Origin of the sequence: Nonomuraea sp. NPDC050394 (assembly GCF_044459065.1) — a bacterium.
Taxonomy (GTDB): domain Bacteria; phylum Actinomycetota; class Actinomycetes; order Streptosporangiales; family Streptosporangiaceae; genus Nonomuraea.
In genome coordinates, this window is sequence record NZ_JBITIO010000001.1 from 1,233,964 (window position 1) to 1,290,144 (window position 56,181).

Here is a 56,181-nt window from a genome sequence, read left to right on the forward strand (position 1 = left end):
TCGCCACGTTCGCCATCGACGGCGAGGTCCGCTTCGCCTCCGCCGCCGAGCGCGCGGCGTTCGCCGAGGAACTGGCCACCTCGGTCGCCGTCCTCATCAGCAAATATCACACCGAAGAAGGACGCGATCACCGGCTGCTGATCGCCGTCCACCCCGTCGTCAAGGAGCAAGAGCATGGGTAAGGACTTCTCCATCCAGAAGGACACCGAACTGCGGGCGACCCCCGAGCAGGTCTGGGACGCCATTGCCACCGGACCCGGTCTGAGCTCGTGGCTGTTCCCCTTCGCCGTCGAGCCCGGAGTGGGCGGCGTCATGCGACTCGACGTGCCCGGCGTCACCGAAGAATCCACGATCACCGGCTGGGACCCGCCCAACCGCCTGGCCGTGAAGAGCGCCGAGGGCGAGGACGGCACCTTCCAGGCCTACGAGTACCTGATCGAAGGCCGCGACGGCGACACCACGGTCCTGCGCTTCATCCACTCCGGCCACCTCGGCGAAGGCTGGGGCGAAGAGTACGTCTCCAGCCTCAACACCGGCTGGGACCAGTACTTCTACACCCTCTCCCAGTACCTCCTCCACTTCCCCGGCCGCACCGCCGTCTACGCGCTGGCCGAGGGCCCCAAGGGCCAGAAGGACCTCTGGCCCAGGTTCAGCGCCGCGCTCAACCTCCCCGCCGCCCCCGCGGAAGGCGATCGGGTACGGCTGACGCCCGACGGAGCCGAAGGCGTCGTGGACTACGTGGTCATCCTGGGGGACAAGGGCTTCATGTTCGGCGTACGGACCGCTGACGCCTTCTACCGCTTCCACGGCATGGGCGACGGCATGGGCGGCGGCGTGGACATGGCCGTCCACCTGTTCGGCACCGACGACACCAAGGAGACCGAGCGAACCTGGAAGACCTTCCTCGCCGACACCTACAGCTGACCCCTCTGTACTCCTGTTCGTCACAGACATGGCGAACAGGAGTACGCCATGTCCGCGAGCAAGCCCACCTCCCGCCGGAGCCCCCACCCTCTCCCGCACGACCCGGAGAACATGAGACGGCCCAACAGCCCCGGCCAGGGAGGAGCCCGCTGACGAGATGACGGCAGGCTGACAGCGGCCCAGCAGACCACACACCCGGCCGGATACCCGCCCGTCGCCCCCGGCCAGGCGGCGGACACGGCCAGGCGGCGGACACGGGTGGGCGGCGGACACGGGTGGGCGAAGGCGACGGTTGGGGCGAAGGCGACGGTCGGGCGGTGGCGACGGTCGGGCGAAGGCGGACGCGGCCAGGTGCGCGGACACGGGCGGGTGGAGGGACGGCCGGGCGGCGGCGACGGGCGGGTGGAGGGACGGGCGGACGGCGGCGACGGGCGGGTGGAGGGACGGGCGGCGGCTATGGCGCGGTGACGGAGCCTGGATACTGGCCCGATGCGCGCAGAAGACCTCCGCCGCGTCTCCGAGGCCCTGGGCAGCCCGGTGACATCGGTGTCAACGCTGGCAGGCGGCTTCTCACACGAGACCTGCCTCCTGGAGCTCCCCGACGGCCAGGTGGTGGTACGGCTGGGCGGCCCCGACCCGGCCATCGAAGCGGCGGTGATGGCGGTGGCCCGCGACCAGGTCCCCGTCCCCGAGGTCCTCCACGTGCTGCCAGGGGCCATGATCCTGGAATACGTCCCCGGCATCCCCCTGAGCGAAGCCTTCACCGAACCAGCCATGAAGGAACTGGGCCACCAGGTAGGCGAAGTGGTCGCCCAGATCGCCACAGTCACCTTCGACCGCCCCGGCTTCTTCTCCGACGCGAACCTGTCCATCCCCCCAGAGTCCGCATGGTCGGAACAACTCCCAGCGATGGCCGCCACCTGCATGGCCGCGGCAGGGCACCGCCTGGACCCCGCCACGAGAGAAGCCTGGCTCTCCCTCTGCACAGCCCACGCCCCGGCCCTGAGCGAGATCGACGCCCAGTCCCACCTGGTCCACGCCGACATCAACCCCAAGAACATCCTGGTCACCCGGCCAGGCGGTACCTGGCAGGTAGCCGCCATCCTGGACTGGGAGTTCAGCTACTCAGGCTCCCCGTACGGCGACGCCGCCAACATGACCCGCTTCGCAGCCGACTACCCCGAGGACTTCGTCAATGCCTTCCGCGAAGCCTTCGGCAGCCACCACCCGGACGGCTGGGAGTACCTGGGCTGGGTCCTGGACATGTTCGCCCTGAGCGACCTGGTGACCCGCCCACCCGGCCACCAGATAGCCGACCAGGCCGCCACCCGAATTCGCACCCTTACCACCCAAGCCCCACCCCACCCCTGACCGAACCCTCGGCACACAACCCACCCCAGCTCCACCCCCCACCCCTAACCGAACCCTCGGCACGCTACCCACCCCAGCTCCACCCCCCCGCGCCGCGAACAGCCCAATGCCCGTGCCCCCATCGCCCCACGCAGACGATCGCGCTGCTGCACTGGTTCCGCCTGCGCATCCGCTGGGAGATCCGCGACGACATCCCGAGGCCTTCATGACGCTCGCCCTCAGACCCACTCGCCGAGCCGCTCTTTCTTGGGCCGAGGCCGTCTCGGTCCCAACCCAGGCTTCGGCCAACAGTTACTCAGCCGGGTGGGTATGGACTCCGGCTGACCGGCTCACGACCCGGGGAGCGCGAGGGGCCGGAGGTCTCTCGCTGGGGGCGCGGGGGCTCGCCCCCGCTGTCACTGCCCGAGCCCCTTGGTGCGTAGCGCCCCCGCGCGAGGACCATGCCCTTAGGAGTTGAGGGTTTCGAGGACCTGGGGGCCGAACTTGGCGAGCTTGTTCTCGCCCACCCCACTGACCGTCCCCAGCTCCGGCAACGTCGCAGGGTTGCGGGTGGCGATCTCGCGAAGGGTCGCGTCGTGGAAGATGACGTAGGCCGGGACCCCCGTCTCCTTCGCCGTGGCGGCACGCCACGCCCGCAGCCGTTCGAACCGGGGAGCCGCCTCCGGCGTGAGGTCCACCACCTCGCGGGACTTCGAGGAGCCGCCGCCCGAGCGGGACGGGGTGCGCGGCTTGAGGTCGCGGCGGAGGCTGACCTTCTGCTGGCCGCGCAGCACCCCCGCGCTCTCGTCGGTCAGCACCAGGGCTCCGTAGGCGGGTTCGACGGCCAGGATGCCCTGGGCGAGGAGCTGGCGGACGACTCCGTGCCATTCCGGTCCGGTGAGCTCGGTGCCGATGCCGAAGACGGTCAGCGAGTCGTGGCCGAACTGCTCGACCTTGGCCGTTTTCTTGCCCAGCAGGATGTCCACCGCCTGCCCCACGCCGAACTTCTGCCCGCGCTCCCTGGCCAGCCGCAGCACTGTGGACAGGACCTTCTGGGCGGGCACGGTGGCGTCCCAGGTTTCCGGCGGGGTCTGGCAGGTGTCGCAGTTGCCGCAGGGGGCGGTGCCCTTTTCGCCGAAGTAGTCGAGGAGCATGACGCGGCGGCAGGTCACGGTCTCGCACAGGGCGAGCATGGCGTCCAGGTGGAGCGCCTGGCGGCGGCGGTGGGCCTCGTCGCCCTCCAGCGCCAGGCGGCGGTGCTGGACGACGTCCTGCAGGCCGTAGGCCATCCACGCGGTGGCCGGCTGGCCGTCGCGGCCCGCCCGGCCGGTCTCCTGGTAGTAGCCCTCCAGTGACTTCGGGAGGTCCAGGTGGGCGACGAAGCGGACGTCGGGTTTGTCGATGCCCATGCCGAACGCGATCGTGGCCACCACGGTCAGGCCCTCCTCGCGCAGGAAGCGCGACTGGTGCAGGGCGCGGGTGCGGGTGTCGAGGCCCGCGTGGTAGGGGATGGCGGCGATGCCGTGGTCGGAGAGGTGCTCGGCGATCTTCTCCGCCGAGGAGCGCGACAGGCAGTAGACGATGCCGGCCTCGTCGGGGTGCTCGGTGCGGATGAAGTCGAGGAGCTGCCGCTTCGGCTCGCTCTTGGCGGTGATGCGGTACTGGATGTTGGGCCGGTCGAAGCTGGCCACGAAATGCCGGGCCTGTTCCAGGCCGAGGCGGGCCGAGATTTCGGCGTGGGTCTCCGGGGTGGCGGTGGCGGTCAGGGCGATGCGGGGGATGTCGGGCCAGCGCTCGTGGAGGCCGGAGAGCATGAGGTAGTCGGGGCGGAAGTCGTGGCCCCACTGGGAGACGCAGTGGGCCTCGTCGATCGCGAACAGGGCGACCTCGCCCTTCTCCAGCAGGCGCAGCGTCGAGTCGACGCGCAGGCGCTCAGGGGCCAGGTAGAGCAGGTCGAGCTCGCCCGCCACGAAGGCGGCCTCCACCCGCTGGCGCTCGTCGAAGTCCTGGGTGGAGTTGAGGAAGCCCGCACGGACGCCCAGCGCGGTCAGCGCGTCGACCTGGTCCTGCATCAGCGCGATCAGCGGGGAGATCACCACACCCACGCCCGGGCGGACCAGGGCGGGGATCTGGTAGCACAGCGACTTGCCGCCGCCGGTCGGCATCAGGACGAGCGCGTCGCCGCCCGCGACCACGTGCTCGATGATCTCCTGCTGGCCTGGCCGGAAGGAGTCGTAGCCGAAGACGCGGTGCAGGACCTCCAGGGGCGTATCCATGCGGCTACCTTACGTGGCGAGGGGGGACGGGGCAGGACGTTCGCCCACGGCGATCGTCGGCGATCAGGCCCCGACGGTCCCGGTGAGACAAGGCGATCGTAGGCGATCAGGCCGACAGTCCCCGTGAGACAGCAGGCGGCGACCGCGATCATGGCCACGGGGAAGCCCATCAGCGCCGCGATCGGGGGCGCCACCGCCTTGGCCACGGTGATCGGTAAGGCCAGGGCGCCGCTGATGGAGGCGTAGGCGGCGGTGCCGTACCTCTCGGCCAGGAGCGCGGGCCGGGCGATGGTCGCGACGCCGAAGCCCAGCCCGAACAGGACCACCGCGCCGATCGCCCCGGCCACACTGCGGCCGGCGATCGGCAGCAGCAACGCCGCGCAGCCCTGCAGCGCGAAGACGACGGCGGCCACGGGCGCGACCCGGAAGCGGCCCTGCAGGCCGGTCGTGACCACGCGGCCGGTCACCGAGAGCACCCCGAGCAGGCCCGCGACGGCGGCGGCGAAGACGGGGGAGTGGCCGAGCGCGATCAGGTACGTGACCAGCAGGATGCCCATGACCGACACCGCGCCGGTCTGCGCCAGGAAGGCGAGCGCCAGCAGCCAGAACGGCCGTTCGCGCAGGGCCGCGCCGACCGCCGCGCGCGAGGACGGCGGGCGTTCCGCCGCGCGCTTCCTCACGGTCAGCCAATGCAGGGGTACGGCCAGCAGCCCGTACCCCACCGCGAGGACGACCAGGGCGGCGCGCCAGCCGTAACGCTCGACGAGCAGGCCTGTGACCGGCAGGAAGATGCTGGACGCGAACCCCGCGACGATCGTGACGGCCAGCAGCGCCCGTGGCCGCCGCGCCGCGTCGAACCAGGCGACGATCACCGCGAACGCCGCCTCGTACAGCACCATGGCCGACGCGACCCCGAGCACCGCGCAGACGAGATAGAGCTGCAGGAGGTTCTGCACCTGTGACCAGGCGAGCAGCGCGCCCGCGCCCAGGGCCGAGCCGAGCGTCATCAGCCCGCGCCCGCCATGCCGGTCGAGCCAGCCGCCGATCAGCGGCGCCACCAGCCCGGACAGCAGGATGGACAGGGTGAGCGCCCCGGTGAGCTGCGGCACGCCCGCCCCAAGCTCCCGCGACATCGGCATGATAAAAACCGAAAAAGCGTAATAAAGAACGCCGAAGCCAGCGGTTTGCGTGATCGCCAGAGCGGCGACCATCCGCATCCCCTGCGGAGGAGACCCACGCCGATCCTCCACGATCACACCCCAGACCCTTCCCCCGAATAATCACGCTATGTGGTGATATGCATCACCTATGGGCTATGTCGTAACAGGAGGCAGCAAGGGAATCGGGCGCGCCATCGCCGAACGCCTGCCCGGCCCCGTCGTCGTCATCGACAGGGAACCCCCGGAACGGCACGACGACCGCGTGATCCCGGTGCTCGGCGACGCCGCCGACGAGCAGGTGGCGCGCGAGGCGGCCCGCCGGGCGGCCCCGCTGGCCGGCTGGGTCAACAACGCGGCCGTCTTCGGCGACGCCTCCCTCCACGACGCGCCCGTCGAGCGCGTGCGCCGCCTGATCGCCGCCAACCTCGACCTCGCCGTCGTCGGCTGCGCCGTCGCCGTCCAGACCTTCCTCCGATCCGGTACGGCCGGCGCCATCGTCAACCTCACCTCCCACCAGGCCACCAGGGCGGTGCCCGGCGCCCTCCCCTACGCCACCGCCAAAGCCGCCATCGAGGGCCTGACCAGATCCCTGGCCGTCGAGTACGGCAGGCACGGCATCCGGGTCAACGCCGTGGCCCCCGGCTCGGTGGCCACGGGCCGCTACGACCAGATGGCCACCCCGGAGATCGAGCGCGAGATGGCCCGCCTCCACCCGGTGGGCAGGGTGGCCAGGGCGGATGAGATCGCCGCCGTCGTGGCGTTCCTGCTGTCGGAGGAGGCGTCGTTCGTCAACGGCGCGACGGTCCCGGTGGACGGCGGCAGGACCGTGCTCGGATTCGACCCCGAAGCCAGGGAATGAAAACCATTGCCACATGGTTGAGGCGGCCATGAAGAAGAACCTGCACCCCGAGTACCGTCCGGTCGTCTTCCGCGACAACAGTGCGGACTACGCCTTCCTCACCCGATCGACCAGGACCAGCGCCCAGACGATCGAGTGGACGGACGGCCGCGTCTACCCGGTGGTGGACGTGGACGTCTCCTCCGCCAGCCACCCCTACTACACCGGCCGCGGCCGGGTCCTGGACACCGCCGGCAGGGTCGAGCGCTTCAGGCAGCGCTATGGCGACAAGTGAGGATGGCCGTTCAGCCCGCGCCCGCCTGGGCCGTACCCGCGTTGAAGCGCGGCAGGTCGGCGCGGGCCGGTAGCGTCTGCCACTCGCTGGCACCGGTCGTGGCCGCCGCGCTCAGCATGCTGCCGCGCGCCAGACGCTCGGGCGGGGTGAGCCCGTCCAGGGCGGCCGAGATGTAACCGGCCGCGAACGCCTCCTCCGACCCGGCCACGTCCACGATCGGCACCTGCGTGCGCGGCACGTCGTAGCGCATCCGGTCGGCGCGCACGCTGAAGCCCTTCGCGCCCCGGCTGACCACCACCTCGCGCTCGGGCGTGAGCGCGGGCTTGACCAGGTCGAGCTCGTCCTGGTCGACGAACAGCAGATGGGAGGCGCGGGCCAGCTCGCTCAGGACTTCCTCCGCCTCGCGTACCGACGGCCACAGCGAGGGCCGGTAGGTGACGGCGAAGGAGATCAGGGCGTCGGCGTTGCGCGCGGCGGTGACCGCGATGCGCACCGCCTCCAGGCAGTCGCGGCCGAGCGCCGCGGTGGTCCCGGTGATGTGGAGCAGCCGCGCGGCCCCGATCCGGTCGATCGGGACGTTGCCCGGCGACAGACGGGTGCCGGCGGAACCGCCGTGGTAGTAGGACGTCAGGCCGGGGTATCCGACCCGCGACTCCTTCAGCAGCAGCCCTGTGGTGGCGCTGTCGTCCACCCGGGTGTCGGCGATGTCCACGCCCTCCCCGCGCAGCACGGAAAGGGCCCGCGCGCCCAGTTCGTCGGCGCCCACCTTGCCGAGGAAGGCCACCTGGTGCCCGAGCCGAGACAGGCCTATGGCCAGGGAGAACTCCGGCCCGCACACGTCGAGTCTGGCCTCGTTGTCGTGGCGGACCCGGCCGCTGGAGACGACACCCATGACGGCGCCCAGGGTGTAGACATCGGTCATGGAGCCTGACTGTAGCCGCACATAACGGATTTCTGCGCTTTACCCCTGGTCGGGACCGTGATCAAATATTTCTCGTAACTTTAGACAACCTTTTCCACTCCCGGTGCCTCAAAGTAGTAGAGGAGCTGGCTATCCCGAGCCGGCTCCAGAGAACGGGGAGAGGATTAGCACCCTCATGAAGAAGATCGCAGTAGGCGTCATCTCCGCCATGGTCGGCGGAGCGATGCTGCTGAGCGGTGGCGCGGCCTCCGCCCAGCAGAAGACGTCCGACGTAGACATCCAGAGCATCTCGCCGAACCCGGTCGTCGTCCCCAAGGGCGGCGAGCGGGACGCGTTCATCAGGGTCGACGCCACCTCCGACGTCGACAAGGTCGTGGTGAAGGTCCAGCCCGAGGGTGAGAGCTTCCGCACCCTCAGCGAGAAGACCGTCACCCGCGAGAGCTGGCGCTTCGCCGTCAGCTTCAACAGCAACGACCCTGAGGGCAAGTGGAGCGCCATCGCCGAGGGGTTCAACAAGGACGGTAAGAAGGTCGCCGAGGACAAGGCCTTCTTCTCCGTCGACATCGAAGAGGGCAAGGCCGACACCCGGATCACCCGGTTCAACGCCGACCCCTACAAGGTCCGCAAGGGCAAGTACGTCCACTTCAACGGTCGTCTGCAGGTCAACGACGGCGGCTGGGAGGGCGCCCGCGGCGAGAAGGTCCACATCTACTACCGCGCCAACGGCTACAGCACCTGGAAGTGGGTCGCCTCCGACCGCACCTCCTGGGGCGGCAAGTTCTACGCCAAGGCGCGCGCATGGAAGTCCGGCACCTACAAGGCCGTCTTCAAGGGCGATGACGACCTGAAGGGCTCGGAGAGCCGTCGCGACTACGTGCGCGTCGTCCGCTGGTAGCGAGCACGTCTTAGCACCATCTGAGAGCCCGGTCCCGCGAGGGGCCGGGCTCTCGCATGTTCACGGCGGCCTCAGCGCGGTAGCTAAAGGGTATGGAGCTGCTGAAAGACTTCGACCCGTTCGACATCTTCGACGCCGAGGCGGCGCGGCTGGACGCGTTCTTCTCCGGCCTCGACGCTGCCGGGTGGGATCGGCCCTCGCGCTGCGCCGGATGGTCGGTGCGCGACGTGCTCGGCCACCTCGCCGGGGAGGAGCTGTACAACCACGCCGCACTCGACGGCACCGTGCAGCAGCTCATGACCCGCCTGGCGGGCGAGGGCGTCACCGGCTTCAACGACTTCAACGAGTGGTGTGTACGGCAGCGCCGCGCCGTACCTCTGGCAGGGGTCCTGGCCGAATGGCGGGAGAAGAACGGCGAGACCCGCGCCCGTATGCGCGCCCTCGGCCGGGACGCGACGCTCGACACTCTCGCCGGCCCCTATCCCGTCGGCGACCAGGCCTTCCACTACGACTCCGAGTACGCCACCCACGCCGACGACGTCGGCGCGCCCGTCGCGGAGGAGGAGGCCGAGGGCAGGACGCTCTGGCGGGTCGCGGTGGGCCGCTTCGCCCTGGGGGAGCACGACGCGAAGATCCAGGTCGAGCAGCCGGCCGACCACATCTGGGTGAACGCCGGCGGCCACGAGGCCACCCTGTCCTACCCCGAGTTCGTCAACGCGACCGTGGGCCGCCCGGACGGACGGACCGACCCGCGGATCGCCGAGGCACTGAGGTGCCTGGCCTGAGAGGAGACCGATCATGTGGTTGCGCAACCGCGAGGGCACGGAGCCGCTGAGCGCGCGCAGCCCGGTGCGCGCCCGCCGGATCCTGTCGGTGGTCGCGCTGGTCGTGGGCGCGGCACTGGCGATCTTCTGCCTGTTGCGCGCGATGAGCACCGGCGAGGAGGTCTGGCGCTGGGAGGCGGCGATCGCCGGGTTCGTGGCCCTGGTGGCCGCGGCCGACCTCCTGGTGCTGCGCCACCGCCGCTAGGATGACGTCTACGTAAGTGAGCGCAAGCCAGTGTAATTTCTTGCGTTGATAGTCGTATGATTTGCGCATGACGCGACGACTGGCAGAGGTGGCCAAGAAGGTCGGAGTGAGCGAGGCGACGGTCAGTCGTGTGCTCAACGGCAAGCCCGGGGTGTCGGAGGCAACGCGGGAGGCGGTCCTGACCGCCCTCGACGTCCTCGGCTACGAGCGGCCGAGCCAGCTGCGGGGCGACCGGGCCAGGCTCGTCGGCCTGGTCCTGCCCGAGCTGCAGAACCCGATCTTCCCCGCCTTCGCCGAGGTCGTCGGCGGGGCGCTGGCGCAGCAGGGGTTCACGCCGGTGCTGTGCACCAGGACGGTCGGCGGGGTGACCGAGGCCGAGTACGTCGATCTGCTGCTGCAACAGCAGGTCAGCGGCGTGGTCTTCGCCGGCGGCCTGTACGCGCAGGCCGACGCCGCGCACGGGCACTACGAGCTGATCCTGGAGCGCAAGCTGCCCACCGTGCTGGTCAACGCCGCCGTCGAGCACCTGGGGTTCCCGCAGGTCTCCTGCGACGACACGGTGGCCGCCGAGATGTCGCTCGCCCACCTGCGGGCGCTGGGCCACGAGCGCATCGGCATGGTGCTCGGCCCCGCCGACCACATGCCCTCGCGGCGCAAGCTGGCCGTGTTCCTGTCGAGCGGAGGCGACCCCGAGCTGGTCGAGCAGACGATGTTCTCGCTGGAGGGCGGGCACGCGGCCGCCGCCAGGCTGGTGAGGCGCGAGGTGACCGGCATCGTGTGCGCCAGCGACCTGCTCGCGCTGGGGGCGGTGCGCGCGGCCAGGAGGGCCGGGCTGTCGGTGCCCGGGCACGTCTCGGTCATCGGCTACGACGACTCCGCGCTCATGAACTGCACCGATCCGCCCCTCACCACGGTCCGCCAGCCGATCGACGCGATGGGCAGGGCGGCGGTCGACCTGCTGGTCGCGCAGATCGGCAAGGCGGCCGTGCCCGCCGACGAATTGCTGTTCGAGCCCGAGCTCGTGGTGAGGTCGTCGACCGCCCGCGCCTAATCGTTATCTTGCGTATATCTGTCGAGTTGTTGCAGCCTTCTGTTCGCGAACCTATCGTGTGGGCCACACCACAGGGATCGCACCAGAAGGGTCAGATCCATGCAGAGCAATCGCAGAGCCCTGGCACTGCTCCTCATCACGGGGCTTGCGGGACCAACGGCATGTGGCACGTCCACACCCGCCACGAAGACCGAGGGCGGCAAGGTGACGATCAAGGTGGCGTGCCAGCCGGCCAAGAGCGACCCGCGCAACCGCAAGGTCTGGGACGACGACGTCGCCGCCTTCCAGAAGGCGCATCCGGACGTGACGGTCGTGAGCACGGACCAGCAGCCGTGCTTCGACCCCAAGACGTTCGGCCCCAAGCTGGCCGGCGGCCAGGTGGAAACCGTCTTCCGGGTGCCGGTGACCAACACCCAGGACGTGATCGCCAAGGGCCAGGCGCTCGACATCTCCAGCCTCACCGGTGAGATCAAGAACTTCGCCGACTTCTCGCCCGCCACCATGACCCCCTACAGCGCGGGCGGGAAGGTCTACGGCATCCCGACCAGCACCTACAGCGTCGGCCTCGTCTACAACCGCAAGCTGTTCACCCAGGCGGGACTCGACCCGAACAGCCCGCCCAAGACCTGGGCCGAGGTCCGCGAGGCGGCCAAGAAGATCGCCGGGATCGGCGCCGGTTACGTCGGGTACGGCGAGTACAGCGGCGGCAACACCGGCGGCTGGCACTTCAACCAGGCCATCTACGGCCGAGGCGGCGACATGGTGACGCCCGACGGCAAGCAGGCGGCCTTCAACAGCCCGGAGGGCAAGGCCGTCCTGCAGTTCCTCAAGGACCTGCGCTGGAGCGACAACAGCATGGGCACCAAGCTGCTGGTCGGCTGGGAGTCGCTGATGCAGGCCATGGGCAGCGGCAAGACCGGCATGATGCTCGGCGCCCCCGACGTCGTGCCCGACCTGGTCAACAAGTTCGGCGGGCAGATCGCCGACTACGGCATCGCCCCGTTCCCCGAGGCCAAGGCCTCGCTGAGCGGCGGCGAAGGCTTCATGATCAACCCGAAGGCCACGCCGGAGGAGGCGAAGGCCGGCCTGCGCTGGATCGACTTCTACTGGACCACGCCGGGCCAGGGAGCCTTCGACTACGCGCGGGCGAAGACGATCGGCAACCCGGTCGGTCTGCCCAACAACTCGCTGTTCGGCGACTCGCCGTCCGGCAAGAAGATCGCCGAGCTGCAGAAGCAGCACGCCACGCTGCCGGTGGAGAACTTCTCGCCCTTCGTCGAAGGGTCGGCCGCGGTGCCGCCGAAGCTGGAGCCGCCGAAGGCGCAGGAGCTCTACGCCATCCTGGACGTGGCCATGTCCGCGGTGCTCAGCCGTAAGGACGCCGACGTGGACAAGCTGCTCGCCGACGCGGAGAGCAAGGCCAACGCCGTCCTGGCCAAGAGCTGATGCTGATCGCGGATGCCGGGGCGCGGCGGCGGGCACGCGTGCCGTCGCGGCTCGGCCGTTCGATCCGGCGCAACCTGACCGCCTACGGGTTCCTGTGCGCGGCGCTGGCGTGCTTCGCGGTGTTCGCGTGGTACCCGATGGTGCGCACGTTCATCCTGAGCTTCCAGCAGACCAACCTGATCGACGCGCCGACCTGGGTCGGGCTGGACAACTTCCGCACGGTGGCCGACGACCCGGCCTTCGGCGAGGCGTGGCTCAACACGCTGGAGTTCACCGTCCTGGCGCTGCTGTGCGGGTACGTGGTGCCGTTCGTGATCGCGATCGTGCTCAACGAACTGCGGCACGCGCGGGCGTACCTGCGCTTCGTGGTCTATCTGCCGGTCATGCTGCCGCCGATCGTGTCGGTGCTGATGTTCCGGTGGTTCTTCGACCCGGGGCCCGGACTGTTCAACCAGATCCTGGACGTGGCCGGCATCCCACCGCTGGCCTGGCTCGACTCCACCGGCACCGCGCTGATCTCGCTGGTGATCGTCTCGACCTGGATGAACCTGGGCAGCGGCACGCTCATCTACCTGGCCGCGCTGCAGAACATCCCCGGCGAGCTGTACGAGGCGGCCGAGCTCGACGGCGCCGGGGTCTGGCGGCGCATCCGCCACGTCACGATCCCGCAGACCAAGCTGATCCTGCTGCTCATGCTGATGCTGCAGGTCGTCGCCACGATGCAGGTGTTCATCGAGCCGTTCATGCTCACGCTCGGCGGACCGGAGAACGCCACGCTCACCGTCGCCTACCTCATGTACCAGTACGCCTTCGTCTACGGCGGCAACTACGGCGCGGGCGGCGCGCTGGGCCTCATGCTCATGCTCGTGCTGCTGGCCTTCGCCGCCGTGCAGCTGCGGCTGAACCGCCAGGACCGCCCATGACCCGCACGATCATCTCTCCGTTGCAGCTCGGCTCCCGCTGGGGCAGGCGCGTCTACTGGCTCGTGCTGGTGACCGTCCTGGTCACCTTCACCCTCGCCTTCGTCTTCCCGCTCTACTGGATGATCACCGGGGCGATGAAGACGGGCGAGGAGATCGCCCAGATGCCGCCCACGTTCTTCCCGGCCGACCCGAGCCTGGACGCCTTCCTGGAGGCCTGGGAGCTGTTCGACATCGGCACGCTCCTGCGCAACACCGGCGTCTACGCGCTCGGCGCCTGGGCCTTCACCATGGTCATCGACGTCACCGCCGCGTTCGCGCTGTCGAAGCTGCGGCCGATGTTCGGCGGCTTTATCCTCGGCGCGATGCTGGCCACGCTGATGATCCCGCCGATGGTGGTGCTCATCCCGCTGTACGTCACCGTCGTCGACCTGGGCCTGCTCAACACGCCGTGGGCCATCTGGTTCCCCGCGGCGGTCAACGGGTTCAACATCTTCCTGCTCAAGCGGTTCTTCGACTCGATCCCGCGCGAACTGCTGGAGGCCGCCGAGATCGACGGGGCCGGAGCGGCGCGCGTGCTCTGGTCGGTGGTGCTGCCCGTCTCGCGGCCCATCCTCGGCGTCGTCTCCATCTTCACCGTGGTCAACGTCTTCAGGGATTTCGTCTACCCGTTCCTCGTCCTGTCCGACAGCGACAAGATGACGGTCTCCGTCGGCCTGTCCCAGACGGCCGGCCAGGTGACCCAGAACGCGATCATGGGCGGTCTGGTGATCGCCAGCATCCCGACCGTCATCGTGTTCTTCCTTTTCCAGCGGCACATCATGGCGGGCCTCACCGCCGGAAGCATCAAGGGGTAACCACATGTCGCAAGCGTGGTGGCGGGGGGCCGCGATCTACCAGGTCTACCTGCGTAGTTTCGCCGACGGCAACGGGGACGGCGTGGGCGACCTCGCCGGGTTGCGGGGGCGGCTGCCGTACCTGAAGGACCTCGGTGTGGACGCGATCTGGCTCAACCCCTGGTACCCGTCGCCCATGGCCGACGGCGGCTACGACGTGGCCGACTACCGCGGGATCGAGCCGGTCTTCGGCACGCTGGAGGAGGCGGAGAAGTTCATCGCCGACGCGCACGAGCTGGGCATCAAGGTCATCATCGACGTGGTGCCCAACCACAGCTCCACCGAGAGCGCCTGGTTCAAGGAGGCGCTGGCCGCGCCGGAGACGCGCGAGCGGTTCTGGTTCCGCGACGAGCCGAACGACTGGCAGTCGATCTTCGGCGGCCCGGCGTGGACACAGGTGGCCGACGGGCAGTGGTATCTGCACCTGTTCGCCCCGGAACAGCCGGACTTCAACTGGGACTCACCCGAGGTGCACGCCGACTTCGAGAACGTGCTGCGCTTCTGGTTCGAGCGCGGCGTGGACGGCTTCCGCGTCGACTCGGCCGCCCTGCTGTTCAAGGACGCCGAGCGCTGGCAGGACCTCGACCCCGTCCACGACGTCTACCGGCGCTGGCGGGAGATCGCCGACGAGTACGGCGACCGCATCCTCATCGGCGAGGTCTGGCTGCCCGACCAGGAGCGCTTCGCCCGTTACCTGCGTCCGGACGAGCTGCACACGGCCTTCAACTTCGACTTCCTGTCCTGCCCGTGGGAGCCGGCGGAACTGCGCCGCGTCATCGAGCTGACCCTCGCCACGCACACCCCCATCGGCGCGCCGCCGACGTGGGTGCTGTCCAACCACGACGTCACCCGCCCCGTCACCAGGTACGGCAGAGCCGACACCACCTTCGCCCACGGCGGCGCCCTGCACGGCACCCCCTCGGACCCGGAGCTGGGGATGCGCCGGGCACGGGCGGCGGCGCTGCTGGCCATGGCCCTGCCCGGCTGCGTCTACGTCTACCAGGGCGAGGAACTGGGCCTCCCAGAGGTCGAGAACCTGCCGGACGCCGCCCGCCAGGACCCCATGTACGCCCGCTCCGGCGGCGCCAACCGGGGCCGGGACGGCTGCCGCGTCCCGCTGCCGTGGTCGGGGGAGTCGGCCCCGTTCGGCTTCGGCGGCCACCCGACCTGGCTGCCCCAGCCGGCGGACTGGGCGCCCCTGACCGCGCAGGCCCAGACCGGCGACCCGGGCTCGATGCTCTCCCTCTACCGGGCGGCCCTGCGCCTGCGCCACGAACTGCTCGGCGACGGCACCCTGACCTGGCTGCCCACGGGCCCGCACGTCCTGGCCTTCACCCGCGACTCCGGCCTGACCTGCGTGACCAACCTCGGCCCCGACCCGGTACCCCTCCCACCCGGCGAGATCCTGCTGGCCAGCGGCCCATTGACCGGCGACCGCATCCCCCGGGACACCACCGCCTGGTTGATCTAGCATCGGGACGCGTGACCAGACTGACCCCTTCGCGCCCCGACCGGCTGGACCCGGACGCCCGCGCGGTCTACGACAAGATCACCTCTGGACCGCGCGGAGCCTCCGTGACCGGTGCGGACGGCGCCCTCATCGGCCCGTTCAACGCCATGCTGCTCAGCCCGCAGGTCGGCGACGCTCTGCAGGAGCTCGGCGCCGCCATCCGCTACGGCTCCCGCCTCACCGGCCGCTGCCGCGAGCTGGCCACGCTGGTCGTCGCCAACCACTGCGACAGCGCCTTCGAACGCCGGGCGCACGAGAACCTGGCCCGCGACCTCGGCTTCACCGAAGGGCAACTGGCATCGCTGCGCGCCGGTGAGGAGCCGTCACTCGACGACGAGGAGGAACTGGCCGTCCACCGGATCGCCCGCGCCCTGGTCACCCGGGGCGACCTGGACGAGGAGGAGTACACGCTGCTGGCCGGGCCGGTGGTGTTCGAGCTGACCACGCTGGTCGGCTACTACCGCACGCTCGCGCTGCAACTGCGCGTCTTCCGCGTCTGAGCGCTAGGCCGACTCGCGGATGATCAGCTCGGTCGGCAGGATGACCGGGTCGGCCGGGCCGTTCTCGAACAGCGCCAGCAGCAGCCGGACCATCGCCGCCGCCTGGTCGAAGACCGGATGCTTCACCGTGGTCAGCGGCGGCTCGGTGTACTTGGCCGCCTCGATGTCGTCGAACCCCACCACCGCCACGTCATCGGGCACCCGCCGGCCCGCCTGCCGCAACGACTGCAGCGCGCCGACCGCCATCAGGTCGCTGGCCACGAACACCGCGTCCAGCGCCGGATCGTCGTGCAGGAGCTGCCGCATCGCCGTCGCGCCCGACTCGCGGGTGAAGTCGCCCACCGCCACGATCGAACGGCGGTCGGAGTCGCGCAGCACGTTGCGGTAGCCGGTCAGGCGGTCCTGCCCGGCGATCATGTCCAGGGGGCCGGCGATGGTCGCGATGCGGCGCCTGCCCGTCTCCAGCAGGTAGCGCACCGCCGACTCCGCGCCGCCCACGTTGTCGTTGTCGACGAACGGAATGTCCACCGGTACGGCCGGCCTGCCGTACGAGACGACCGGCACGCGCAGCCGCGAGACGGCGGCGGGCAGGGGGTCGGCGCCGTGCATGGAGATGAGCATGACCCCGTCGACGTGCCCGCCCGCGATGTAGCGCTCCACCCGCGCGTGGCTCTTGGCCGAGGAGGCCAGCATCAGCACGACCTGCTTGTCAGCCGACTCCAGCTCGACGCTGGCCGTCCTGATCACCGTGGAGAACAGCGGATCCTCGGAGAAGACCCGCGTCGGCGGCTCCGAGACGACCAGCGCGATCGAGTCGGTACGCTGGGTGACGAGGCTGCGGGCCGCGCTGTTGGGCACGTACCCGAGCTCGTCGATCGCCCGCAGCACCGCATCGCGGATCCCCGGCGCCACGGTCGTCTGACCGTTGACGACCCGCGAGGCGGTCGCCCGCGAAACCCCGGCCCGCGCCGCGACCGCCTCCAACGTCGGACGTTTCATCACGCTAGGAATCTACAGTCCGTTCCTGGCTATGACGTCGCGGTACCACAGGGCGCTGTCCTTGGGGGTACGTGCCTGGGTGTCGTAGTCGACGTGGACGATGCCGAAGCGGCGGCGGTAGCCCTCGGCCCACTCGAAGTTGTCCAGCAACGACCACACCAGGTATCCGCGCAGGTCGGCGCCCTGTCGCACGGCGTCGTGGGCGGCTCGGAGGTGGCTGTCGAGGTAGGCGAGGCGGTCGGCGTCGTGGACCCGGCCCGACTCCACGACGTCCTCGTAGGCGGCGCCGTTCTCCGTGACCATGAGGCCCACCTGGGGGTAGTCGCGCGACAGCCGTACCAGAAGCCTGGACAGGCCGGTCGGGACGACGGGCCAGCCCATCGCGGTCCTGGGAGCGTCCACGGAGGTGAAGGCCACGTCGTCCGAGCCGGGCCAGGCCGGGTCGGCGGGAGTGCCCGGGGCGGACTCCACGATGCAGGGGTTGTAGTAGTTGACGCCGATGAGGTCCACCGGGGCGTTGATGAGGGTCAGGTCGCCGTCGAGGATGTGCGCGGTGCCGCCGTTGCGCTCGGCGGCCGCGAGCACCTCAGCGGGGTAGACGCCGCGCAGCGCGGGGTCGAGGAACTGGCGGTTGAGCAGCGCGTCGATCCTGCGTACGGCTGCCGCGTCCGCCTTGGACGGCTCCGCCGGCGGATCGTTCACCTGAGCTGCGGTCAGGACGGGGGCGGCGTTGACCACCAGCATGAGGCTGCGGGCCCCGGCGGCGCGCAGTTGCCTGGCGGCCAGGCCGTGGCCGAGCAGCAGATGGTGGGCGGCGCGCATGGCGGCCGCGGGGTCGGTGCGGCCGGGGGCGTGCACGCCGTTGCCGTAGCCGAGGAACGCCGAGACCCAGGGCTCGTTGAGCGTGGCCCAATGCTCGACGCGGTCGCCCAGCCTCGCGTGTACGGCTGCCGCGTACTCGGCGAAGCGGTAGGCGGTGTCCCGGGTGGCCCAGCCGCCCTGGTCTTCGAGGGGTTGGGGGAGATCCCAGTGATAAAGAGTCACGTAAGGCGAAATTTCGGCCTTAAGTAGCTCATCTAGGAGTCTGTCGTAAAAGTCGAGGCCTGCCGGGTTGATCGCGCCCGAGCCGGTCGGCTGGACGCGGGGCCAGGCGATGGAGAAGCGGTAGGCGGCCAGGTTGAGCTCGCGCATCAGCTTCACGTCGTCGGCGTAGCGATGGTAGTGGTCGCACGCGACGTCGCCGGTGTCGCCGCCGACGACCTTGCCGGCCGTTCTCGAGAAGGTGTCCCAGATCGACTGGCCGCGCCCGTCTTCCTTGGCCGCCCCCTCGATCTGGTAAGAGGCCGTGGCGGCGCCCCAGACGAAGTTTTCCGGGAAAATCATCCCTTAACAGCTCCTTGCATGATTCCACCGATGATCTGCTTGCCGAACACGGCGAAGACCAGGACGAGCGGCAGCGTGCCGATCGCCGTCCCCGCCAGGCCGAGCACGTAGTCGTTGACGTAGCCGCTGGCCAGCGTCGAGAGCGCGACCTGAACCGTGGGGTTGTCGGGGGTCAGCACGACCAGCGGCCAGAAGTAGTCGTTCCAGGCCGACATGAACGTCAGCATCCCGAGCACCGCCATCGCGGGCCTGGCCACGGGCAGCACCACGTGCCAGAACAGCCCCCACGTGGTGGCGCCGTCGACCCGCCCCGCCTCCAGCAGTTCGTTGGGCAGCGCGCGCTCCAGGAACTGCGTCATGAAGAACACCCCGAAGGCGTTGACCAGGGCGGGCACGATCAGCGCGTACATCGTGCCGGTCCACTCGACCTTCACCATGAGCATGTAGAGCGGGATGATCCCGAGCTGGGCCGGGACCATCATGGTGCCGACCGTGATCAGCAACATCGCGTTCCTGCCGCGGAAGCGCAGCTTGGCGAAGGCGAAGCCGGCCAGCGTCGACAGGAACATCACCGCCACCGAGATCGCCCCCGCCACCAGCACCGAGTTGGCCAGCGCCAGCGCGAACGGCACGGTGTCGAAGACGCGCGAGACGTTGGCGAAGAAGTTGCCGCCGGGCAGCAGGGGCGGTGGCACCTCGGCCAGCGCGGAGTTGTGCCGCGAGGCCACGACGACGCTGTAGTACAGCGGGAAGGCGGAGAAGAAGGCGACGGCGATCAGCGTCAGGTAGCGGAGCCGCATCACAGACCGCCCTTCATCCGGCGCGTGAGCAGGTAGTTGACCCCGGCCGCCAGGACCACGAAGAGGAACATGATCCAGGAGGCCGCCGAGGCGTACCCGAAGTCGAACTTGGTGAAGCCGTGCTCGTACACGAACAGCGAGAGCGTCTGGAACTGCCGGTCGGGACCGCCCGTCACGCTGGAGCCCCCGAACAGCAGCGGCTCGGCCAGGATCTGCATCGCCCCGATGGTGGAGACGATGACCACGAAGACGATCGTGGGCCGGATCATCGGCACCGTGATCCTGCGCAGCTGCGTGAGGTTCGACGCGCCGTCGATGGTGGCCGCCTCGTAGAGCTCCCTGGGTACGGCCTGCATCGCCGCGAGGAAGATCAGCGCGTTGTACCCGGTCCACCGCCACATGATCATGACGGAGATGGCGATGTGGGACGTGGCGGTGCCCGCGGCCCAGTCGATGGTGCCCACCCCGAACCAGCCGAGCACCCAGTTGATCAGCCCGAAGTCCCGTCCGAACAGCTGGCTGAAGATCACCACGACCGCGACCACGCTGGTCACGTTCGGCAGCAGCAGGCTGATGCGGAAGAACGTCTGCATCCGCAGCGGCCGGTTGAGCAGGTGCGCCAGCCAGATGGCCAGCAGCAGCTGCGGCACGGTCGAGATGATCCCGATGGACAGCGTGTTGAAGGTGGCGTTCCAGAAGTAGGCGTCACCGAGCAGCGTGCCGAAGTTCCCGAGCCCGACGAACGTGTGCACGTCGGACAGCAGCGTCCACTCGTGCAGGGACACCCACGCGGTGTACAGGAGCGGGAACAGCCCGAAGGCGCAGAACAGCAGGAAGAAGGGGGCGACGTACGCATACGGCGACACCTTCATGTCAACGACGTGCCGTCTGCGCCTCCTGGAGAGCGCCCTCAGCGAGATGGCGCTCATTTGATCTTCGCGACGTCCTGGAGGACCTGCGCCCATGCCTCGTCGGGCGACTGCTTGCCCTGCTCGACCCGGCCGAGGCCGTTGCCGATCGCGGTGCGTACGTCGGCCTCCTTCGGGCCGAGGTGCTGGGGCTTGAGCGCCTTGGCGGCGTCGGAGTAGATCTTGCCGATCGGGGCGTCGCCGAAGAACGGCTTGGTGAACGTCTGGATCGACGGGTCGTCGTAGAGCGCCGGGATCGAGGGGAAGGTGCCCTCCTCCTTGAAGACCCGCGCCTGGTTCTCCTTGGAGGTGAGGAAGTCGATCAGCTCGGCCGCCTCCTTGGCGTGCTTGCCCTGCTTGGGAAGCATCAGGTGGGAACCGCCGCTGTTGCCGGAGCCGCCGGGCACGGCCGCGATGTCCCACTTGCCGGAGGCGTTCGTGGCCTGTTCCTGGATGTAGCCGGTCATCCAGGCCGGGCAGATGATCGTGGCGAACGAGCCCTTGGCGAAGCCGGTGTTCCACGGCGGGGAGAAGGCCGCCAGCTTGGCCGACAGGTTGTTCTGGGAGATCTGGTTGGACAGGTCCCAGGCCTTCTTCACGTCGGGGTTGGAGTCCACGATGATCTTGTCTGACGCGTCGTACAACCCGACGGGCGCCTGGTTGACCATCGCGCGGAAGATCTCACCGGGCGAGTCCACGAACTTGGCCCCCGCCACGTTCGCGGCCGCGAACTTCTTGCCGGTCTCGATGTAGGACTCCCAGGTGGGCCAGAGCCCGGCGACCTCGGCGCGCTCGGTGGCCAGCCCCGCCTTCTTGAACAGGTCCTTGCGGTAGCACATGGCCAGCCCGCCGACGTCGGTGCCGAGGCCCAGCACCTGCTGGCCGTCCTTGCTGATGCCCTGCTGCCACTTCCAGTCGAGGTAGTCGGCCTGCCGCTTGTCCAGCCCGAACTGCTTGAGGTCGTGGAACTTGCCGGTCAGCGCGGTGAACGTGCTGATGTAGCCCACCTCGACCGCCTCGATGTCGGCCGCCCCCGCGTTGGTCGCCAGCCGCTTGACCAGGTTGTTGTGGTGGTCGTTGAACTGCGTGACCTGCTCGACGATCTCGACGTTGGGGTGCGTCTTCTTGTACTCCTCATAGAGCGGCTTGAAGCCGAAGTCGCCGAAGAGGCCGACGGTGAGCTTGACCTTCTCGGCGGGCTTCGCGGAGGAGGCCGTGCCGGCGGTCTCGCCGCCGCCGCCTCCGCAGGCGGTGACGGCGAGTGCGAGCATCAGAGGTACGGCGAGCAGTCGCAGACGAGGGGTCATGGAAACCCTCCAAGGCTTTCCTGGGAACGATGAGAGAGCGCTCTCTCAGAGTTATCCCGCCCTTCACCGCAGCTCGTCAACGGAGGTTAGATAACGATCCGAGCGACATGAGAGAACGCTCTCTTCCGGTTCTCCGGCCGTTTTCCCAGGTCGCGCCGGTCGCCGGGGGCTTTTGGGAGCGCTTTCACGCCACCCGCTCGCTGCGCCGTACCAGCCGGCGGGCGGGCAGGTCGTACGCCAGCCCGACCACCGCGCACACCACGGCCACCGCCGCGGGCGCCAGCCAGAGCGGGCCGGCCGGCCACGGGCGGCCGAGGAAGCCGATGCTCAGGAACATCAGCGGCACCGCGCTCATCAGCAGGCCGGCCACCGACGCCGTGAGCGCGATCAGCAGCGCCTCCCAGCGGATCATCGAGCGGATCTGGCCGGGTGTCGCGCCGAGCCGCCTGATCGCGGTCAGCTCCGTACCCCGGGCGGCCGTGGTGGCGACCAGCCGGTTGGCGACCGAGACCAGCACGTACCCGAGCAGAACGGCCAGCACCGCGATGTTGATCCACAACTGCGCGGAGGTCTCGCCCGCCTGCGGCGACGTGGCGGCGGAGGCGACGCTGAGCGCGGGCCAGCGCTCGCCCAGCGTGTTCAACGCCGACGGGTCGGCCGTGCGCACGAAGACGGCCGAGTCGAGATCCGTGCTGGTGTGCCCGGCGACCAGGTCGCGCGCGAGCACGATCGGGCCGAGTCCGAGAGCCCGGCTGTAGGTGGCCACGACGCGGGCTCTGACCTTGGCGCCGTCGCCCAGCACGAGGTCGCGATGCTCGCCCACCGCGCCGGAGCGCTCGTCGATCGCGATCGACGGACCCTTGAGATCGGCCAGGCTGCCCTTGGTGACGCCCAGGTCGACCAGGCCGCGGGCCTCCGGGCCGAGGACCATCGCGGAACGCGCCATCGCCGACTCGGCGCCGTCGCCCAGGGCGAGGCCACGTCCGATGACGGTCGTGGTCGAGGCGGTGACGGCCGAGGTCACGCCGGGCACGGCCCGCACCTCGCCGAGCAGGTCGCGCGGGATGCCGCCATAGGCGGGCGCGGAGATGACGGCGTCGGCCCTGAGCGTACGGGTGGTCTCGTCGGCCGTCGCCTGCATGACGGTGGTGTGGGTCAGCGCGTTGCTGGTGCCCAGCGTGATGACCATGCCGAGCGCGGCGACCGCGCCGGCCGTCCTGAGGGCGTAGCCGTGGGTGTTGGACACCGCGAGCCAGAGCGGCGGGGACACGCGGGCGGGCAGCATCCGGACCAGCAGGCCGGAAGCCTTCTGCACCAGCTTCGGACCCGCCAGCGCCAGGCCGATCACCGACAGCAGGCCGCCCAGGCTGGGGCCGAGGACCGCGACCTCGCCGCGCAGGAACAACGGCATCGTCGACAGGCCCATGGCGGCCAGAATGATCAGCAGGCCGCTGTTGAAGCGTACGGCCGACGGCCGGCGCGGCTCGCTCTGCGCGTCCCGCACCGCGGAGACCGCGGGCATCTTGGACGCCGAGCTCGATACCGCCCATGCCGACACCCGTACCACGCCGAGCAGGACCAGCGCCGCGGCTGCGGCCGGGATCGGGCTGTAGGTCAGCGGGAGCTCCGGGGGCAGCATGCCCAGGCGGATCAACAGGTCGCCGAAGTGGGCGGCCAGGAAGTAGCCGGCGGCGGCGCCCGGCAGCAGGGCCGCTACCGCCGCGGTCATGCCCTGGATGGCGACCAGCTTGCGCACCTGGCGCGGGGTCGCGCCGGCCGCGCGCAGCAGCGCCAGGTCGCGCCGCTGGCGGGTGATCGACAACGAGATGCCGCCGCCCACGACGAAGCCGACGATGAGCATGCTGATGCCGCTGATCGAGCTGGGCAGGGCTATGAGCATGCCGCGGGCGGCGGCCGTACCGGGGGACTCGGCGTCGCCCTTGTCCGGTCCTGTGCGGACCTCGTAGCGTTCGCCGACCTTGCGGTGTACGGCCTCGGCCAGCTTCGCGGGATCGGTGCCCGGTGCGGCGCGCAGCGCGATCAGGTCGACGGTGCCCGCGCGGGGACCACTCGTCCGCCCGGCCAGCTCGGCGGCGGTACGGTCGGCGAAATACAGATCGGGCCCGTCGACCACACCGGTGACCCGGTACTCGCCCCGCCTGCCGCCCGCGACGACCTCGATGCTCGCGCCCTGCCGTACGGCCAGCGCCTTGGGCACCACGATCTCGTCGCCGGCCCGCGGCGCACGGCCACTCACCAGCTTCCCCCCGGCCAGAGCCGCAGAAGCCCAGCCATGCCCGGTGCCCGCCCCAGTTTCCACGCCCGCCGGTGCGCCGCCACCCATCACGTCAGGGGACGATGCGGCGCCACCCTTCGCGTCTTGGGATGGTGTGGCGTCGCCCTTCGCGTCTTGGGGCGGTGTGGCGTCGCCCTTCACTGCGCTCTGCGGCGTCGCCGCGCCCTTCTTAGTGTCCGGAGGGGTCGCGTCGCGCTTCAGGTTGTCCAAGGGTGTGGCGGGGAAGCTCACGTCGCCCGTGGCCGAGGCGACGCCGTCGAGGCGGGCCAGTTCACCGGCCAGCGTGGCGGGCAGCACGGCACGCTCGGGCAGCGCGACGGGCAGATCGCCCTCCTGGGCGAGGCTCTGCGGGGCGGAGACGAGCACGTCGGCGTGGACGAGGCGCTGGCCGGAGATGTTCGAGCGCAACCCGGACTCGATGATCACACCGGTCCCGGTGACCAGCGCCATGCCGCCGAACACCGCGAAGAAGGCTACGACCAGCCCGCCGAGCCCCGACATCGCGAGCGCGGTCCTGATCACAGCGAACCCCCCACAGCGTGTACGGCGAGCCCGCCCCGGGCAAGCTGGGTGAGCCGCGCGGCCAGGTCCTCCGCCGACGGCTCGGCCAGGACGTCGACCACCTTCCCGTCCGCCATCACCAGCGCGTCGTGCGCGCGAGCCGCCGCGGCCGGATCGTGGGTGACCATGACGACGGTCTGCCCGAGGTCGTCCACCAGACTGCGCAGCAGGTCCAGCACCTGGGCGGCGCTGCGCAGGTCGAGCGCGCCCGTGGGCTCGTCGGCGAAGACCACGTCGGGCCGCCCGGCCAGCGCGCGAACGATCGCCGCCCGCTGCTGCTGCCCACCGGACAGCTCCGACGGCCGGTGGCGCAACCGATCCTGCAGGCCCACGCGCTCCACCAGCTCGCCGATCCAGGCACGATCGGGCCGCTTGCCCGCCAGCCGCAGCGACAACGTCAGGTTCTCCTCGACGGTGATCGCGGGCAGCAGGTTGTAGGACTGGAAGACGAAGCCGATGTGCTCGCGGCGCAGGACGGTGCGCTTGGTCTCGTTCAGCGAACCGACGTCGACGCCGCCGATCGTGACCGAGCCCGAAGTGGGCTGGTCGAGGGCGGCGGCGCACTGGATCAGCGTGCTCTTGCCCGAGCCCGACGGGCCCATCACGGCCACGAACCGGCCCTGCGGAAAGCCGAGCGACACGTTGTCGAGCGCCACGAGCTCGCCGTACTTCTTCGTGACCGAGGTGAGGGTGACGACGTGGCTCATGCCCTGCGCCCCGAGACGTGGCTGACGATGAGGCCGGCGATGCACGCGACGGCGACGACCCCGGCGACGATGCCGATCGCTGTGGTTCCGGTGAGGATGTTGTTGGCGATCACGTTCACCACCGCGCTCACCGTCAGGACGAGCCAGAGGACGACACGGGTGACGGTTCTGCCCACGGGGCTCCGCTTGGCGGGGGTGCTCTTCGGGCTGATGCGGTAGGGATCGTTCATGAGAAGAACCCTAGAAACTGCCCTGAGCTGCGGGAATCCCGCGAGCTACCCACGTCGCGGTAGTGCTGGCGGTAAGAAGCTTTGTCCGGTCTCCCACCAGCCTGACCACACAGCGCCCAGGACGCCGACCAACCTCGATCAACCCCAGTCACGACGTGCGGGCCCGGCCACGGCCCGGTCGGCTCGGCGCAACCCGGCTGGCCGGCGGGCACGACCTTAGGGGCTCGGTCACGGCGCGGCCCAGGCCGGTTGGCCGGCGGTCACGACCTTAGGGGGCTCGGCGTGCTCGGTCGTGGCCTGGTCGGGTCGGCGCAGCCCGGTTGGCCGGCGGTCACGACCTTAGGGGCTCGGTCACGGCTCGGCGTAACCCGGTTGGGCGGCGGTCACGGTCCGGCGCCCCTGCGGCGACCCGCCCGGGGTGTGGGGGCCTACGCTGCGCATACTGGTACACGACGCTGGAAAGGCGGCGCCCGCGACGAGGCCGGAACCCGGTCTGGCCGGGATCCGCCGCCGAGTCGAGGCACAGGACGGAACGATGACCCTGACCAGCCCCGACGGAGGACCGACCATGATCGAGGTGGAACTGCCGTGCGAGTCGTGATCGCCGAGGACGACGCCCTGCTGCGTGAGGGCCTGGTCCTGCTGCTGACCGGCGAAGGCATCGAGGTGGCGGCCGCCGCGGCGGAGCCGGAAGGCTTCCTGGCCGCCGTCGAGGAACACCGCCCGGACGTGGCCGTCGTGGACGTCCGCATGCCACCCACCCACACCGACGAGGGCATCAAGGCGGCGGTCGAGGCCAAGCGCCTGCATCCGGAACTGGGCGTTCTGGTGCTGTCCGCGTACGTGGAGCAGGCGTTCGCCACCGACCTGCTGTCCGTCGGCACCCGCGGCATCGGGTACCTGCTCAAGGAGCGGGTCGGCAAGGTCGAGGAGTTCCTGGACGCGCTGACCAGGGTCGGCGACGGCGGCACCGCGATCGACCCCGACGTGGTCGCCCAGCTCTTCGCCCGCCGCCGCGACCCCCTCGACCAGCTCACCGCCCGCGAACGCGAAGTCCTCTCCCACATGGCCCAAGGCCTGGGCAACATGGCGATCGCCGAGAAGCTGGTGATCTCGGAAGGCGCGGTACACAAGCACATCCGCAACATCTTCGCCAAACTCGGCCTGGCCCAGACCGACCGCGTGGACCGGCGCGTGGCAGCGGTACTCGCCTACCTGGACAACACACCCCCCGACCCAAGCCCAACCAGATAACAACCCACCCAACCCTTCCAGGCAACACCCGCCCAAACCGCCCTCGCCCACCTGCCTCGCGCCAAGAACCGACCACTACCCCAAACCCTCGCCTGCCCGAGCCCGAGCCCTGGGCAGGGCTGCTGGAGCGCAAGGTCGGGCCGATGAGCCGGGTGGGTTAGGGGTTGGTGGGTTGGGGGCTGGGTTCTGGGGTTGTTTCGTGGTCCAGGGGGTGGGCCAGTTCGTCGGCGGGCATGCGGGCCAGCAGGATGGCGATGATGGCGATCGGTAGCGGCAGGATGCCCGCGATGATGAACGTCGGGGTCAGCCCGATGGCCACGCTCACCGGGCCGGCCAGGGCCATGGAGACGGGCATGAAGACCAGGGAGACGAAGAAGTCGAGGCTGGAGACCCGGCCCAGGAGCTCAGGGGGTACGCGGCGCTGGAGCAACGTACCCCAGATGACCATCGGCGCGCTGAACAGGGCGCCCAGGACGAACGCGGCCAGCACGATCAGCCAGATGTTGGAGGCCACGCCGATGAGGATGAAGGGGAGGCAGGCGAGGCCCCACATGAGGTTCATGGCGGTCAGGTAGCGCTTGGGGAGTTTGCGGCTGGCCATCACCAATGAGGCCAGCGCGCCGCTGATGCCGAACGCGGCCATGACGATGGCGTGTTCCTTCGGGCCGCCACCCGCGCCGTCCTTCACCGCGAACGGGATGAGCACCTCCATCGGGCCCATCGTCACCAGGATCATCAGCGAGGCGAACAGCAGGGTGGCCAGGAGCCACGGGGTCTTCAGCATGTAGACGAAGCCGTCGCGCAGATCCTTGGCCATGGATCTGACGGGGTGGCCGGCGTCTCCTTCGCTCTGGTCCCTGCGCAGCGGAACGGGGCGCATGAGGACCAGGAAGATCGTGGCCACGACCTGCGTGCCGGCGCCTACGGCCAGGGCGGTGGCCGGGGACTGGGCGGCCACCAGGAAACTCGCGATCGCCGGGCCCGCGGCCTGCATGACGACCGGGCGCAGGACGCCCTCCACGCCGTTGGCGGCCAGCAGGTGGTCGGCGGGGACGATGGAGGGGAGCATCGCCGAGTAGGCAGGGTAGTAGAAGCCGCTGCCTATGCCGCGTACGAAGGCGACCACGGCCAGGTGCCAGATCTCGATCACGCCGGTCAATGCCAGGGCGGCGATCACCATGGCGGAGGCGGCGAGGACGAGCTCGGTGGTCAGGAGTACGCGGCGCTGCGGGACCCGGTCGGCGATCACACCGCCGAGCAGCACCGTGGCCACCATGCCGGCCGCTGCGCCGGTGGAGACGATGGAGAGCTCGCCCGCCTTGCCGTCGAGAGCGATCACCTGCCAGACCATGGCCATCAGCCACAGGCCCTCGCCCAGCATGGACGCGGTGAGAGAGCCTGCCAGCAGCCGGTACTGGCCGTGCTGGAACGGGCGGAGCGGTCCGCGCAGCCAGCGCGCACCCTGTCCGGCTACGGGCTCGGTCATGGTGAGAGTCTCCTCGGGGAGTGTGATGGGCACCACTATTGACCCCGGGACTGACAAAAACTCATCGGCCTCCCGAAGCCCAGGGAGACCGGGCAGGCACAGGAACACCCCGGAACCCGCAGAGCGGCGGGGAGGTGGGGTGGGTTAGGGGGTTAGGGCTCGGCCCACGATTCGGGCGTACATGCGGCCTGGGCTGGGGTCGGGGGCGAGGAAGCCGGGGAGCATCGGCAGGCCCTGGGCCAGGGGGTCGAGGCGGCGGTACAGGGTGGCGGCGTCGGCGGGGCGGGATTCCGGCTTCTTCTCCAGCAGGGCGGCCAGGATCGCGGCCAGTTCGGGAGGCAGGCCGGGGATCGCCGGTGGCGACTCCTTCACCTGCTGTTCGAAGACCACGTAGTCGGTGGGGCCGGTGAACAGCTGACGGCCGGTCAGCATCTCGTGCAGGACGCAACCCAATGAGTACAGGTCGCTGCGGGGGTCGGCGAGGCCGCGCTGGATCTGTTCTGGCGCCATGTACGCGGGCGTGCCGAGGATCTGGCCGATGCGGGTGAACTGGCCGAGGTCGGTTTCGCGGAGCATGGCGAGCCCGAAGTCGAGGACCTTGACGCTGCCGTCCGGGCAGAGCATGAGGTTGGTGGGTTTGAGGTCGCGGTGGCAGATCGTCAGCGCGTGGGCGGCGGACAGGACGGCGGCGGCCTGGGCGGCGATGGCGCAGGCCCATGGCACCGGCAACGGCCCGTGCTCGCTGACGACGTCGGCCACGGTGACGCCTTCGATGAACTGCATGACCTGGAACAGCCGTTGTTCGTGCGTGCCGAAGTCGTACAGGACGGGGGCGCCGGGGTGTTCCAGGCGGGCGAGGATGCGGGCCTCGCGGATGAAGCGCCGCTCCAGTTCCTCGTCGTCGGCGCTGAATCCGCGCATGTGCAGGAGCTTCACGGCGACCCTGCGGTCGAGGTGGCGGTCGTGCCCGGAGTAGACCGCGCCCATGCCGCCCTGCCCGAGCGGGAGGTCGTCGAGCTCATAGCGGTCGCCGATGACCATTCGCCCCTCCCCGCAGCCTTTCGGGAAAAAACTACACCGTCAGGACTACGGGTGCAGATGCCCGTCGATCAAGCCGTCGAGGCCGAGACGGATCAAGGACTGGCCCAGCGCGCTGGCCTCGCGCAGCGCGTCTTCGAGATCGGCCAGCTGGCGGAAGGCGGCGCCGTACTCGCGCTGCTCCTCCATGGACACCCGGGGCAGGCGCGTGCGGCGGGCGTCGAAGCGGCTGGAACCCGTCGTGGCGCGGCCGCCCGCGCCGCGCAGGAAACCGGCGAGGAAGTCGGCGTCCAGGCGGCGCGGGTCGACGCGGTAGAGCGTGAGGTGCGGGCCGAGCACACCGTCGGGCTCGCCGATGACGCGGACGCTGGAGTAGGAGGCCACGACGTCGCCGGGCAGCACCGGGACCAGGCCGGCTGACGGCGTGGTGCGGCCGGACGGCGGCGAGCCCTGCGCCACGTCGTCGGCGGTCAGCACGGGCAACTCGCCGCCGTCCGCGGCCATGCGCGGCGGCGCCTGCAGCACCGCGACCAGCCCCTCCTTGATGAGGTCGCCGACCGTGGTGACGGGCCGCTCCAGCGGCTGGTCGAGAACCTTCAGATCCGGCGGTACGGCGGAGGCCGCCAGGAACCTGTCACGGGCCTCGGTGAACGCCCTGCCCAGATCCTCCAGGCGGCGATGCCGGGCCGGGGTCATGTCGACTTCGTCGGCGAGCAGGTCGATGATGCGTACCGTCTGCTCGGAACGGTCCTCCAGATGAGCGCGCCAGGCGGGCTCGACGGCGGACAGGTCGTCGGTGGCGTCCACGATCAGCACGTCGGACGGCGGGCGCTCGCCCTGCGTGGGACGGCGCAGCAACCACAGGTCGGAGCCCGGCAGTGCGATCACCGCGCGCAGGGCGCCGGCGCGCAGGAGGTTGGCGCGGATGCGGCGGCCGGGCTTGCGGCTGGCGGCGGCGGGCGGCATGAGGATCGCGACCGTGCCGCCGGGCCGGACGTGGGTGAGGCAGTGCTGTACCCAGGCCAGTTCGGACTCGCCGCGCGGCGGCAGGCCGTGCTCCCAGCGGGGGTCGCCGGTGAGCTCCTCGTAGCCCCAGGCGCGCTCGTTGAAGGGCGGGTCGCAGACGACGGCGTCGGCCTTGGCGCCGGCGAAGCCGTCGCGGCGCATGGAGTCGCCGGCGACGATCTCGGCCTCGTGGCCGCCGAGCCGCAGCCGGGCGGCGGCGATGCGCGCGGAGGAGGCGCTGAGGTCCTGGCCGAGGTAGCGCGGCCCGGGGACGGCGCCGGCGGCGGCCAGGAGGAGGGTGCCGACGCCGCAGGCCGGGTCGAGAACGGTCCCGCCCGCCGGTACGGCCAGCCGTACCATCAGCGCGGCCACTTCCTCGCGGGTGACGGAAAGCTGGCGGGAGTGGGCTTCCAGGTAGCGCTCGCAGAGGAAGTCGTAGGCCGCCGCGGCGCCCTCCTCGCCGGCCAGCTCGGTGATCATCGCGGCCAGTTCCGGGTCCGGCACGCTGTCGCCGCCGGTCAGTAGCGCGCCGGCGTCGGCGACGAGCTCGCCGAGCCGCAAATCTCCGGCGGCTTTCAGGCGTTGCCACACCCGGTCGGCCAGTGATACCTGGTAGGACTTCCCATAGCGCAGCAGCCAGGCCTCGACCTGGCGCAGCAGGAACAACGGCTGGTTGGCGGTTCCGCCGACCGGCTGGGGGAAGTCGTCGTGGCGGCGGCGCCAGTTGCTGACCGCGGCACGCCCGACACCGGCGAGCCGGGCGATGTCCCCGGCGTTGACGGTGGGGTCGTGGCTCATGACGCCCACAGTAGTTCACAAGAGTCTTCAGCGCATCTGCTTGTGAAGTCTTTCAACCAATGATTTACTGCAGGGTATGAAGCACAACATCCGCTATGCCGCGGGATCAGACGTGGGCCGCCGCAGAGAGCAGAACGAGGACGCGGGCTTCGCGAGCGCCCGCCTGCTCGTCGTGGCGGACGGCATGGGCGGGCACGCGGCGGGAGAGCTGGCGAGCTCGGCCGCGATCGCCGTCATGCGCGAGCTGGATGCGTCGCTTCCCGAGACGGGCGCCGACTTGGAGGCCGCGCTGGAGGGCGCCGTGCACGAGGCGGCGCGCCGGCTGGTCGAGCTGGCCGACATCGACCCCGCGCGCCGGGGGATGGGCACCACGGTCACCGCCACGCTGTGGGACGGCTACCGCTTCGCGCTGGCTCATCTGGGTGACTCCCGTGGGTACCTGCTTCGCGACGGTGCTCTCTACCAGATCACCAAGGATCACACACTTGTGCAGTCCATGGTGGACGAAGGACGGATTACCGAGGACCAGGCGGCGGTACATCCGCGCCGGTCGATGGTGCTGCGCGTGCTGGGCAGCGAGGGCAGGGCGGAGCCGGACATGTCGCTGCGCGAGGCCGATCCTGGAGATCGTTACCTCCTCTGCTCCGACGGGCTGACCGGGGTCCTGGGGCCCGAGATCCTGCACGAGATCCTGACCACTGTGGCCGACCCGGCCCTCGCCGTCCAGAGGTTGATCGATCTTGCCAACCAGGGCGGCTCGCCGGACAACGTGACCGTCATCGTGGCGGACGTCGTGTCACCGGGGGAGGGTGACGCGAAGGTCTTCCGCGTCGGGGCTGGTTCCTAAGCCGCGTAGTAGCTAGTCACCCACGTCACAAAAGCCACATTTTGCCACCCCAGTGACTATCTTCCGGATGTACGGCACGCGATCACGAAGGCGCTACTACAGTCCATCGTGATCTGCCGGTTATCTGGGAGGAGTCGTCCTGGACCCGATCGCTGAAGATCTTCTGGACAAGGTCCGCCCGGAGCTCGGATACCGGGAAAAGGGCGGGCAGCACACCAAGTTCGGCGAGTGGTACGCGGATCGCCTCCAGGATCCCCAGTACAAGAACGCGCCGTGGTGCGACATGTTCATCGCGTGGGCCGCGGAGAAGGCGGGTGTCGGCGAGTACGTCGGCCAGTTCGCCTGGACGCCCTCGCACGCCGCCTGGTTCATCAAGCAGGGCGCCTGGTCGCGTACGCCCGAGCCCGGCGCCCTGGTCTTCTACGACTGGGGCGGCGGCAAGAGCTACAAGGGCGTCGACCACGTGGGCATCGTGGAGAAGGTCGACGGCACCAAGATCCGTACCATCGAGGCGAATGTCGACAAAGTCTGGTTGAAGCGGAAATTTCGTGACCAGGAGAAAGTCGTCGGCTACGGCCTGCCCCGCGTGGTCAAGGAGAAGATGCTGGCCGGCACGCTCCAGCCCACCGAGCAGCCCACCGCCTACGCCCCCGAGCTCAAGACCTACACCGAGACCCCGGCAAACAGTTCCCCGCTGGACCTCCTGGGCACCCCGCAGGCCCTGCTCGCCTTCATCGTGCTGACCACCGTCGTGGTCAGCTTCCGCCTGGCCGGTCGTAGCCGTGGCACGCACCGCAGGGTCCTTCGCGAGCTCGTCCCATGGAACGCGCCAACCCCGGAGCCCCCACCGGAACCGGTGGAACCTCCGGTGCGCGAAAGGGCCCCCAACCGCTTCCACGAAGGGCCGCCGATCCATCGCACCCACGTCAGAACGCGGGGCCGCAGGCCGTACGAACGCCTCTGAGAGGGGCGGCCACCTGCGATGCTGGGCATTTAGTAGGACGTCCTAGTAGTTTGTAGGTGAGGCCCCTCACGAAGGAGTGATCTGGCGTGCACGTTCCGGCCCACCCTGTCCGATTCGTGACCGCGGCGGCGTTGTTCGACGGCCACGACGCCGCGATCAACATCATGCGCCGCATCCTGCAGACCCAGGGCGCGGAAGTGATCCACCTCGGCCACAACCGCTCGGTGGACGAGGTCGTCACCGCCGCCATCCAGGAGGACGTCCAGGGCGTCGCCATCAGCTCCTACCAGGGCGGTCACGTCGAGTACTTCTCCTATCTCGTCGAGCTGCTGCGCGAGCGCGGCGCCGGGCACGTCAAGGTGTACGGCGGAGGCGGCGGCGTCATCGTCCAGGACGAGATCGACCTGCTCCACTCCCGCGGCGTCACCCGCATCTTCTCGCCCGAGGACGGCCAGCGGCTCGGCCTGCCCGGCATGATCAACAAACTGATCGAGGAGTGCGACGCCGAGCTCGGCGGCGCCCCCTCGGCCGAGGCCGTGCTCTCCGGCGACCAGGCCGCCCTCGCCAGGGCGATCACGCTGATCGAGTCGGGCCGTGCTTCGGAGGAGCTCCTCGCGGGCGTCCGCGGCGCCCGGCGGCACGCCCCGGTGCTCGGCATCACCGGCACCGGCGGCTCCGGCAAGTCCTCGCTGACCGACGAGCTGGTCCGCCGCCTGCGGGTCGACAACGACGACAAGCTGCGCATCGCCGTCATCGCCATCGACCCGACCCGCAGGCGCGGCGGCGGCGCCCTGCTCGGCGACCGCATCAGGATGAACAGCCTCGGCGCCCAGACCTTCTTCCGCTCCCTGGCCACCCGCGGCGCGGTCGCGGAGGTCCCCGAGCACCTGGACGACGTGATCGCCGCCTGCCGCGCGGCCGGCTACGACCTGGTGATCGTGGAGACGCCGGGCATCGGCCAGGGCGACGCCGGCATCGTCCCCCACGTCGACGTGCCCATCTACGTGATGACGCCCGAGTTCGGCGCGGCCTCCCAGCTGGAGAAGATCGACATGCTCGACTTCGCCGAGGCCGTGGCCATCAACAAGTACGAGCGGCGCGGCGCCGAGGACGCCCTGCGCGACGTACGCCGCCAGATCGTGCGCAACCGCGAGGCCTTCGGCGCCAAGCCGGAGGACATGCCCGTCTTCGGCACCATCGCCGCCCGCTACAACGACGCCGGAGTCACCGCCCTCTACCAGCACGTCAAGGAGCTGCTGGCGGAGAAGGGCCTGCAGACGGGGCCGGGGCTGCTGGCCAGGGTCCAGGGCCGCACCTCGCAGGTGTCGGCGGCGATCGTCCCGCCCGCGCGGGTGCGCTACCTGGCCGAGATCGCCGAGGGCGTGCGCGCCTACCACGCCGAGACCCTGGCCCAGATGGACGTGGCCCGCCGCCGCCAGCAGCTCACCGCCGTCCGCGACATGCTGGGAGAGGACGCCTCACGCCTGGACGAGTTGCTCGGCCGGGCCGAGTCCGACCTGTCGGCGGAGTCCCGCGCCCTGCTCGCCGACTGGCCCGCCACCAAGGAGGCCTACCGGGCCGACGAGCTCGTGGTGAAGGTCCGCGACAAGGAACTGCACACGCCGCTCTGGCGCGAGACCCTGTCGGGCAACCGGATCCCCCGCGTGGCCCTGCCGCGCTTCGACGACCACGCCGAGCTGCTGCGCTTCCTCAGGAGCGAGAACCTGCCCGGCCGCTTCCCGTTCACCGCGGGCGTCTTCCCGTTCAAGCGCGACGACGAGGACCCCACCCGGATGTTCGCGGGAGAGGGCGACCCGTTCCGCACCAACCGGCGCTTCAAGCTGCTGTCGGAGGGCCAGCCGGCCACCCGCCTGTCCACGGCGTTCGACTCGGTGACCCTGTACGGCCACGACCCCGACCTGCGTCCGGACATCTACGGCAAGGTCGGCACCAGCGGCGTGTCCATCGCGACCCTGGACGACATGAAGGTGCTCTACGACGGCTTCGACCTGGCCGCCCCGAACACCTCGGTCTCCATGACCATCAACGGCCCCGCCCCGACGATCCTGGCCTTCTTCCTCAACGCCGCCATGGACCAGGCACTGGAGCGCGACCCCGACGCGGACCCGGACGCGGTCAGAGCCGCCACCCTGGCCAAGGTGCGGGGGACCGTACAGGCGGACATCCTCAAGGAGGACCAGGGCCAGAACACCTGCATCTTCTCCACGGAGTTCTCGCTGCGGATGATGGCCGACATCCAGGAGTGGTTCATCCAGAACCGGGTGCGGAACTTCTACTCCGTCTCCATCTCCGGCTACCACATCGCCGAGGCCGGGGCGAACCCGATCAGCCAGCTCGCCTTCACCCTGGCCAACGGCTTCACCTACGTCGAGGCGTACCTGGCACGCGGGATGAACGTGGACGACTTCGCGCCGAACCTGTCGTTCTTCTTCTCCAACGGGATGGACCCCGAGTACTCGGTGCTCGGGCGCGTGGCCCGCCGCATCTGGGCGGTGGCGATGAGGGAGAGGTACGGCGCGGGCGAGCGTTCCCAGAAGCTCAAGTACCACGTCCAGACCTCGGGCCGGTCCCTGCACGCCCAGGAGATGAACTTCAACGACATCCGCACCACGCTGCAGGCCCTGATCGCCATCTACGACAACTGCAACAGCCTGCACACCAACGCCTACGACGAGGCGGTGACCACGCCGTCGGCCGAGTCGGTGCGCCGCGCGATGGCCATCCAGCTGATCATCAACCGTGAGTGGGGCCTGGCCCGCAACGAGAACCCGGTGCAGGGCGCGTTCATCATCGACGAGCTCACCGACCTGGTCGAGGAGGCGGTGCTGCGGGAGTTCGAGCGGCTGTCGGACCGCGGTGGCGTCCTGGGCGCGATGGAGACCGGCTACCAGCGCGGCAAGATCCAGGACGAGTCGATGCTCTACGAGACCCGCAAGCACGACGGCTCGCTGCCGATCATCGGCGTCAACACCTTCCGCAACGGCGACGACGGCGGGGAGCCGCACAAGAAGCTGGAACTCGCCCGCGGCACCGAGGAGGAGAAGCGCTCGCAGCTCGACCGGCTGCACGCCTTTCACGAGCGCAACCGCGCCGAGGCTCCGGCGGCCCTGGCGAGGTTGCGTGAAGCGGCGATGTCGGACGGCAACGCCTTCGCGGCGCTGATGGAGGCGGCCCGGGTGTGCTCGCTCGGCCAGATCACCGACGCGCTGTTCGAGGCGGGCGGGCAGTACCGGCGCAACGTTTAGGTCGTCCCCAACTAGGTCATGGTTCGGGACATGACGACCCTTGCTGAGCAGTTTGTACAGGTCTTGATTCAGGCCGGCGTGGAACGGGTCTACGGGGTCGTGGGCGACAGCCTCAACCCCATCGTGGACGCGATCAGGCGCTCCGGCTCCATCGAGTGGGCACACGTGCGCAACGAGGAGGCCGGGGCGTTCGCCGCCGCCGCCGAGGCTCAGGTGACCGGGCGGCTGGCGGTGTGCGCCGGCAGCTGCGGCCCCGGCAACACCCATCTGATCCAGGGCCTGTACGACGCCCAGCGCAGCGGCGCGCCCGTGCTCGCGCTGGCCTCGCACATCCCGAGTACGCACATCGGCACCGGCTACTTCCAGGAGACCCACCCGGAGCGGCTGTTCACCGAGTGCAGCGTCTACTGCGAGGCGATCAACTGGCCGGCCCAGATGCCGAAGGTGCTGCGCAGCGCGATCCAGCACGCGATCGGGCTCGGCGGCGTCGGCGTCGTCGTGCTGCCCGGCGACGTGGCCCACCAGAAGGCCGCGGCCCCGGTCGGGCGGCACGACATGCTGGTGCGGCACGGCGTCGTGCACCCGCCGGCCGACCAGGTCGCCCAGCTGGCCGGCGCGCTCAACGCGGCCGGGAAGGTCACGCTGTTCTGCGGCGCCGGCGTACGCGGCGCCCACGACGAGGTCATGTCGCTGGCCGCGCGCCTGAACGCGCCCGTCGGCCACGCCCTGCGCGGCAAGGAGTGGATCCAGTACGACAACCCGTTCGACGTCGGCATGAGTGGCCTGCTCGGATACGGCGCCTGCTACGAGGCGATGAGCGAGGCCGACCTGGTGGTGCTCGTCGGCACCGACTTCCCCTACACCGACTTCCTGCCGGGCACGAAGACCGTGCAGATCGACGCCGACCCGGCGGTGTTCGGCCGGCGGACGCCGCTGGACCTGGCCGTGCACGGCGACGTGGCCACGACGCTGCGGGCCGTACTGCCGAAGGTGGAGCAGAAGAGCGACCGGCGCTTCCTCGGCAAGATGCTGCGCGAGCACTGCAAGAAGCTGGAGCACGTGGTCGAGGCCTACACCCGCGACATCAAGGACAGGGCGCCCATCCACCCCGAGTACGCGGCGAGCGTCCTGGACGAGGTGGCCGCCGACGACGCGGTCTTCACCGTGGACACCGGCATGTGCAACGTCTGGGCGGCCCGCTACCTCACCCCGAACGGCCGGCGGCGGGTGATCGGCTCCTTCAAGCACGGCTCGATGGCGAACGCGCTGCCGCACGCCATCGGCGCCGCCTTCGCCGATCGCGGCCGCCAGGTCGTGTCCATGTCCGGCGACGGCGGGCTGGCCATGCTGCTCGGCGAGCTGATCACGGTCAAGCTGCACAATCTGCCGGTCAAGACGGTGGTGTTCAACAACTCCTCGCTCGGCATGGTGAAGCTGGAGATGCTCGTGGACGGCCTGCCCGACTTCGGCACCGACCACGACCAGGTGTCCTATGCGGCGGTGGCGGCGGCCGTCGGCATCCCGTCGGTCACCGTGACCAGGCCGGGGGAGATCCGCGAGGCGCTGACGAAGGCGTTCGACGCCGACGGCCCCTACCTCGTGGACCTGATCACCGACCCGGACGCGCTGTCGATCCCGCCGAAGGTCTCGGCCGAGCAGATGAAGGGGTTCGCGCTGGCCGCCGGGAAGATCGTCCTGTCCGGCGGGGTCGGCAAGATGGTGGACATGGCCAGGTCGAACCTCCGGAACGTGAAGGGCATATGATCGCCTGCTGGGGAGCACAGCTAACTGGAGGTTTTCATGTCCGAGATCACGTTCAAGGGCAACCCGGTCACGGTCGGCGGCACGTTCCCGCGGCCCGGTGACAGCGCGCCCGGCTTCACGCTGGTGGCCAAGGACCTGTCCGACGTCTCGCTGGCCGACTACGGCGACAAGTACAAGGTCCTCAACATCTTCCCGAGCATCGACACCGGGGTCTGCGCGGCGTCGGTCCGGCGGTTCAACGAGGTGGCCGCCGACCACCCCGACGCCGTCGTCCTGTGCGTCTCGGCCGACCTGCCGTTCGCGCAGGGCCGCTTCTGCGGCGCCGAGGGGCTGGACAAGGTGGTGACGCTCTCGCTGATGCGCGGCAGGGAGTTCCTGAACGACTACGGCGTGGCCCAGGAGAGCGGCCCGCTGGCCGGTCTCGCGGCCCGCGCGGTCGTCGTGCTCGACGGCGAGAACAAGGTCGTCCACTCCGAGCTGGTCCCGGAGATCGTGCAGGAGCCCGACTACGAGGGCGCGCTCAAGGCACTCAAGTAAGGGTCAGGTCTTCCGGCCGATTCCGCAGAGGATGAGCGACTTCTCCGGTTGACCGGGGAAGTCGATCATGTCGGTGTCGTCGGGACGCCACTCCGGCAGCCAGACGACGCCCGGCTCCTCCATCGCGAAACCGTCGAACAACGCCGCGATCTCGTCCCTGCTGCGCAGCGTCAGCGGGCTGGCGGAGTTCCGGTAGACCTCGGTGCCCTTGGTCACCGCCGCCGCGCGGGCGTCGCTGGTGCCGTGGGACAGGACGAGGAAGCTGCCGGGCGCCATCGCGTCCCTGAGCGTGGCGATGATCCGGCCCGGATCCTCCGAGCGGGCGACGAAGTGCAGCACCGCCACGAGCAGGATGCCGACCGGGCGGTCGAAGTCGATGCCGAGCTCGCCGTCCTTGAGTATCTCCTCGGGATGGCGCAGGTCGCCGTGGACCACGGAGGTGTCGCTGTCGAGGGCCAGCAGCGCCCTGGCGTGAACGAGCACGACCGGGTCGTTGTCCACGTACGCCACCCGTGCGCCGGGCGGCGCGACCTCGTGCACGTTGCCCTGCGTGGGCAGGCCGGTGCCGATGTCCAGGAACTGCGTGATCCCCTGCCCCGACAGGTGTCTCACCGCACGTCCCAGGAAGGCGCGGTTGGCGCGGGCGGCGGCCCTCAGCTCGGGCGCCACCCGTAAGATCTTCTCGGCCGCCGCCCGATCGGCCGGGAAGTTGTCCTTGCCGCCCAGGTAATAGTCGTACAGCCGGGCGGCGTTGGGCTTGTTCGGATCGAAGCCCCTCGAACTCCTCTGGTCCAACCGGTGATCCCCCGATCACAAGTAGTCGGCCTTTGTTGCGATCCTACGTATTCGACCCGTGACATGGCGCGAGATCGGCCATAACGTCCGGGAGGGGATCACCGTGCTATGGGCCGGCGTGCGGGATACTTGTCCGTGTGCTGAGCGACGACACCGGCGCCCCCTCGGCGGTGCCGGACCAGGTGAAGCGGATCGTCTCGCTGGTCCCCTCGCTGACCGAGTCGGTCGCCGCCACCGTGCCCGGGTCGCTGGTCGGCGCGACCGACTGGTGCTCGCATCCCGCGGACCTTGACGTGACCCGCGTGCGCGGCACCAAGAACCCCGACCTCGACGCCATCGTGCGGCTGCGGCCCGACGTGGTCCTCGCCAACTTCGAGGAGAACCGCGAGCCGGACATCCTGGCGCTGCGGGAGGCCGGGATCCCGGTCTGGGTCACGGTGATCAGGACGGTGGAGGAGGCGTTCACCTCGCTGGCCAGGATGTTCGAGCTGGCCTGCCGTACGACGGCGCCGCCCTGGCTGGCCGCGGCGCGGGCGGCCTGGGACCTGCCGGAGCCCGCCGTGCGCGCGAGCGCCGTCGTACCGATCTGGCGGCGGCCGTGGATGGTCGTGGGCAGCGGCACCTTCACCGGTGACGTGCTGCGGCGGCTCGGCGTCGACAACCTCTACGAGGGGCACACCGAGCGCTATCCCAAGATCCCCCTGCCCGACCTGGTTGCCGCCGCCCCCGACCTGGTCGTGCTGCCCGACGAGCCCTACGCCTTCTCCGCCGATGACGGCCCCGAGGCCTTTCCCGGGCTGCCGTGCGCGCTGGTGAGCGGGCGCCTGCTCACGTGGTACGGGCCGTCGCTGGCCGTCGCCCCCGCCCTGCTGGGCCAGGCGCTGGGCCGTCCCGCCGCCTAGGCACGATCGGCCAGCGGGGGTCCTTCCAGCGCCGCGTCCACGGCGTCAGGGGACAGGACGTGCTCCGTCACGATCACCGCCGTGCCCACGATGCCGGCGCGCTCGCCGAGCGCGCTGGTCACGATGTCGAGATTGCGGGTCGTGTACGGCAGGCTCCGCCGGTAGACGCTCTCCCTGATGCCCGTCAGGTAGTGCTCCCGGGTCTCGGCCATGTCGCCGGCCAGCACCAGCACCCCCGGATTGAGCAGGCTCACCGCCGTGGCCAGCACGATCCCCAGCGTACGGCCGGCCTCCTGGGCCCGCGCGATGGCCGTGGGGTCACCGGCCTGCACCAGCCGGACGACGTCGCGGCTGGAGGCCTGCCCGAGGTCCACGGCGAGCGCGTGGCCGCTGGCCAGCGAGGCCACGCAGCCGCGTGAGCCGCAGGTGCAGACCCGGTCGTCGCTGTCGCGCAGCCGTACGTGGCCGAGGTTGCCCGCGGCCGCCTCCACTCCCCGGTAGATCTGGCCGTCGATGACGATGCCCGCCCCGATTCCGGTGGAGACCTTGATGAGCAGCAGCGAGGGCGTCTCGCGCCAGTGCGTCCACCACTCGCCGAGCGCCATCGCCTTGGCGTCGTTCTCCACCAGGATCGGCACGTCGAACCCGGTCCCGATGGCCTGGGCGATCGGGTACTCGTCCCAGCCGGGCATCAGGAACGACCTGACGGCCCGGCCCGAGGCGTGGTCGACGGAGCCGGGCAGGTCGACGCCGATGCCGCAGACCCGGTCGCGGGCGTGCCCGGTCCGGTCGAGCAGGCGCTGGAAGGCCTGGCGCACCCAGGTCAGGACGGGTTCGGGCCCGAGCTCGATGCGGATCTCGGTGTGTTCCTCGGCCAGCGGGCGGGCGGCGAGGTCGGTCAGCGCCACGCGGGCGTGGCCGGCGCCGAGGTCGGCCACGAGCGCGAACCGGTTGGTGGAGTCGATGTCGAGCACCGACGGCGGCCGCCCGCCGCCGGAGATGGCGACGCCGGACTCGTGGATGTATCCGGCCTCGATGAGCCGGTCGACCCGATCGGTGATCGTCGAGCGGGACAGGCCGGTGAACTCGATGAGTTCCTTGCGCGTTCGGCAGGAGCCGTTCCTGATGAGCTGGAGCACCTGCCCTGCCGTGAGCATGGCCTATCCCTTCTCCGCCCCGGCGGTGAGCCCTTCGGTCAGCAGCCGCTCGCTGGCGAAGAAGACGATCACGATGGGCAGCGTCAGAACCACCGATCCTGCCATGAGAACCGTGGTCGGGATCTCGATACTGCCCGCCAGCTGGGAGAGCCCGAGGGAGACCGTCCATCTTTCCCGCCGCTCGACCAGGAAGAGCAGGGCGAACAAGAACTCGTTCCAGGCGATCATGAAGACGTACAGCCCGGTCGCCATGAGCGCCGGCTTGGACAGCGGCAGCACCACCCGCCAGATGGTCTCCACCCGGGAGCAGCCGTCGATGGCCGCCGCCTCCTCGACGCTCTGCGGGACGGTCTCGAAGTAATTGCGCAGCATGTACACGGTGACCGGGACGGTCTGGGCGATGTAGACGAGGATCAGGCCGGCCAGCGAGCCGCGCAGGCCCATCATCGTGAACAGCACGAACAGCGGGATGGCCAGCACGATGGCCGGGAAGAGGTAGACGGCCAGGAACAGGAAGTGCACCTGCCGGCGGCCGAAGAAGCGCAGCCTGGCGACGGCGTACGCGCCCGGGATGGAGATCAGCAGTGTGACCGCCACCGAGGAGACGGCGATGATCGCGCTGTTGCCCATGAAGGTCAGGAAGCCCTGCCGGGTCAGGACGTCGGCGTAGGTGCTCAGGGTGAAGGCGTTCGGCCAGAGTGATCCTGGTTCGAGTATCAGCTCCTGGATGTCGCGCACCGACAGCATCACCATGTAGAAGAACGGGAACGCGGTGATCACGAACAGGAAGGCGATCACCAGCGGCCGCAGCGCGCGCAGCAGCGCGCGCTCGAACCTATCCCTGCTCACGCGCACCTCCCGAGAAGAAGCGCAGGTAGATCACCAGGAAGACGACGAGCACCACGGCCAGCACGATGGCCTGCGCGGCCGAGGCGCCGATGTCGTCGCGCGCGGTCAGGAAGTTGTAGACGCGCACCGAGACCACCTCGGTGCCGGCGCCGCCGCCGGTCAGCAGGTAGACGTCGTCGAACTTGGTGAAGGTGAAGACGAAGCGCAGCACCGACAGCAGGGCGATGATCCGCCAGAGCTGCGGCATGATCACATAGCGGAAGCGCTGCGTGGGCGTGGCCCCGTCGACCACGGCCGCCTCGTCCAGTTCCTTGGGCAAGGCCTGCAGCCGGGCCAGGATGAACAGGAAGGCGAAGGGGAAGTACCGCCAGGCCTCGAAGGCGATCACCGTCAGCAGCGCCACCGGGACCTCGATGCCCAGGAAGGTGCCGCGGGCCTGCGACAGGAAGGCGATCGGCTCGCTCAGCCAGGTGTTGACGATCCCGTACTGCGGGTTCAGCATCACCTCCCACAGGAAGGCCACGGCCACGACCGGCGCCACGTACGGCACCAGGATCGAGGCCCTGACCAGCGTCCGCCCGGGGAACCTGTCCCGGAGCGCGAGCGCGGCCACCAGCCCGACGGCGATCGACAGCGCCGTGCCGGCGACCGTGTACACGAGCGTGTTGACCAGCGCCGACCAGAAGCCCGGCTCGGAGATCACGTAGGTGAAGTTCTCCAGCGTGTAGTGGCCGAAGATCCCGACCCGCCTGATGTTGATCAGCCGGACGTCCTGGAAGGCCAGCATGACCGCCCACAGCAGTGGCACCACGACCACGACCAGCGTGACCACCAGCGTGGGCGAGATCAGCGCGAGCCCGGCTCTGCCCTCCTGCTGCCGGAGCGTCCCCTTCACTGACGGATCCCGCGTTTGATGCTCTCCACGTCCGCCTTGGCCTGCGCCGCCGCGGCCTCGGGCGTGAGCGAGCCCTCGACGATCCCGCTCAGCGCCTTGGGCACCGGCAACTCGCCCATCGTGACGCCGACCAGCTTGCCCTGCCCCTGCGGGATGCCCCAGCGGCCGAAGGTGTCGGGGCTCTTGCGCAGCGCCTCCAGCGTCGCGGCCGGGTACAGCTCGGCCAGCGGCTTCTTGGTGTCCACGCCGGCCGGCAGCTTGGCCCACGCGCCGGCGAACTCGGGACGGGTGGGGAACTTGCCCTCGGGCGCCATGCCCATCCAGCGCTCGTAGCCCTCGTTCATCAGGTACGCGACGAACTTCGCCGCCGAGTCCTTGGCGGCGTCGCGGGTGACGGCCCAGGAGACGATCTCGCCGTACTGCGCGGGCGCGGCGCCGTCCGGGCCCTTCAGCGCGGTCACCACGCCGGTGTTCGCGGCCAGCCACTCCTTGTCGGTACGGCACGCCGCGCAGGAAGGCAGCGCGTCGTTCCGCAGCCCGGCCATCTCGTCGAGGATGAACGACGACCAGATCATCATGGCCGCCTTGCCGGAGAAGTACGTGGCCCGGGTCGAGTCGACGTCCTGCTTGCCCTTGACCGAGTACTGCTTGGCCAGCGTGGAGTAGAACGTGAAGGCCCGCACGCAGCTGGGTGAGGCCAGGGCCACGTTGCCCGAGCCGTCCACCAGCTCGCAGCCGTTGGCCAGGGCCACGTGCTCGAAGCTCTGGGCGGTGAAGGAGTCCTTGGGCGCGACCGCCAGCGTGATGCCGGCCACGTCGGGGCCGTGCAGCTTGGCGGCGGCGGCCTGCAGCCTCTCGTAGGTGTCCGGCGGCTCCAGCCCGGCCTTCTCGAACAGGTCCTTGCGGTAGAGGATCAGCTGGGCCCAGCCGTCGCTGGGCACGGCCAGCAGTTTGCCGTCGGCGGTGTTGAGGTCGAGCGCCCGTTTGGAGAAGGTGGCGCGGCCGAGCTGGTCGACGACCCTGCCCGGCGTCTCGGTGTCGAGCAGGTCGTTGGCCTCCATCTCGCGTACCGCCGCCAGGGGGAGTGCGCCGATCACGTCGGGCAGGTCGCCCGCGGCGGCGGCAGCGGTCAGCGTCTGGCTGAACTGGTCCTCGGCCACCGGCACCAGCTTGACCTTGATCTTGGTCTTCTGTGTGAACTCGTTGACGATCTTGTTCTGGACGTCCATCCGGTCCGGGAGGTTCTCCTCGGTCCAGACGGTGATCTCCGTGGCGGCGGCGGGCCGGCTGCCCCCGCCGCCGTCCCCGCAGGCGGTCATGGCCGCGACCAGCGCGGCGGCGCTGAGAACGGCGGTTGCCTTTCCTGGCATGGCACGCTCCTCGGTCTGCACCCGGCGCTCCGAGCAGCCCGACGCCAGGTCTCCGGCAAGGCCCCCGCGAAAGGGGTTGGGCCGCCTTTACCCCGCGATGAGCGGCCGCAACGTGTGATAGGCGATCCCGAGACCGGTCCGGACCCTCGCCGGGTCGCCACTCCACACCGGATCCTCGTGCTCTACCGACACCACCCCGTCGTACCCGCCTTCCTGAAGTGCGTCAATGACCCTGGTCCAGTCGACCTGCCCGCGGCCGGGAACCCGGAAGCGGTACCAGCCCTTCTCGCCGCCGATCGGGCCGAAGAACCCGGTGTGGTCGATCCGGCCGCCGAGTATCTCGGTGTCCTTGGCCTGGACGTGCGCGATCTCCGAGACGTACGGCCGCGCCGCCGCCACCGGATCGATGCCCAGCGCCACCAGGTGTGAGGGGTCGTAGTTGAGCTTGAGCCCGAGCCCGAACATCCACTCCCACAGCTCGGGCGAGTAGGCCAGGTTGCCCGGGTACCCGTCGGGGTGCCAGCTCTTCATGACGCAGTTCTCGATGACGAGATCGACCCCGTGCCCCTTGGCGTGCTCGACCAGCGGACCGAAAACGTCCTCGGCCTTCTTGAGGTTGTCGTGCACCGTCATCCCGGCGTCGCGGCCGACGAAGGTGCCCACGGTCGGGCAGCCGAGCGCGGCGGCCGCCTCGACGCAGTGCCGCACGTGCGCGTTCACCTGCGGCCCTTCGGTTGGGTGCAGGTTGTTCTCGTAGTAGGCGATCGAGGAAAGGGCGAGTCCGGTGTCCGCGAAGATTCGCCTGACCCGCTCGTATTCGAACTCATCGAAACGCTCTACTCTGATGTGATTTCGGGCATCCGTTGCCGGCCATCCGGCCACTTCCAGTGCTTCGAATCCCCGGTCGACGGCCCAGCGTGCGATGTCGGAAAGGTTGCTTTCCGGAAGACACGCTGTTAGGAACCCCAATTTCATCGGCTACCTCCAACAAAAGTCGTAGACTTACGAGTGCTGATTACACAACTATCGCATGCAAACGAGCACTAAACCTGTGACTTTTGTTTGATAAAAAAGCGTAAGTGTGGGGAATGCACGTCATCACCATTCAAGGGCCAGGTGCTGTCCGCGTCAGTCTGGAGCCAACCGGTGAGCTGGAGCCGGGCTGCGTGCGGGTCCGCACGATCTACTCAGGTGTCTCGGCGGGGACGGAACTCACCGCCTACCGTGGCACCAACCCGTATCTCACGAAAAAGTGGGATACCGAACAACGGCTGTTCGTCGAGGGCCGCACACACGCCTACCCGCTGACCGGCTGGGGCTACCAGGAGGTCGGCGAGGTCGTCGAGGCCGCTCCCGACGTACGCGAGCCGATGGTGGGCAGCGTCGTCTGGGGCATCTGGGGCCACCGCGAGGAGGCCGTCGTGCCCGCCGAGCGGCTCGCCGGGCATCTCATGCCGCCCGGCGCGGACCCGCTCACCGGCGTCTTCGCCCGCGTCGGCGCCATCGCGCTCAACGCCGTCCACGCGGCGGACCTGCACCTGGGCGACCAGGTCGCGATCTTCGGCCAGGGCGTCATCGGCCTGCTCGCCACCCGCTTGGCCGTGCTCAGCGGCGCCCGCGTGGTCGCCGCCGACGCCATCCCCGAGCGGCTCGAACTCGCCCGGCGCTTCGGCGCCGCCGAGACCTACGACGTACGGGAGGGCTCGATGGCCGAGTTCATCCGCAAACGCGTCGTGGGCGCCGACGTCGCCGTCGAGCTCAGCGGCAGCCATACCGGCCTGCACGAGGCCATCAGGACCGTCCGCAGGGGCGGCCGGGTCGTCGCGGCCGGGTTCTACCAGGGTGACGGCCTCGGGCTGCGGCTCGGCGAGGAGTTCCACCACAACCAGGTGCAGCTCGTCTCCTCGCAGATCGGCGGCGTGGCCGCGTGGCTGGCGCACCGATGGGACGTGGAACGGCTCCAGCGCACGTTCATGGAGCTCGTCCACCGCGGCGAGGTCCGCGCGGGAGACCTGGTCAGTCATGTCATGGACGCCGCCCAGGCGGCCGAGGCCTTCGAGCTGATCGACCGCCGCCCGTCGGAGGTGCTCCAACTCGTCTTCAAGTTCAAGGAGCCAGCGTGAAGCTTGCCGTACAGGAGCAGCTGCTGCCGGGGCGCACCCTGCAGGAGAAGTTCGCCTTCGCGGTCGATGCCGGATTCGACGCGATCGAGCTGCGTGGGAAGGGCGACTTCCACTTCGCCGGGCGGCTGACCGAGCTGAAGCGGGCGCTCGCGGACGGCGTGGTCATGCCGACCGTATGCGTGGACATGCCGCACTTCATCGGCGACTTCGACGCCGCCAAGCGCACCGACGCCATCCAGCAGTTGCGCTCCCAGCTCACGGTCATCGCCGAGCTGGGCGGGATCGGGGTCATGACGCCCGCCTCCTGGGGGCAGTTCTCGCGGCGGCTGCCGCCGTTCGAGCCGCCGCGCAGCCCGGGGGAGGACCGTGAGGTGCTGGCCGAGGCGCTCGGGGTGCTCGGCGAGCACGCGCAGCGCAACGGCGTGCTGATCATGCTGGAGCCGCTCAACCGTTACGAGAACCACATGGTCAACACCCTGGCCGAGGCGGTGTCCTACTGCTCGATGGACGCGATCAAGGTCGTCGGCGACACGTACCACATGAACATCGAGGAGGACGATCCCTGCCGCTCGCTGGTGGAGGCCGCGCCGTACCTCGCGCACATGCAGATCAGCGAGTCCAACAGGAACCAGCCCGGCACCGGGCACCTCGACTGGGGTTCCCAGCTGGCCGCGCTGGACGCCACCGGGTACGAGGGCTACCTGGCGCTGGAGTGCCGGCTTCGCGGTGAGCCGGAGATCGTGCTGCCGCAGACGGCGGCGTTCGTCAGGAAGTTCCTGTGATCCGCGAGGCGGTGCGCGTCCTGGTCGCCAACTGGGACGGCAGCTACACCGTGCCCTCGCGGCGGCTCTACCCCCACCAGTGGAGCTGGGACTCGGCCTTCGTCGCGATCGGCAACGCCCGCTGGTCGCCGCGGCGGGCCAGGTCCGAGCTGCTGTCGTTGTTCGGCGCGCAGTGGCGCGACGGGCGGGTGCCCCACATCGTCTTCAACCCGGAGGTGCCCGACGGCGCCTACTTCCCCGGCCCCGACGTCTGGGAGGTCCGGGCGCCCTCCGGCTCGGCCACCTCGGGCATCGTGCAGCCGCCGGTTCACGCGCTGGCCGCCTGGCGGGTCCACCTGGCCGATCCCGATCCCGCCTTCCTGCGCCGCATCTACCCTCGGCTCGTGGCCCAGCAGCGGTTCCTGCGAACCGCGCGCCGCTCGGCGGACGGCCTGATCTCGATCGTGCACCCGTGGGAGTCCGGCATGGACAACAGCCCCTCCTGGGACGTGCCGCTGGCCGCCGTCCAGGCCGGGCCCATGGGCGCGCGGCGCAAGGACCTCGCCCACGTCAGCGCCGACGAGCGGCCCACCGACCGCGACTACGAGCGCTACACCGCGCTCGCCCGCGCCTACCGCGACACCGGCTACCGCAGGGCGGGCGCGTTCGCGGTCGAGGATCCGCTGTTCAACGCCGCGTACGGCGTGGCCGAGACGTCACTGGCCCGCATCGCCAAGGCGATCGGCCTCGACCCCGACCCGCACCACCGCGAGGCCGCCGAGATCACCGCGGCCATGGTCGCCCACCTCTACGACGACGGCCTGTTCCACGCCCGCGACGCGAGCACCGGCTGCCCGATCCGCTCCCAGAGCGCCGCCGGGCTCGTCCCGCTCATGCTGCCCGACCTGCCGCGCGAGATCGCCCACGCGCTCATCGGCACCGCACTCGACCGCTTCGAGATCAAGAACGGGCTGCTGCCCAGCTACGCCCCCGGCACCCCCGAGTTCGACCCGGCCCGCTACTGGCGCGGGCCGAGCTGGCTCAACCTGACCTGGCTGGTCTGGCAGGGGTTGCGGCACCGCCGGCCCGACCTGGCCGAGGCACTGGCCGACGGCATGGTCGGCGCGGTGGCCCGGTCGGGCTTTCGCGAGTACTTCGACCCGTTCACCCGCGCCGGGCACGGCTGCCGTGACTTCAGCTGGTCAGCCGCGCTCATCCTGGACGTCGCGGCAGAGCACGGCCTGGAGGGCCTGCCTGCGGCGGGCGGCGAGATCGCGAAGGAGCTCGGGCGCCTTGCCGAAGCGGACGACGTCGGTGATCACGTGCTCACGTAGCCACGGGCCGATGCGGTGCAGGAGCTCGACGGTCTCGCGCGAGAGGCGGTCGCGGTCCCAGGCATGGGCCATGCCGCGCGGCACCCGGCCGATCTGCGCGCAGCGCAGGCTCAGGCCGTTGTGGTGGAACTCCTCGCCGAGCCGTACCAGGCCGGCGCCGCCGGTGTAGAAGGCCAGGTCGATCGCGCTGCCCTGGGGGCGCAGCAGCTTGAGCGCCAGGGCCAGCGCCCGTTCCTGGCCGCGGCACTGGAAGACCACGTCGGCGCCGTGGTCGTTGGGGCCGTGCCGCCAGCGGCGCTTCAGCTGGAACGCGTCCTCGGCCGGCAGGGTCTCCACGCCGAGCGCGGCGGCCACGCACAGCCGCGCGGGGGTCTCGTCGACCACCACGACCTCGGTCCCGGCTCCCGCGCCCGCCGCGAACGCCGCCACCAGCAGCCCGACCACGCCCGCCCCGACGACCACCACCCGCCGCCCGCGCACCCCGTCGAGCAGGTCGCGCACGCCGGGCCCGAGCAGGTCGTGCGCCGCATGCAGCAGGCCGTTGGCGCAGATCGGCCCCATGTGCGCGGCGTAGATCCCGAGCAGCGGGTCGAGGTCACGCGGCAGTTCGACGAAGCGGTCGCGCAGCGGGTCGGCGGCGTAGGCGGTGCGGTGCCCGTAGGCCATTGCGACGATCCGCCCGGCGGCGACCGCGTCGGTACGGCTGTCCACGACCATCCCCACCTGCATGTAGCCGATGCCGCGCACCGGGTAGGCCATCACCGGCCCGCCCGTGCCGAACAACCCGAGCGCCGGGTCCCACGAGGTGTTCAGGTAGGGGTTGGTGCCCTTGACGTAGGTCAGCTCGGTCCCGGCGGAGACGCCGCTGTAGACGGTCTCCACCAGGAAGCCGCCCGGCGCCGCCATGGGCATCGGCTCCGAGATCAGGCTGACCCGCTCCGGCCCGTCGATGCTGAGCACCTCAGCCATCCAGCACCACCGGCTCCCGCGTGGCCGCCGACCGCGCGACCGCGTGCGCCAGACGATGCGTCTTCAGCGCCTCGTGGTACGGCACGCGTACGTCGGCCGGCTTCCCCCGCACCGCGTTGACGAACTCCCGGTCCACGTGGACCTTGGCGGCCCCGCCGTCCTCGATCACCGTGCGCCCGTCGACGACCAGGCGCTCCTCGCCCAGGTCGAGCGTGACGCCCTCGGCGTGCACCTCCAGCCCGGCACGCTGCTTGCCCGCGCAGAGACTGGTGGCGGCCAGCGTGCCCGCCGCGCCGCCCGCGAAGCGCAGCACCGCCGCCGTGGCCCGGTCGATCTCGCCGTCCGCCGCCCCGTCCGACGGTACGGCGTGCACCATCGCGACCTCGCCCACCAGCACCCTGGCCAGGTCCAGCACGTGGACGGCCTGCTCGACGATCTGGCCGCCGGAGGTTTCGGTACGCAGCCACCAGTCCACGGGCGGCACCTTGTCGAGCCAGTGGCCGAGGGCCAGCCGTACGGGGCGCCCGTCGAGTAGTTCGCGGGCTTTCTGCAGGATGTCGAGGTAGCGCCAGTGGTGACCGACGGCGGAGGGAAGGTCGCGGCGGGCTATCTCGGCGCCGATCTTTTCCGCGGTTTCTAGATCAATTGCTAACGGCTTTTCTACAAAAAGCGGAAGATTGCACGACAAAGCATCTATCTCCGGGTTACCGTGCGCGAAAGGTGGCACGCACACGTAGACGGCATCCAGTCCGCCGGCGTCCAGCAGGTCGGTGTGACTCCCGTACGCCAGGGAGTCATGCCGAGAGGCCAGTGCCTCGGCCTTGTGGGGAACCGCGTCGGCGATTCCGGCAATCGTCACGTCGGGGAATGTCGAGAGTACCTCTGCGTGACGAGCGGCGACATTTCCAGCACCTATGATGCCGATTCGAGTTATTGGCGACACAGGATGGCATATCCCACATCCGCTGATGAACAAACGAAAATGTTCGAACTCCTATCGGCAGGGCATGTGTCGCCATCCGTGACCTGAGACGATCGGGGTGAGCGCATGGAGACGGATCCGCGGGTCCGGGACTGGTACAGGCGGCGCACCAGCAGAGCCGCCGACTGGTCGCCGGACGCACTGGTGGCCGCCAAGGGGGCGACCACGGTGAGCGTGGTTCTCCCGGCCCGCGACGAGGAACGCACGGTCGGGCTGATCGTCTCGGTGATCCGCCGCGACCTCGCCGACCTGGTGGACGAGATCGTCGTCGTGGACTCCCGCTCCACCGACGCCACCGCCGCCGTGGCCACCGCCGCGGGCGCCACGGTCGTGCGCCAGGACGACGTGCTGGCCCACCTGCCGCCGCTGTCGGGCAAGGGCGAGGCACTGTGGAAGGGACTGGCCGCCAGCTCCGGCGACCTCGTCGTCTTCGTCGACGCCGACCTGCGCGACTTCCGCCCCTCCTTCGTCACCGGCCTGCTCGGGCCGCTGCTGCTCGACACGGGCGTGCAGTTCGTCAAGGGCGCCTACGAGCGCCCGCTGAACGGCATGCGCGGCGAGGGCGGCCGGGTCACGGAACTCGTCGCCCGGCCCCTGCTCAACCTGTGGTGGCCGGAGCTATCCGGGTTCGTCCAGCCGCTCGGCGGCGAATACGCGGCCCGCCGGACGGCCCTGGAACGCGTGCCGTTCGCGACCGAATACGGGGTGGAGCTCGGCCTGCTGGTCGACCTGCTCGAACTCGTCGGCCTGGACGCCATGGCCCAGGTGGACCTGGGCTGCCGCACCCACGCGCACCAGTCCACGGCGGCGCTCGGCCGCATGGCCGCCCAGATCATGCTCACCGCGTGGACCAGGCTCGAACGCCAGGGCCGGGTGGTGTCGGTGGCGGCGCCCACGCACAGCCTGCTCCAGTTCGACGCCGAACGGCGGGCGGCCCGCGCCGACGTGTCCGTGGCCGAGCGCCCGCCGCTGGCCTCACTGGCCATCGAGGAGGACGTCGCGTGAACATCCTGATGAACGCCGGCCCGTGGCTGGAGGTACCGCCGCCCGGCTACGGCGGGATCGAGAACGTGGTGGCCACGCTGGTGCCCGCGCTGCGCGAGCGTGGCGTACGCGTGGTGCTGGCTTCGGTGGGGTCGAGCACCGTCGAGGCCGACGAACTGGTGGCCGCCTTCCCCGAGGGGCAGTTCGCCCACCTGCAGAAGCCGTACAACCAGGTGATGGGGCTGGCCCACGCCCACCAGGCGCGGGTGGCGCGGGAGTTACGCGGCCGCGACGACATCGACCTCGTCCACGATCATCTGGAGGTCGTCGGCCCCGCGGTGCTGTCGGCGCTCGGCGGGCCGCCGGTGCTCCACACCCTCCACTGGGACCTGCGCAAGCACCCCGACTTCTACGGGGCCTGGCCCCGGGACATCGCCGTCAACGGCGTCTCCCACGACCAGCTCACCCGCGCGCCCGCCGCCCTGCGCGCCGCCGCCGTGGGCGCGGTCCACCTGGCCACCCCGCTGGCCGGGCGCGACCTGCGCTTCCCGCGCGGCGCGCACCTCGCGGTCATGGGCCGCATCTGCCCGCTCAAGGGCCAGCACGTCGCCGTCCGCGTGTGCCAGAAGCTCGGCCTGCCGCTGGTCCTGGCCGGCCCGGTCAGCGGTATCGGCGGCCCCGCCGAGCTGGAACGTGTCCTGGAAGACCCGGAACATCCGCTCCACGGACACCCGGACGTCCGCTACCACCGCGACCACGTCGCCCCCCATCTGGACGGCGACCTGGTCCGCTGGGCCGGCGGCGTCGCCGGGGACCGGCGCGACGAGCTCTACGGCACCGCCAGGGCCGCCCTCTTCCCCCTGCAGTGGGACGAGCCGGGCGGCACCGCCGTGGTCGAGGCCCTGGCCCTGGGCGTCCCGGTGATCGGCCTGCGCCGCGGCTGCCTGCCCGAACTGGTCGAGCACGGCCGTACGGGCTTCCTGGCGGACACCGAGGAGGAACTCGCCGAATGGCTGGGGCGCGTCGACGACCTCGACCCGGAGGAGTGCCGCCGCGAGGCCCGCGCCCGCTTCACCCCGTCCATCATGGCCGAGCGCTACCTGGAGCTCTACGCCCGGCTCAGTTGAAGCCCCGGGGCAGCACCGCCACCGGGCAGATCGAGGCACGCAGCACCTTCATCGCCAGCTCGCCCAGGAAGACCCGGTGCGCCTGCGCGTCCTCACTGCTCGCGCAGACCAGCAGGTCGCCCGGGGGCCATTCGACCGCGCCGATCGCGGCCGCCACGTCGTAGCCTTCGGCGATCTCCGCCTCGGCCTCGATGCCGGTGCCCTCCCACGCCAGCCGTACGGCGAGGGCGAGGTCGTCGCGCAGCCGGCCGGCGTCCTCGGTGCGCAGGTCCAGCGTGATCAGCCGCAGCGGCACCCCGAGCAGCAGCGCCGCCTGGGCCACCCGCTCCACGGCCTCGTCGCACTGCGGCCGGTGCACGTACGCCAGCGTCAGCCGGGTCGGCGCCGCCGGCGGGCGGTAGCCGGCCGGGGCCAGCATCACCGCCTCGCTCGACAGGTGCAGCAGATGGTCGGAGGTGCTGCCGATCGCGATGCGGCCGTGCTGCCCGCCGTCCGCGGAGCCGACCACGATCAGGTCCGCCTTGATCCGGCTGGCCAGCACCGCGAGGCCGCGGCCGGCGCCGCGGCTCTCGAACGCCATGTACTCCGCGGGCCGCTCGCCGAGCTCGCCCGCCGCGTGGGCCAGGTTCGCCTGCGCCTCGACCGCCTGGCCGGGGCTGCCCGGCGGGTAGATGGTCGCCACCGTGAGCTCACCGCCGGTGACCTGCGTGATCGCGGTCCCCAGCGCGAGCGCGTCCCGTCCTCCAGCGTCGCCGGTGTACCCGACGATCACGTGCGCACCGATCACGCATCCCTCTCTACCCGCTCTGAGCAGGGAATACGCGGGTTCTGTCCGACGTTGTGAACTCTTGGAGGCGCACGCGAAGTGAAGATCACACCAGACACGGAATTCAACGGCTCCCGCGGTCAGGTCACCCTCAGGGAAGCCGTGAAGCAGCTCAAGGCCCACGAACTGGACTGCACCATCTCCCGCGAAACCCTCGAAGGCAAGGTCAACGTCTTCGCCGAGTGCGTACAGCGTGGTTTCACCCCGCTGCGCAGCGAGATCATGGCCGCGTACTACGTCGCCGAGAACGACGCGGCCAAGGACGCCTTCGAGACCGGGCTGATCACGGAGGGCGAGCTCAGACAGCGACAGCTCGATCTCGCCCGCATCCTCACCGGCACCGCCTGACCCCCTATCGGCCATATGGCCGATGACGCCTGGCCGAACTGCCGACGAAACCACTCGGTAAGATCATTAAGGTCATGTCCATCGTTTCTTCATCGATTGGACATGTGTTGTACCGCGACATCGTCGATTTCGCCCTCGGCACGCCCGGCTGGGTGCACACCTTCGCGGAGGTGGGCACCGATGCCGGGCTCTTCGTGTTCGCCGCCCTGTTCGTCCTGTGCTGGTGGCGCGCCCGCCGCGCGCCCGCCCGCGAGCTGGCCATCGCCCTGGTAGGACCCGCCGCGGTGATCGTCGCCTATGTCGTGAGCGAGATCGTGAAGCTGATCGTGCGCGAGGAACGGCCGTGCCGCGGCGTCACCACGGTGGCCGCCTGCCCGCCGGCCGGGGACTGGTCGTTCCCGAGCAACCACTCCGTGATCGCCGCCGGCGCCGCGGGCGCCCTCATCCTGGCGTGGCGTGCCCTCGCCTGGGTCGTGCTCCCGCTGGCGGCGATCATGGCGTTCTCCCGGGTGTTCGTCGGCGCGCACTACCCGCACGACGTGGCCGCCGGGTTCGCGCTCGGGCTCGTGATCGCGCCGCTGGTCGCGCTGCTGTGCGTCGGCGCGGTCACACCCCTCGTCCGCCTGGTACGCGACCGGCTGGCCCTCGCCGCCTAACGGGCGAACCGGTCGGTTGCCTCCACCAGGCGGTCCACGATGCCGGGCTCGGTCGAGGCGTGCCCGGCGTCGTTCACCACGTGGAAGTCCGCCTCAGGCCACGCCTTGTGCAGGTCCCAGGCGGTCGCCATGGGCGTACAGGCGTCGTAGCGGCCCTGCACGATCACGGCGGGGATGTGCCGGATCTTCCCGACGTCCCGGATGAGCTGCTCCGGCTCGAACCACCCGTCGTGCGTGAAGTAGTGGTTCTCGATGCGCGCGAAGGCCAGCGCCATCCGCTCCTCACCGAACTCCGCCACCAGTTCCGGATCGGGCAGCAACGTCACCGTCGAGCCCTCCCACTGCGCCCACGCCTTGGCGGCCGGCACCCGCACCGCCGGATCGGAACTCTCCAGCCTTTCGCGGTAGGCGGCCATCAGGTCGCCGCGCTCCCCGGGCGGGATCGGCGCCACGAACCCCTCCCACAGGTCGGGGAACAGGTGGGAGGCGCCCTCCTGGTAGAACCAGTGCAACTCCCGGGGACGCAGCGTGAAGATGCCCCGCAGCACCAGCTCCGTCGTGCGCTCGGGGTGCGTCTGCGCGTAGGCCAGCGCCAGCGCGCTGCCCCATGACCCGCCGAAAACCTGCCAGCGCTCGATGCCGAGGTGCTCGCGCAGCTTCTCCATGTCCGCCACCAGGTTCCAGGTGGTGTTGTGCTCCAGCGAGACCGCCGCGTCGCTCGCGTGGGGCCTGCTGCGCCCGCAGTTGCGCTGGTCGAACAGGACGATGCGGTACAGCTCCGGGTTCCACTGGCGGCGGTGCTTGCCGGTGCACCCGCCGCCCGGCCCGCCGTGGAGCATGACCGCGGGCTTTCCGTCCGGGTTGCCGCACACCTCCCAGTAGATCTGGTCGCCGTCTCCGACCTCGAGAAGGCCGGAATCGTAGGGCTCGATGGCCGGGTAGAGCTGTCTCATGGTTCGGCATGATTCCATGCGTGTAAAGCCCCCGGCCGCACCGACCGTGAGGCCGCTTCGCCCGCCCGCGTCTCTCGCGTGGCGGGCATGCCCCCGGGTGCGCGCCTCCGGCGAGGCGGTGCCTCAGGCTGACCAGCACGTGCTCGGCGGGGACTTTCTGGGAGATCGGCTGGTTCGCGAAGCATGATGGGAGGCATGAACGTGAACCTGGTCGGGCTCGATGACATCCGGGCCGCCGCCGAGCGGATCGCCCCCGTGGCGGTCAGGACTCCGCTCGTTTCCATGGGTGAGGCGTGGGTCAAGCCGGAGAGCCTTCAGCGGGTCGGCTCCTTCAAGATCCGGGGCGCCTACAACGCGGCCGTCTGCCTGGCGGGGGCGCGGGGCGTGGTGGCCCACTCCTCCGGCAACCACGGGCAGGCGCTGGCGTACGCGGCGAAGCTGCTGGGTGTGCCGTGTGTCGTGGTGGTGCCGGAGGGGACGCCCCGGGTCAAGGCGGAGGCGATCGTCGGGCACGGGGCCGAGCTGGTGGTGGTGCCGCCTGAGCAGCGGGTGTCGGCGGCGGAGAAGGTGGCGGCCGAGCGGGGGATGACGATGGTGCCGCCGTACGACCATCCGGCGGTCATCGCGGGGCAGGGGACGATCGGGCTGGAGATCGTGGCGGATCTGCCGGACGTCGAGGTGGTGCTGGTGCCGGTGAGCGGGGGCGGGCTGGCTTCCGGGATCGCTTCGGCGGTCAAGGCGCTCAGGCCGGACGCCAAGGTCGTCGGGGTGGAGCCGGAGCTGGCGGCCGACGCGCGGGAGAGCCTGCGCGCGGGGCGGGTGGTGTCGTGGGAGCCGGCCAGGACGTTCAGGACGATCGCCGACGGGCTGCGGGCGGACCTGTCCGAGCTGACCCTCGCGCACCTGCGGGAACGGCTGGACGACATCGTGACCGTCTCCGAGGACGAGATCCGCGCCGCCATGGGCCATCTGGCCAGGACGGCCCGGC

52 protein-coding genes and 1 pseudogene (2 of these 53 cut by a window edge) are annotated in these 56,181 nt (G+C 70.3%); 29 read left to right on the forward strand and 24 right to left on the reverse strand.

Annotation, left to right across the window (positions count from 1 at the left end; genetic code table 11):
* The 3 genes from ACIBKY_RS06090 to ACIBKY_RS06100 form a co-directional block, all read left to right on the forward strand.
* Nucleotides 1–182: the end of an ArsR/SmtB family transcription factor gene (locus tag ACIBKY_RS06090; protein WP_397094800.1), read on the forward strand. It extends 403 nt beyond the left edge of the window; 182 of the gene's 585 nt are visible here — the last part of the coding sequence; the start codon falls outside the window, past its left edge; its stop codon occupies nucleotides 180–182.
* Complete coding sequence (locus ACIBKY_RS06095) at nucleotides 175–924, forward strand: SRPBCC domain-containing protein (protein WP_397094802.1); 750 nt, start codon at nucleotides 175–177, stop codon at nucleotides 922–924. The genes ACIBKY_RS06090 and ACIBKY_RS06095 overlap by 8 nt, the downstream gene beginning before the upstream one ends.
* 489 nt (nucleotides 925–1,413) lie before the next feature.
* Nucleotides 1,414–2,295: a phosphotransferase family protein gene (locus tag ACIBKY_RS06100; RefSeq protein WP_397094803.1), complete on the forward strand. Its 882-nt coding sequence runs from the start codon at nucleotides 1,414–1,416 to the stop codon at nucleotides 2,293–2,295.
* Between the two features lie 446 nt (nucleotides 2,296–2,741).
* Here the strand turns inward: ACIBKY_RS06100 and recQ are convergent, their stop codons facing one another.
* Both recQ and ACIBKY_RS06110 read right to left on the reverse strand, forming a co-directional pair.
* A complete protein-coding gene (recQ, locus tag ACIBKY_RS06105; protein ID WP_397094804.1) occupies nucleotides 2,742–4,550 on the reverse strand; it encodes a DNA helicase RecQ in 1,809 nt (602 codons plus the stop codon).
* On the reverse strand, nucleotides 4,439–5,767 hold the full coding sequence (locus tag ACIBKY_RS06110; protein WP_397095454.1) for an MFS transporter: 1,329 nt from the start codon (nucleotides 5,765–5,767) through the stop codon (nucleotides 4,439–4,441). The genes recQ and ACIBKY_RS06110 overlap by 112 nt, the downstream gene beginning before the upstream one ends.
* Before the next feature lie 91 nt (nucleotides 5,768–5,858).
* Between ACIBKY_RS06110 and ACIBKY_RS06115 the strand changes: the two genes are divergently transcribed.
* On the forward strand, nucleotides 5,859–6,569 hold the full coding sequence (locus ACIBKY_RS06115; protein WP_397094805.1) for an SDR family NAD(P)-dependent oxidoreductase: 711 nt from the start codon (nucleotides 5,859–5,861) through the stop codon (nucleotides 6,567–6,569).
* 28 nt (nucleotides 6,570–6,597) lie between these two features.
* The gene (locus ACIBKY_RS06120; protein ID WP_397095456.1) at nucleotides 6,598–6,843 is read left to right on the forward strand and encodes a type B 50S ribosomal protein L31; all 246 of its coding nucleotides are present in this window, start codon (nucleotides 6,598–6,600) and stop codon (nucleotides 6,841–6,843) included.
* 10 nt (nucleotides 6,844–6,853) lie between these two features.
* Here ACIBKY_RS06120 and ACIBKY_RS06125 read toward each other — a convergent pair whose 3' ends face one another.
* Nucleotides 6,854–7,765 (reverse strand): sugar kinase, encoded by a 912-nt coding sequence (locus ACIBKY_RS06125; protein WP_397094806.1) that lies wholly within the window; start codon nucleotides 7,763–7,765, stop codon nucleotides 6,854–6,856.
* Nucleotides 7,766–7,940: 175 nt separating this feature from the next.
* On the opposite strand from ACIBKY_RS06125, the gene ACIBKY_RS06130 reads away from it, so the two are divergent.
* The 9 genes from ACIBKY_RS06130 (at nucleotide 7,941) to ACIBKY_RS06170 (ending at nucleotide 16,012) form a co-directional block, all read left to right on the forward strand.
* Nucleotides 7,941–8,660, forward strand: a complete 720-nt coding sequence (locus tag ACIBKY_RS06130; RefSeq protein WP_397094808.1) for a hypothetical protein — start codon at nucleotides 7,941–7,943, stop codon at nucleotides 8,658–8,660.
* Nucleotides 8,661–8,752: 92 nt separating this feature from the next.
* Nucleotides 8,753–9,445, forward strand: coding sequence for a maleylpyruvate isomerase family mycothiol-dependent enzyme (locus ACIBKY_RS06135; protein WP_397094810.1), 693 nt, complete (start codon nucleotides 8,753–8,755; stop codon nucleotides 9,443–9,445).
* Between the two features lie 13 nt (nucleotides 9,446–9,458).
* Nucleotides 9,459–9,689, forward strand: coding sequence for a DUF6343 family protein (locus ACIBKY_RS06140; protein WP_397094812.1), 231 nt, complete (start codon nucleotides 9,459–9,461; stop codon nucleotides 9,687–9,689).
* A gap of 67 nt (nucleotides 9,690–9,756) precedes the next feature.
* Nucleotides 9,757–10,740 (forward strand): LacI family DNA-binding transcriptional regulator, encoded by a 984-nt coding sequence (locus tag ACIBKY_RS06145; RefSeq protein ID WP_397094813.1) that lies wholly within the window; start codon nucleotides 9,757–9,759, stop codon nucleotides 10,738–10,740.
* Between the two features lie 99 nt (nucleotides 10,741–10,839).
* On the forward strand, nucleotides 10,840–12,186 hold the full coding sequence (locus ACIBKY_RS06150) for an ABC transporter substrate-binding protein (protein WP_397094814.1): 1,347 nt from the start codon (nucleotides 10,840–10,842) through the stop codon (nucleotides 12,184–12,186).
* Nucleotides 12,186–13,109, forward strand: coding sequence for a carbohydrate ABC transporter permease (locus ACIBKY_RS06155; RefSeq protein ID WP_397094816.1), 924 nt, complete (start codon nucleotides 12,186–12,188; stop codon nucleotides 13,107–13,109). The genes ACIBKY_RS06150 and ACIBKY_RS06155 overlap by 1 nt, the downstream gene beginning before the upstream one ends.
* A complete protein-coding gene (locus ACIBKY_RS06160; protein ID WP_397094818.1) occupies nucleotides 13,106–13,963 on the forward strand; it encodes a carbohydrate ABC transporter permease in 858 nt (285 codons plus the stop codon). The genes ACIBKY_RS06155 and ACIBKY_RS06160 overlap by 4 nt, the downstream gene beginning before the upstream one ends.
* 4 nt (nucleotides 13,964–13,967) lie before the next feature.
* Nucleotides 13,968–15,473 carry a glycoside hydrolase family 13 protein gene (locus tag ACIBKY_RS06165; protein WP_397094819.1) on the forward strand — a complete coding sequence of 502 codons (1,506 nt, stop codon included), beginning with the start codon at nucleotides 13,968–13,970 and terminating at the stop codon, nucleotides 15,471–15,473.
* 11 nt (nucleotides 15,474–15,484) lie between these two features.
* Nucleotides 15,485–16,012, forward strand: a complete 528-nt coding sequence (locus tag ACIBKY_RS06170) for a carboxymuconolactone decarboxylase family protein (protein WP_397094820.1) — start codon at nucleotides 15,485–15,487, stop codon at nucleotides 16,010–16,012.
* A 3-nt stretch (nucleotides 16,013–16,015) separates the two neighbouring features.
* Here the strand turns inward: ACIBKY_RS06170 and ACIBKY_RS06175 are convergent, their stop codons facing one another.
* From ACIBKY_RS06175 to ACIBKY_RS06210, 8 genes are all read right to left on the reverse strand, one after another.
* Complete coding sequence (locus ACIBKY_RS06175) at nucleotides 16,016–17,011, reverse strand: LacI family DNA-binding transcriptional regulator (RefSeq protein WP_397095458.1); 996 nt, start codon at nucleotides 17,009–17,011, stop codon at nucleotides 16,016–16,018.
* Between the two features lie 12 nt (nucleotides 17,012–17,023).
* Nucleotides 17,024–18,394: a GH1 family beta-glucosidase gene (locus ACIBKY_RS06180; RefSeq protein ID WP_397094821.1), complete on the reverse strand. Its 1,371-nt coding sequence runs from the start codon at nucleotides 18,392–18,394 to the stop codon at nucleotides 17,024–17,026.
* Nucleotides 18,391–19,194: a carbohydrate ABC transporter permease gene (locus ACIBKY_RS06185; protein WP_379609006.1), complete on the reverse strand. Its 804-nt coding sequence runs from the start codon at nucleotides 19,192–19,194 to the stop codon at nucleotides 18,391–18,393. Before ACIBKY_RS06185 ends, ACIBKY_RS06180 begins: the two co-directional genes overlap by 4 nt.
* A complete protein-coding gene (locus ACIBKY_RS06190) occupies nucleotides 19,194–20,123 on the reverse strand; it encodes a carbohydrate ABC transporter permease (RefSeq protein WP_397094823.1) in 930 nt (309 codons plus the stop codon). The genes ACIBKY_RS06185 and ACIBKY_RS06190 overlap by 1 nt, the downstream gene beginning before the upstream one ends.
* Nucleotides 20,120–21,409: an extracellular solute-binding protein gene (locus ACIBKY_RS06195; protein ID WP_397094825.1), complete on the reverse strand. Its 1,290-nt coding sequence runs from the start codon at nucleotides 21,407–21,409 to the stop codon at nucleotides 20,120–20,122. The genes ACIBKY_RS06190 and ACIBKY_RS06195 overlap by 4 nt, the downstream gene beginning before the upstream one ends.
* Nucleotides 21,410–21,593: 184 nt before the next feature.
* Nucleotides 21,594–24,227 (reverse strand): FtsX-like permease family protein, encoded by a 2,634-nt coding sequence (locus tag ACIBKY_RS06200; protein ID WP_397094826.1) that lies wholly within the window; start codon nucleotides 24,225–24,227, stop codon nucleotides 21,594–21,596.
* Nucleotides 24,224–24,973: an ABC transporter ATP-binding protein gene (locus ACIBKY_RS06205; protein ID WP_397094828.1), complete on the reverse strand. Its 750-nt coding sequence runs from the start codon at nucleotides 24,971–24,973 to the stop codon at nucleotides 24,224–24,226. Before ACIBKY_RS06205 ends, ACIBKY_RS06200 begins: the two co-directional genes overlap by 4 nt.
* The gene (locus ACIBKY_RS06210; RefSeq protein ID WP_397094829.1) at nucleotides 24,970–25,203 is read right to left on the reverse strand and encodes a hypothetical protein; all 234 of its coding nucleotides are present in this window, start codon (nucleotides 25,201–25,203) and stop codon (nucleotides 24,970–24,972) included. Before ACIBKY_RS06210 ends, ACIBKY_RS06205 begins: the two co-directional genes overlap by 4 nt.
* A 588-nt stretch (nucleotides 25,204–25,791) precedes the next feature.
* Here ACIBKY_RS06210 and ACIBKY_RS06215 point away from each other — a divergent pair.
* A complete protein-coding gene (locus ACIBKY_RS06215) occupies nucleotides 25,792–26,457 on the forward strand; it encodes a LuxR C-terminal-related transcriptional regulator (RefSeq protein WP_397094831.1) in 666 nt (221 codons plus the stop codon).
* Between the two features lie 157 nt (nucleotides 26,458–26,614).
* Here ACIBKY_RS06215 and ACIBKY_RS06220 read toward each other — a convergent pair whose 3' ends face one another.
* The 3 genes from ACIBKY_RS06220 to ACIBKY_RS06230 all read right to left on the reverse strand — a co-directional run bounded on the left by ACIBKY_RS06220 (nucleotide 26,615) and on the right by ACIBKY_RS06230 (nucleotide 30,784).
* A complete protein-coding gene (locus tag ACIBKY_RS06220) occupies nucleotides 26,615–27,943 on the reverse strand; it encodes an MFS transporter (protein ID WP_397094833.1) in 1,329 nt (442 codons plus the stop codon).
* Between the two features lie 144 nt (nucleotides 27,944–28,087).
* Nucleotides 28,088–28,984, reverse strand: coding sequence for a serine/threonine-protein kinase (locus ACIBKY_RS06225; RefSeq protein WP_397094834.1), 897 nt, complete (start codon nucleotides 28,982–28,984; stop codon nucleotides 28,088–28,090).
* 45 nt (nucleotides 28,985–29,029) lie between these two features.
* Nucleotides 29,030–30,784 carry a class I SAM-dependent DNA methyltransferase gene (locus ACIBKY_RS06230; protein WP_397094835.1) on the reverse strand — a complete coding sequence of 585 codons (1,755 nt, stop codon included), beginning with the start codon at nucleotides 30,782–30,784 and terminating at the stop codon, nucleotides 29,030–29,032.
* 76 nt (nucleotides 30,785–30,860) lie between these two features.
* Between ACIBKY_RS06230 and ACIBKY_RS06235 the strand changes: the two genes are divergently transcribed.
* From ACIBKY_RS06235 to tpx, 5 genes are all read left to right on the forward strand, one after another.
* Nucleotides 30,861–31,631, forward strand: coding sequence for a PP2C family protein-serine/threonine phosphatase (locus ACIBKY_RS06235; protein ID WP_397094837.1), 771 nt, complete (start codon nucleotides 30,861–30,863; stop codon nucleotides 31,629–31,631).
* Nucleotides 31,632–31,794: 163 nt separating this feature from the next.
* Nucleotides 31,795–32,595, forward strand: coding sequence for a CHAP domain-containing protein (locus tag ACIBKY_RS06240; RefSeq protein WP_397095460.1), 801 nt, complete (start codon nucleotides 31,795–31,797; stop codon nucleotides 32,593–32,595).
* Nucleotides 32,596–32,681: 86 nt separating this feature from the next.
* On the forward strand, nucleotides 32,682–35,861 hold the full coding sequence (icmF, locus tag ACIBKY_RS06245) for a fused isobutyryl-CoA mutase/GTPase IcmF (protein ID WP_397094838.1): 3,180 nt from the start codon (nucleotides 32,682–32,684) through the stop codon (nucleotides 35,859–35,861).
* A 30-nt stretch (nucleotides 35,862–35,891) separates the two neighbouring features.
* Nucleotides 35,892–37,625 (forward strand): pyruvate dehydrogenase, encoded by a 1,734-nt coding sequence (locus ACIBKY_RS06250; protein WP_397094839.1) that lies wholly within the window; start codon nucleotides 35,892–35,894, stop codon nucleotides 37,623–37,625.
* A 36-nt stretch (nucleotides 37,626–37,661) separates the two neighbouring features.
* The gene (gene tpx, locus ACIBKY_RS06255) at nucleotides 37,662–38,162 is read left to right on the forward strand and encodes a thiol peroxidase (RefSeq protein WP_397094840.1); all 501 of its coding nucleotides are present in this window, start codon (nucleotides 37,662–37,664) and stop codon (nucleotides 38,160–38,162) included.
* A 3-nt stretch (nucleotides 38,163–38,165) separates the two neighbouring features.
* On the opposite strand, the gene ACIBKY_RS06260 is transcribed toward tpx, so the two are convergent.
* A complete protein-coding gene (locus tag ACIBKY_RS06260) occupies nucleotides 38,166–38,957 on the reverse strand; it encodes an SAM-dependent methyltransferase (protein WP_397094841.1) in 792 nt (263 codons plus the stop codon).
* Nucleotides 38,958–39,097: 140 nt separating this feature from the next.
* Between ACIBKY_RS06260 and ACIBKY_RS06265 the strand changes: the two genes are divergently transcribed.
* Complete coding sequence (locus ACIBKY_RS06265; RefSeq protein WP_397095461.1) at nucleotides 39,098–39,859, forward strand: helical backbone metal receptor; 762 nt, start codon at nucleotides 39,098–39,100, stop codon at nucleotides 39,857–39,859.
* On the opposite strand, the gene ACIBKY_RS06270 is transcribed toward ACIBKY_RS06265, so the two are convergent.
* The 5 genes from ACIBKY_RS06270 to ACIBKY_RS06290 all read right to left on the reverse strand — a co-directional run bounded on the left by ACIBKY_RS06270 (nucleotide 39,856) and on the right by ACIBKY_RS06290 (nucleotide 45,105).
* A complete protein-coding gene (locus tag ACIBKY_RS06270; protein ID WP_397094842.1) occupies nucleotides 39,856–41,016 on the reverse strand; it encodes an ROK family transcriptional regulator in 1,161 nt (386 codons plus the stop codon). The genes ACIBKY_RS06265 and ACIBKY_RS06270 overlap by 4 nt on opposite strands.
* 3 nt (nucleotides 41,017–41,019) lie before the next feature.
* Entirely contained in the window at nucleotides 41,020–41,865 is an 846-nt protein-coding gene (locus ACIBKY_RS06275; protein ID WP_397094843.1) for a carbohydrate ABC transporter permease, read from the reverse strand.
* Nucleotides 41,852–42,760, reverse strand: coding sequence for a carbohydrate ABC transporter permease (locus tag ACIBKY_RS06280; protein ID WP_397094845.1), 909 nt, complete (start codon nucleotides 42,758–42,760; stop codon nucleotides 41,852–41,854). The genes ACIBKY_RS06275 and ACIBKY_RS06280 overlap by 14 nt, the downstream gene beginning before the upstream one ends.
* A complete protein-coding gene (locus ACIBKY_RS06285; RefSeq protein WP_397094847.1) occupies nucleotides 42,757–44,130 on the reverse strand; it encodes an ABC transporter substrate-binding protein in 1,374 nt (457 codons plus the stop codon). Before ACIBKY_RS06285 ends, ACIBKY_RS06280 begins: the two co-directional genes overlap by 4 nt.
* An 87-nt stretch (nucleotides 44,131–44,217) precedes the next feature.
* Nucleotides 44,218–45,105, reverse strand: a complete 888-nt coding sequence (locus tag ACIBKY_RS06290; RefSeq protein ID WP_397094848.1) for a sugar phosphate isomerase/epimerase family protein — start codon at nucleotides 45,103–45,105, stop codon at nucleotides 44,218–44,220.
* 191 nt (nucleotides 45,106–45,296) lie between these two features.
* Between ACIBKY_RS06290 and ACIBKY_RS06295 the strand changes: the two genes are divergently transcribed.
* The 3 genes and pseudogenes from ACIBKY_RS06295 to ACIBKY_RS06305 form a co-directional block, all read left to right on the forward strand.
* Complete coding sequence (locus tag ACIBKY_RS06295) at nucleotides 45,297–46,253, forward strand: zinc-binding alcohol dehydrogenase (RefSeq protein ID WP_397094850.1); 957 nt, start codon at nucleotides 45,297–45,299, stop codon at nucleotides 46,251–46,253.
* The gene (locus ACIBKY_RS06300; RefSeq protein WP_397094851.1) at nucleotides 46,250–47,035 is read left to right on the forward strand and encodes a sugar phosphate isomerase/epimerase family protein; all 786 of its coding nucleotides are present in this window, start codon (nucleotides 46,250–46,252) and stop codon (nucleotides 47,033–47,035) included. The genes ACIBKY_RS06295 and ACIBKY_RS06300 overlap by 4 nt, the downstream gene beginning before the upstream one ends.
* A gap of 50 nt (nucleotides 47,036–47,085) precedes the next feature.
* A pseudogene (locus tag ACIBKY_RS06305) lies at nucleotides 47,086–48,207 on the forward strand (MGH1-like glycoside hydrolase domain-containing protein); the annotation flags it as partial.
* 9 nt (nucleotides 48,208–48,216) lie between these two features.
* Here ACIBKY_RS06305 and ACIBKY_RS06310 read toward each other — a convergent pair.
* Together ACIBKY_RS06310 and ACIBKY_RS06315 are read right to left on the reverse strand one after the other, a co-directional pair.
* Nucleotides 48,217–49,317, reverse strand: coding sequence for a zinc-binding dehydrogenase (locus tag ACIBKY_RS06310; RefSeq protein WP_397094852.1), 1,101 nt, complete (start codon nucleotides 49,315–49,317; stop codon nucleotides 48,217–48,219).
* The gene (locus ACIBKY_RS06315; RefSeq protein ID WP_397094853.1) at nucleotides 49,310–50,260 is read right to left on the reverse strand and encodes a Gfo/Idh/MocA family protein; all 951 of its coding nucleotides are present in this window, start codon (nucleotides 50,258–50,260) and stop codon (nucleotides 49,310–49,312) included. Before ACIBKY_RS06315 ends, ACIBKY_RS06310 begins: the two co-directional genes overlap by 8 nt.
* A gap of 105 nt (nucleotides 50,261–50,365) precedes the next feature.
* On the opposite strand from ACIBKY_RS06315, the gene ACIBKY_RS06320 reads away from it, so the two are divergent.
* Nucleotides 50,366–51,304 carry a glucosyl-3-phosphoglycerate synthase gene (locus ACIBKY_RS06320; RefSeq protein ID WP_397094854.1) on the forward strand — a complete coding sequence of 313 codons (939 nt, stop codon included), beginning with the start codon at nucleotides 50,366–50,368 and terminating at the stop codon, nucleotides 51,302–51,304.
* A complete protein-coding gene (locus ACIBKY_RS06325) occupies nucleotides 51,301–52,410 on the forward strand; it encodes a glycosyltransferase (RefSeq protein WP_397094856.1) in 1,110 nt (369 codons plus the stop codon). The genes ACIBKY_RS06320 and ACIBKY_RS06325 overlap by 4 nt, the downstream gene beginning before the upstream one ends.
* Here ACIBKY_RS06325 and ACIBKY_RS06330 read toward each other — a convergent pair.
* Nucleotides 52,403–53,197, reverse strand: a complete 795-nt coding sequence (locus tag ACIBKY_RS06330; protein WP_397094857.1) for a universal stress protein — start codon at nucleotides 53,195–53,197, stop codon at nucleotides 52,403–52,405. The two genes, ACIBKY_RS06325 and ACIBKY_RS06330, sit on opposite strands and share 8 nt — an antisense overlap.
* A gap of 78 nt (nucleotides 53,198–53,275) precedes the next feature.
* Here ACIBKY_RS06330 and ACIBKY_RS06335 point away from each other — a divergent pair, with 78 nt between their 5' ends.
* Together ACIBKY_RS06335 and ACIBKY_RS06340 are read left to right on the forward strand one after the other, a co-directional pair.
* Entirely contained in the window at nucleotides 53,276–53,584 is a 309-nt protein-coding gene (locus ACIBKY_RS06335; RefSeq protein ID WP_397094859.1) for a hypothetical protein, read from the forward strand.
* Nucleotides 53,585–53,688: 104 nt separating this feature from the next.
* On the forward strand, nucleotides 53,689–54,240 hold the full coding sequence (locus ACIBKY_RS06340) for a phosphatase PAP2 family protein (RefSeq protein ID WP_397094860.1): 552 nt from the start codon (nucleotides 53,689–53,691) through the stop codon (nucleotides 54,238–54,240).
* Here ACIBKY_RS06340 and pip read toward each other — a convergent pair.
* On the reverse strand, nucleotides 54,237–55,193 hold the full coding sequence (gene pip, locus ACIBKY_RS06345) for a prolyl aminopeptidase (protein ID WP_397094862.1): 957 nt from the start codon (nucleotides 55,191–55,193) through the stop codon (nucleotides 54,237–54,239). The genes ACIBKY_RS06340 and pip overlap by 4 nt on opposite strands.
* Nucleotides 55,194–55,394: 201 nt before the next feature.
* Between pip and ACIBKY_RS06350 the strand changes: the two genes are divergently transcribed.
* Nucleotides 55,395–56,181, forward strand: partial view of a threonine/serine dehydratase gene (locus ACIBKY_RS06350; protein ID WP_397095463.1) — the 5' portion only. The gene runs 128 nt beyond the window's last position; the window shows 787 of its 915 coding nt (coding positions 1–787); it begins with the start codon at nucleotides 55,395–55,397; its stop codon lies beyond the right edge, outside the window.

Coding starts and splice junctions, on each gene's coding strand:
- ACIBKY_RS06095 (WP_397094802.1), top strand. CDS start 175: ATGGGTAAGGACTTCTCCATCCAGAAGGACACCGAACTGCGGGCGACC.
- ACIBKY_RS06100 (WP_397094803.1), top strand. CDS start 1,414: ATGCGCGCAGAAGACCTCCGCCGCGTCTCCGAGGCCCTGGGCAGCCCG.
- recQ (WP_397094804.1), bottom strand. CDS start 4,550: ATGGATACGCCCCTGGAGGTCCTGCACCGCGTCTTCGGCTACGACTCC.
- ACIBKY_RS06110 (WP_397095454.1), bottom strand. CDS start 5,767: ATGCGGATGGTCGCCGCTCTGGCGATCACGCAAACCGCTGGCTTCGGC.
- ACIBKY_RS06115 (WP_397094805.1), top strand. CDS start 5,859: ATGGGCTATGTCGTAACAGGAGGCAGCAAGGGAATCGGGCGCGCCATC.
- ACIBKY_RS06120 (WP_397095456.1), top strand. CDS start 6,598: ATGAAGAAGAACCTGCACCCCGAGTACCGTCCGGTCGTCTTCCGCGAC.
- ACIBKY_RS06125 (WP_397094806.1), bottom strand. CDS start 7,765: ATGACCGATGTCTACACCCTGGGCGCCGTCATGGGTGTCGTCTCCAGC.
- ACIBKY_RS06130 (WP_397094808.1), top strand. CDS start 7,941: ATGAAGAAGATCGCAGTAGGCGTCATCTCCGCCATGGTCGGCGGAGCG.
- ACIBKY_RS06135 (WP_397094810.1), top strand. CDS start 8,753: ATGGAGCTGCTGAAAGACTTCGACCCGTTCGACATCTTCGACGCCGAG.
- ACIBKY_RS06140 (WP_397094812.1), top strand. CDS start 9,459: ATGTGGTTGCGCAACCGCGAGGGCACGGAGCCGCTGAGCGCGCGCAGC.
- ACIBKY_RS06145 (WP_397094813.1), top strand. CDS start 9,757: ATGACGCGACGACTGGCAGAGGTGGCCAAGAAGGTCGGAGTGAGCGAG.
- ACIBKY_RS06150 (WP_397094814.1), top strand. CDS start 10,840: ATGCAGAGCAATCGCAGAGCCCTGGCACTGCTCCTCATCACGGGGCTT.
- ACIBKY_RS06155 (WP_397094816.1), top strand. CDS start 12,186: ATGCTGATCGCGGATGCCGGGGCGCGGCGGCGGGCACGCGTGCCGTCG.
- ACIBKY_RS06160 (WP_397094818.1), top strand. CDS start 13,106: ATGACCCGCACGATCATCTCTCCGTTGCAGCTCGGCTCCCGCTGGGGC.
- ACIBKY_RS06165 (WP_397094819.1), top strand. CDS start 13,968: ATGTCGCAAGCGTGGTGGCGGGGGGCCGCGATCTACCAGGTCTACCTG.
- ACIBKY_RS06175 (WP_397095458.1), bottom strand. CDS start 17,011: ATGAAACGTCCGACGTTGGAGGCGGTCGCGGCGCGGGCCGGGGTTTCG.
- ACIBKY_RS06180 (WP_397094821.1), bottom strand. CDS start 18,394: ATGATTTTCCCGGAAAACTTCGTCTGGGGCGCCGCCACGGCCTCTTAC.
- ACIBKY_RS06185 (WP_379609006.1), bottom strand. CDS start 19,194: ATGCGGCTCCGCTACCTGACGCTGATCGCCGTCGCCTTCTTCTCCGCC.
- ACIBKY_RS06190 (WP_397094823.1), bottom strand. CDS start 20,123: ATGAGCGCCATCTCGCTGAGGGCGCTCTCCAGGAGGCGCAGACGGCAC.
- ACIBKY_RS06195 (WP_397094825.1), bottom strand. CDS start 21,409: ATGACCCCTCGTCTGCGACTGCTCGCCGTACCTCTGATGCTCGCACTC.
- ACIBKY_RS06205 (WP_397094828.1), bottom strand. CDS start 24,973: ATGAGCCACGTCGTCACCCTCACCTCGGTCACGAAGAAGTACGGCGAG.
- ACIBKY_RS06210 (WP_397094829.1), bottom strand. CDS start 25,203: ATGAACGATCCCTACCGCATCAGCCCGAAGAGCACCCCCGCCAAGCGG.
- ACIBKY_RS06220 (WP_397094833.1), bottom strand. CDS start 27,943: ATGACCGAGCCCGTAGCCGGACAGGGTGCGCGCTGGCTGCGCGGACCG.
- ACIBKY_RS06225 (WP_397094834.1), bottom strand. CDS start 28,984: ATGGTCATCGGCGACCGCTATGAGCTCGACGACCTCCCGCTCGGGCAG.
- ACIBKY_RS06230 (WP_397094835.1), bottom strand. CDS start 30,784: ATGAGCCACGACCCCACCGTCAACGCCGGGGACATCGCCCGGCTCGCC.
- ACIBKY_RS06235 (WP_397094837.1), top strand. CDS start 30,861: ATGAAGCACAACATCCGCTATGCCGCGGGATCAGACGTGGGCCGCCGC.
- ACIBKY_RS06250 (WP_397094839.1), top strand. CDS start 35,892: ATGACGACCCTTGCTGAGCAGTTTGTACAGGTCTTGATTCAGGCCGGC.
- tpx (WP_397094840.1), top strand. CDS start 37,662: ATGTCCGAGATCACGTTCAAGGGCAACCCGGTCACGGTCGGCGGCACG.
- ACIBKY_RS06270 (WP_397094842.1), bottom strand. CDS start 41,016: ATGCTCACGGCAGGGCAGGTGCTCCAGCTCATCAGGAACGGCTCCTGC.
- ACIBKY_RS06285 (WP_397094847.1), bottom strand. CDS start 44,130: ATGCCAGGAAAGGCAACCGCCGTTCTCAGCGCCGCCGCGCTGGTCGCG.
- ACIBKY_RS06290 (WP_397094848.1), bottom strand. CDS start 45,105: ATGAAATTGGGGTTCCTAACAGCGTGTCTTCCGGAAAGCAACCTTTCC.
- ACIBKY_RS06310 (WP_397094852.1), bottom strand. CDS start 49,317: ATGGCTGAGGTGCTCAGCATCGACGGGCCGGAGCGGGTCAGCCTGATC.
- ACIBKY_RS06320 (WP_397094854.1), top strand. CDS start 50,366: ATGGAGACGGATCCGCGGGTCCGGGACTGGTACAGGCGGCGCACCAGC.
- pip (WP_397094862.1), bottom strand. CDS start 55,193: ATGAGACAGCTCTACCCGGCCATCGAGCCCTACGATTCCGGCCTTCTC.